Below are 54,303 nucleotides of genomic sequence, written 5' to 3'. Positions count from 1 at the left end.
CGGCGGTGAACAGGCGTTCCTGCTGAATGGTGTTGTCCAGCCGCGAGAACAGCTGATTGAGCGCATTGGTGACCGCCACCATTTCCTGGCTGTCGCTGGTGATCGGCAGCGGCGTCAGGTTATCGGCAGAGCGCTTTTCCAGCCGCTGCTGCAATTGGTTGAGCGGGCGGGTGATCCAGCTGATGGCCCAGAAAGACGCCAGCAGGGTCACGATCATCATGATCAGCGAAGGCGCCAACAGCGAGGCGATGGCTTCGGCGATCTCGGTATCGACGCGCTCGCTGCGCACTTTGGCGGACAGGGTTTCGTCCACCAGGAAGCTGATCTGTTCCTGGCTTTCGTGCCACAGCCAGAAGGCGCTGATGAGCTGCGTGACCAACAGGATCAGCGCCAACATCAGCAGCAGGCGGCGGCGCATGCTGATCATGAGGAAGGTTCCAGGCGGTAGCCGATGCCGCGCACGGTGCGGATGCGATCCTTGCCCAGTTTACGGCGCAGGTTGTGGATGTGCACTTCCAGCGTGTTGGAGCCCAGGTCGTCTTGCCAGGTGTAGAGATCTTGTTGCAGGAGCTCACGGTTGACCGTCTGCCCGGCACGCATGATCAGGCGCGACAGAATGGCGAACTCTTTTGGCGTGACTTCCACCGGCTGTTGCTGCAGGTAGACCTGCTGGCTGGAGAGGTTCAACTGCAGGTCATCCACCTGCATCAGATTGTCGCTGTGGCCCTGGTAGCGCCGCAGGAGGGCGCGCACGCGCGCCTGCAGCTCAACCAGCGCGAAGGGTTTGACCAGGTAGTCGTCGGCGCCGGCGTCCAGCCCGTCGACGCGATCTTCCAGGGCGTCGCGGGCGGTCAGGATCAGCACCGGCAGATCGATCTGCTGGCGGCGCCACTGCCGCAGCAGCGCCGCGCCGTCCATGTCCGGCAGGCCGAGATCCAGGATCACCATGCTGTATTGGCTGGTGATGAGCAGGCTGTTGGCCTCCGCCGCCGTGGCGGCGCAGTCGCAGACGTAACCCTCGCCGGTCAGCGCCAACGCCAGCCCCTGTTGCAGCAGTTCATCATCTTCAACGACCAGCAGCTTCATGATGACCCTCAGTTGTTTTGGTAAATATCCCGATACAGGCGGCTTTCGAAGCGCACCAGCGGCGCGCGGCGCTGTTTCTGATCTTCCGGCGGCACGGCGTAGCCGGAGAGATACTGCACGAAGGCCATGCGCTGGCCGCTGGCGGTCGTGATGAAGCCCGCCAGGTTGTAGACGCCCTGCAGCGCGCCGGTCTTGGCCGACACCTTGCCGTCGACGCCGGCTTCATGCAGGCCGCCGCGGTAGCGCAGGGTGCCGTCATAGCCGGACAGCGGCAGCATCGAGATAAAGTTCAGCTCGTTGTCGTGCTGCGCGATGTACTGCAGCGCCTGCATCATGGTCGCCGGGGCCAGCAGGTTGTGGCGCGACAGGCCGGAACCGTCGGCGATGATGGTATTGCCCAGATCGATGCCGGCCTTTTGGCGCAGCACCTGGCGCACCGCATCGGAGCCCGCTCGCCAGGTGCCCGGCACGCCGAAGCGCTCATGGCCGATGGTGCGGAAGACGGTATCGGCAATCATGTTGTCCGACTTTTTCAGCATGATCTTCAACAGATCGTGCAGCGGTGCCGACTGGGTTTGCGCGATCACCGTGCCGGTAATGCCGGGACGCGTCTGGCGTTTCAAATGCCCGTCGATCTGGATGCCGGCCTGCGTCAGCTCGTCTTTCAAGATGGCGCCCGCATAGCTGGCGCCGTCCTGGATGGCGAAGGCCAGCGGCAACGGCTCGCTGCGCTGCGTCAGGCAGCCGGTCAGGGTAAAGCGGTTCAGCTCGCCCGGCACCACGTCCAGCTCGCAGTACTGCGCGTCTGCCGAGCCGCGCGCCAGGGTGCGTACCTGGCTAAACATATTAACCGGATAATAGGAGGCGACGCGGATAAACGCCATGTCGCCCGGATTCGGCGCGCTGTACAGCGAGACCGAGAAACAGTTGCGATCGACGATGGCGGCGGCCGGCGGCGCGCTGAAGCACTGCGTCAGATCGTTCCACGGCCAACCGGGCGCTTTGTCATGGCTGGCGAAGACCGAGGTATCGACCAGCACATCGCCGCTGATTTGGCGCACGCCTTGCTTTTTCAGGACGGCCACCATATTGCGCAGGCTCTGGCGTTTGAAGGTCGGATCGCCGCTGAAGCGAGCGATCAGGTTGCCGCGTAGCACGCCGTCGCGGATATCGCCCTGGCTCTCCAGCGTGGTGGTGAAACGGTAATCGGGCCCGAGTTGCAGCAATGCCGCCAGCGCCGTCAGCACTTTTTGGGTACTGGCCGGCAGCGCCATTTGCTGAGAGTGGTAATCGATCGTCGGCGAGCCGGCGCCGATCTTCTGAACGACCAGGGCAAGGTTGGCCCCATCAGGCAGATATTGTGTGTACTCTTCAACCGGGGCCGCATTCGCATTCAGAATAAATGCGCAAGCCAATGCACTGACAATTCGTGAAAAACGCATAATCTCGGGATAACAGCTGGATAACGTGCCGTCATACTACGGTGCAATCAGGGAAAAAGTAAACGATGACCCTCAAGGAACTCTAGGCTAAAATGCGTATCAAAATGCAAAACCGATCTTGGCTTGGGCTCCGTTCCGAGTCAGGTTTCTTTTGTTTGTCGCCTGGAGGCGGGGGGCGGTATGCCAACCGTGTTTTCATACGAATACGTCAGGATGACGGTTATTTGAACAGGAAAGATTTAGAGGTATTTATACGATGAACCAAATTCCGATGACCTTGTTTGGCGCTGAAAAACTGCGCGAAGAGCTCGAATATCTGAAAAGCGTGCGCCGCCCGAAAATCATTGCGGATATCGCTGAAGCGCGTGAACACGGCGACCTGAAAGAAAATGCCGAGTACCATGCCGCCCGCGAACAGCAGGGTTTCTGTGAAGGCCGCATTCAGGAAATCGAAGCCAAGCTGTCCAATGCTCAGGTGATCGACATCACCAAGATGCCGAACACCGGTCGGGTGATCTTCGGCGCCACCGTATCGGTGATGAATCTGGACAGCGAAGAAGAAGTGACTTACCGCATCGTTGGCGACGATGAGGCCGATTTCAAGAAAAATCTGATTTCGGTAAACTCGCCGATGGCGCGCGGCCTGATCGGCAAAGAGCAAGACGATGTGGTGGTGATCAAAACCCCAGGCGGCGACGTGGAATACGAGATCCTGAAGGTCGAGTATCTCTGATCGGGACCGTTGGTCATTAATGCGCCAACGTTTTGTAAAGATAGGAAAAAGGCCGCAAGCGGCCTTTTATCTTGGTCAGGCGCATGGCACCTTTTCGTTAACCTGATGGTTATTAACGCGGTAGACTGATCTTGCGCTCTTTCGACGGGCGGTAAAGAATAAGCGTACTGCCGATAACTTGCACATTGCAGGCGCCCGTTTCACGCACGATAGCGTCGGCGATCAGGGTCTTGGTTTCGCGATCTTCAGCGGCGATTTTTACCTTGATCAGCTCATGATGCTCCAGAGCCTGTTCAATTTCAGCCAGCACCCCTTCGGTAAGACCGTTATTGCCCAGCATCACCACCGGTTTTAACGGATGCGCCAGGCCTTTCAGGTGCTGTTTTTGTTTATTATTCAGATTCATTGTCTTTTTTGCTTAAGTTGGGATTGAAAACGGTACATTCTACCGCCATCTCATGTATATCACCAAATCGGTCTTCACCGGTGTGAGTCTACGTGAGCAGCGACCCTGACATAAGACTCTTTTTATGATAGTTGGAAAACGAGATGGCTAATAAAAAGCGTTCGGCTAGCTCCAGTCGCTGGTTACAAGAACACTTTAGCGATAAATATGTACAGCAGGCGCAGAAAAAGGGACTGCGTTCCCGTGCCTGGTTTAAACTTGATGAAATACAGCAGAGCGACAAACTGTTCAAACCGGGCATGACCGTGGTTGATCTGGGCGCCGCACCGGGCGGCTGGTCGCAGTATGTGGTCACCCAAATCGGCGGTACCGGGCGCATCATCGCCTGTGATATTTTGCCAATGGATCCTATCGTTGGCGTCGATTTCCTTCAGGGCGATTTTCGTGATGAACTGGTGCTGAAGGCACTGTTGGAACGAGTAGGCGAGAGTAAGGTTCAGGTGGTCATGTCCGATATGGCCCCGAATATGAGTGGCACCCCGGCGGTCGATATTCCAAGGTCGATGTATCTGGTGGAGTTGGCGCTGGATATGTGTCGTGATGTCCTCGCACCAGGCGGAAGTTTCCTGGTGAAGGTGTTCCAGGGAGATGGCTTTGACGAGTACCTACGGGAAATTCGCTCCCTGTTTACGAAGGTTAAGATTCGTAAGCCAGACGCTTCCCGCGCCCGTTCGCGCGAAGTGTACATTGTAGCGACAGGGCGCAAACTGTAGTACCCTAACGCTGTTTGTTAACACAGTTGTAAGATGAGGTTAATCCCTTGAGTGACATGGCGAAAAACCTAATTCTCTGGTTAGTCATCGCGGTAGTGTTGATGTCTGTATTCCAGAGCTTTGGGCCCAGCGAGTCGAATGGCCGTAGGGTGGATTACTCTACCTTCATGTCCGAACTGACCCAGGACCAGGTTCGCGAAGCGCGAATCAACGGACGTGAAATTAACGTTACCAAGAAAGACAGTAACAAATACACGACCTACATCCCTGTCAACGATCCTAAGTTGCTGGATACGTTGTTAACGAAGAATGTGAAAGTTGTCGGCGAGCCGCCTGAAGAGCCGAGCCTGCTGGCTTCTATCTTTATCTCTTGGTTCCCGATGCTGTTGCTGATCGGGGTCTGGATCTTCTTTATGCGGCAAATGCAGGGCGGCGGCGGCAAGGGCGCGATGTCCTTCGGCAAGAGCAAGGCCCGCATGCTGACGGAAGACCAGATCAAGACCACTTTCGCCGATGTCGCCGGGTGTGACGAAGCGAAAGAAGAGGTGAGCGAACTGGTGGAATACCTGCGCGAACCGAGCCGTTTCCAGAAGCTGGGCGGCAAGATCCCGAAAGGCGTGCTGATGGTTGGCCCGCCGGGGACCGGTAAAACGCTGTTGGCGAAAGCGATCGCCGGCGAAGCGAAGGTACCGTTCTTCACCATTTCCGGTTCCGACTTCGTCGAAATGTTCGTCGGCGTGGGTGCATCCCGCGTGCGCGACATGTTCGAACAAGCGAAGAAAGCCGCGCCGTGCATCATCTTCATCGATGAAATCGACGCCGTCGGTCGCCAGCGTGGCGCCGGCCTGGGTGGCGGTCACGATGAGCGCGAGCAGACCCTGAACCAGATGCTGGTTGAGATGGACGGTTTCGAAGGCAACGAGGGCATCATCGTCATCGCGGCGACCAACCGTCCGGACGTGCTTGATCCCGCGCTGCTGCGCCCGGGCCGTTTCGACCGTCAGGTCGTGGTCGGGCTGCCGGATGTGCGTGGCCGTGAGCAGATCCTGAAGGTGCACATGCGCCGCGTGCCGTTGGCGGCCGACATCGACGCCTCCGTCATTGCGCGCGGCACGCCGGGCTTCTCCGGTGCCGATCTGGCCAACCTGGTCAACGAAGCGGCGCTGTTCGCAGCCCGCGGCAACAAGCGCGTGGTGTCGATGGTGGAGTTCGAGAAAGCCAAAGACAAGATCATGATGGGTGCGGAACGTCGCTCCATGGTGATGACTGAAGCGCAGAAAGAGTCGACCGCGTATCACGAAGCGGGCCACGCCATCATTGGCCGCCTGGTTCCTGAACACGATCCGGTGCACAAGGTCACCATCATTCCTCGTGGTCGGGCGCTCGGCGTGACCTTCTTCCTGCCGGAAGGGGATGCGATCAGCGCCAGCCGTCAGAAGCTGGAGAGCCAAATCTCCACCCTGTACGGCGGTCGTCTGGCGGAAGAGATCATCTACGGGCCGGAAAAAGTCTCTACCGGTGCGTCGAACGACATCAAAGTGGCGACCTCCATCGCCCGCAACATGGTGACCCAATGGGGCTTCTCCGAGAAGCTGGGGCCGCTGCTGTATGCGGAAGAAGAGGGCGAAGTGTTCCTGGGCCGTTCCGTGGCCAAGGCGAAGCACATGTCGGATGAAACCGCGCGTATCATCGACCAGGAAGTGAAGTCGCTGATCGAACGTAACTACACGCGTGCTCGCTCGCTGCTGATGGAAAACATGGACATCCTGCACTCGATGAAGGATGCGTTGATGAAGTATGAAACCATCGATGCGCCGCAGATCGACGATCTGATGAACCGCAAAGACGTGCGTCCGCCGGCGGGCTGGGACGATGCGAACAAAGGCAACAGCTCCGACAACGGTGGCACCCCGAAAGCCCCGACGCCGGTAGATGAGCCGCGCACCCCAACGCCGGGCAACACCATGTCCGAACAGCTCGACAAGTAACAGCGGCTGTGTAATAACATCAAACCCCGGCATGCCGGGGTTTTTTTTGCCCGGCGGGCAGTGAACCAGGCAACAGTAAGGTGGACCAACCATGCAGTTAACCGTGCGCGACATGACGCTCAATCTTTCCCATCCGCAGGTGATGGGCATCCTCAACGTGACGCCGGATTCGTTTTCTGACGGCGGCCGCCACAACACCCTGAACCAGGCGCTGGTACATGCGCATGCGCTGATTTCGGCCGGCGCCACGATGATTGATATCGGCGGCGAATCGACAAGACCGGGGGCGGCGGAAGTGAGCGAAGAGGAGGAGCTTGAGCGGGTCGTGCCGGTGGTGGAAGCGCTGGCGCAGCGTTTTGAAGTCTTTATCTCGGTCGATACCTCGAAAGCGGGTGTGATCCGCGAATCGGCGCACGCCGGCGCACATTTGATCAACGACATCCGTTCGCTGCAGGAGCCGGGCGCCCTGGCGGCGGCGGCGGAAAGCGGTTTGCCGGTCTGCCTGATGCACATGCAGGGGCAGCCGCGCACCATGCAGCAGGCGCCCCACTACGACGATCTGATCGCCGACGTTCAGACGTTTTTCGAGCACCATATCCGGCGCTGTAACGAGGCGGGGATAACAAATCAGAAATTGCTGCTCGACCCAGGCTTCGGTTTCGGTAAAAATTTGGTGCACAACTATCAGCTTCTGGCCCGGTTGTCGGAATTTCATCGTTTCGGTTTGCCGCTGTTGGTCGGCATGTCGCGCAAATCGATGATTGGACAACTGCTGAACGTGCCGCCGGATCAACGGGTTATCGGCAGCGTGGCCTGCGCGGTGATCGCGGCGATGCAGGGGGCGCAGATTGTCAGAGTGCATGACGTTAAAGAAACCGTCGAGGCGATGCGTGTCGTCGAGGCAACACTTTCAGCTAAAGGACAGTAGAGACATGAGCGAGCGCAAATATTTTGGCACCGACGGCATCCGAGGCAAGGTCGGGGACAGCCCCATCACGCCGGACTTCGTGCTGAAGCTGGGCTGGGCGGCCGGTAAAGTGCTGGCGCGTCACGGTTCCCGCAAGATCATTATCGGTAAGGATACGCGCATCTCCGGATATATGCTGGAGTCAGCTCTGGAAGCCGGCCTGGCGGCCGCCGGATTGTCCGCCTCCTTCACCGGGCCGATGCCCACGCCGGCGGTGGCCTACCTGACGCGCACCTTCCGCGCGGAAGCGGGCATTGTCATCTCCGCTTCGCACAACCCGTTCTATGACAACGGCATCAAGTTCTTCTCGATCGACGGCGCCAAATTGCCGGACAACGTCGAAGAGGCGATCGAAGCCGAGATGGAAAAACCGCTGACCTGCGTGGAGTCCGCCGAGCTGGGTAAAGCCAGCCGTATCATCGACGCCGCCGGCCGCTATATCGAATTCTGCAAAGGCACCTTCCCGAGCGAGCTGAGCCTGAAGGGGCTGAAAATCGTGGTTGACTGCGCCAACGGCGCGACTTACCACATCGCGCCGAGCGTGCTGCGCGAGCTGGGCGCCACGGTGATAGCCATCGGCGTTGAGCCGGACGGGATGAACATCAACGAAAAATGCGGCGCTACCGATGTGCGTCAGCTGCAGGAGCGCGTGTTGCAGGAAAAAGCGCACGTCGGCCTGGCGTTCGACGGCGACGGTGACCGCGTGATGATGGTGGATCACCTGGGCAACAAGGTGGACGGCGACCAGATCCTGTACATCATCGCCCGTGAAGGCCTGCGTCAGGGCCAGCTGCGCGGCGGCGCGGTCGGCACCCTGATGAGCAATATGGGGCTGGAGCTGGCGCTGAAACAGCTGGGCATTCCGTTCGCTCGCGCCAAAGTGGGCGACCGCTACGTGCTGGAGAAGCTGCAGGAGTTGGGCTGGCGCATCGGCGCGGAAAACTCCGGCCATGTGATCCTGCTGGACAAAACCACCACCGGCGACGGCATCGTGGCCGGGCTGCAGGTGCTGACCGCCATGGTGCGCAACCACATGAGCCTGCATGACCTGTGCAGCGGCATGAAGCTGCTGCCGCAGATCCTGGTCAACGTGCGCTTCGCCGGCGAGCACAATCCGCTGGAGTCTGATGCAGTGCGCAAAGTCACCGAGCAGGTGGAGGCCGAGCTGGCCGGCCGCGGCCGGGTGCTGCTGCGCAAATCGGGCACCGAGCCGCTGATCCGCGTGATGGTGGAAGGCGAAGACGAGCAGCAGGTGACCGCGCTGGCGCATCGCATCGCCGACGCGGTGAAATCCGCAGGTTAAAACAGACAGTTAGCCGCCGGGCTTGGCATCGCTGAGCCCGAACAGGCGATTGTTGGCGTTTTTTTCCGCAAACGCGCCAGCGGCTGCAAATTGCCCTTGCGCGGGTTGGCGGCTTTGGTTAGTATTCACACCCGCTTCAGTAGGCAGTTTATAAAAAACGCCTGCTTGATGAGTGTGAAGCATTTGGCATGCGGTAAGGCCGCAAGGATACGGGTACTACTATGTACGAAGCTCTTCTGGTAATTTTCCTGCTGATCTCAATCGGGCTGGTTGCTCTGATTATGTTGCAGCAAGGTAAAGGCGCTGATATGGGAGCCTCTTTCGGAGCAGGTGCATCAGGCACATTGTTCGGTTCGAGTGGTTCCGGTAACTTTATGACCCGCATGACTGCTGTGCTGGCGACGCTGTTCTTCGTCATCAGCCTGATTCTGGGCAACCTCAGCAGCAACCAGAGCAAGAAAGGCAGCGAGTGGGAAAACCTGGGTCAGCCAGTGAAAACTGAGCAGACGACCGCGCCGGCGGCACCAGCCAAGCCGAGCAGCGATATCCCGCAGTAAGCCGCAAAAAAGTTTGAAAACGGTGGTTGTGAACTCGAAAGAACAACGGCCGTTAGCAGTAAGAATCAGTACCGAGGTGGTGGAATTGGTAGACACGCTACCTTGAGGTGGTAGTGCCCTAACGGGCTTGTGGGTTCGAGTCCCATCCTCGGTACCAAATCCCAGAGATAACTTGCAATTTTGCGATTATCGGCGTAGTATTTGCCACGTTTTCGGACGCGGGGTGGAGCAGCCTGGTAGCTCGTCGGGCTCATAACCCGAAGGTCGTCGGTTCAAATCCGGCCCCCGCAACCACTTTCCTTTAAGTGTTTATTTTCAAATACACTTTTCGATTGAAACCCGCTTTTCTCGATCAACATTTGAAAATGACACTTGCTCGAAAGTTGTACCGAGGCCGCCTAGCGGCAAACAGGGTCCAGTTGCATAAAGCCCCGATTTTTCGGGGTTTTTTGTTATTTGGCAACAGAATCACTGGGCTATTTAGCCCTTTTTTTATGTCTTGGGGGTGGGCTTGTCCACATTAGAGCAAAAGTTAACAGAGATGCTTTCGGCACCGGTAGAAGCGTTGGGCTTTGAGCTTGTAGGCATCGAATTCATTCGTGCGCGCCAATCGACGCTCCGCATCTATATTGATAGTGATAACGGCATCAATGTTGATGATTGCGCTGATGTCAGCCACCAGGTCAGCGCTGTATTGGACGTCGAAGATCCAATCACGGTCGCTTACAACTTGGAAGTCTCCTCTCCTGGCCTTGATCGCCCGATGTTCACCGCAGAACACTATACGCGTTACCTCGGTGAAGAAGTCAGCCTGGTCCTGCGCATGGCGGTACAGAACCGTCGCAAGTGGCAGGGTATTATCAAGTCTGTCGAAGGCGAGATGATCACGGTTACTGTGGAAGGGAAAGATGAAGTGTTCGCGCTGAGCAACATCCAGAAAGCGAACCTGGTACCCCACTTTTAAAGTTTGGAAGAGGCAACTAGGATGAACAAAGAGATTCTGGCTGTTGTTGAAGCAGTTTCCAATGAAAAATCCCTTCCGCGCGAGAAGATTTTCGAAGCGCTGGAAACTGCATTAGCCACCGCAACCAAGAAAAAATACGAGCAGGAAATCGACGTGCGCGTCAGCATTGACCGCAGAACCGGCGATTTCGATACCTTCCGCCGTTGGGTCGCCGTAGACGAAGTGACTCAGCCGACGCGTGAAATCACGCTGGAAGCCGCTCAGTTTGAAGATCCGAGCATCGAGCTCGGCGGATACGTCGAAGATCAGATCGAATCCGTGACCTTCGACCGCATCACCACCCAAACCGCCAAGCAGGTTATCGTGCAGAAAGTGCGCGAGGCCGAGCGCGCGATGGTGGTCGACGCTTTCCGTGAACACGAAGGTGAGATCGTCACCGGCGTGGTGAAGAAAGTGAACCGTGACAGCATCGCGCTGGATCTGGGCAACAACGCCGAAGCGGTCATTGGCCGTGAAGACATGCTGCCGCGCGAAAACTTCCGTCCGGGCGACCGCATTCGCGGCGTATTGTATGCCGTACGTCCCGAAGCTCGCGGCGCGCAGCTGTTCGTCAGCCGTTCCAGCCCGGAAATGCTGAAAGAGCTGTTCCGCATCGAAGTGCCGGAAATCGGCGAAGAAGTGATCGAGATTAAAGCGGCAGCCCGCGATCCAGGCTCCCGTGCGAAAATTGCAGTGAAAACCAACGACAAGCGCATCGATCCGGTCGGCGCCTGCGTAGGTATGCGCGGTGCGCGCGTTCAGGCCGTGTCGAGCGAGCTCGGCGGCGAACGCATCGATATCATCCTGTGGGATGATAACCCTGCGCAATTCGTCATCAATGCCATGGCGCCGGCCGACGTCGCGTCGATCGTGGTAGACGAAGATAACTGCACCATGGATATCGCCGTTGAAGCCAGCAACCTGGCGCAGGCGATCGGCCGTAACGGCCAAAACGTGCGTTTGGCTTCCCAGCTGCTGAAACAACACCGCGGCGACGATCGTTGGGAACTGAACGTGATGACGGCGGACGACCTGCAGGCCAAGCACCAGGCCGAGGCTCATGCCGCTATTGATACCTTCACCAAGTATCTTGATATCGACGAAGATTTCGCCACCGTACTGGTTGAAGAAGGCTTCTCCACGCTGGAAGAGCTGGCCTACGTGCCGATCAAAGAGCTGTTGGAAATCGACGGTCTGGATGAAGATACGGTTGAAGCATTGCGCGAACGCGCCAAAGCTGCATTGACCACGCTGGCCCTGGCACAAGAAGAAAGCCTGGGCGACAACAAACCGGCCGACGATTTGCTCAACCTGCCGGGTCTTGAGCGCAGCATGGCCTTTAAACTGGCCGCGCGTGGGGTTTGTACGCTGGAAGATCTTGCCGAGCAGGGTGTTGACGATCTGGCTGATATTGAAGGGCTTAGCGATGAGCAAGCCGGCGAGCTGATCATGGCTGCACGCAATATCTGTTGGTTTGGCGACAACGCGTAATAACTGTAGCAGGAAGGAACAGCATGACGACAGATGTAACCGTAAAATCGCTGGCAGCAGAGATTCAGACTCCGGTTGATCGCCTGGTACAGCAGTTTGCTGATGCAGGGATCAACAAGTCCGAGTCGGACTCTGTTACCCAGCAAGAAAAAGAAACATTACTGGCGCACCTGAACCGTGAACACGGCAGCGCGCCGGGTAAACTCACTTTGCAGCGCAAAACGCGCAGCACCTTGAATATCCCGAGCACCGGCGGTAAAAGTAAATCGGTGCAAATTGAGGTCCGCAAGAAACGCACTTATGTAAATCGCGATACGCAGGAAGCCCAGTTGGCTGAAGCGGCAGAGCAGGCACAGCGTGAAGCGGAAGAGCAGGCACGGCGCGAAGCGGAAGAGCTCGCAAAACGCGAAGCGGAAGCGAAGCGCGCAGCCGAAGAGCAAGCCAAACGTGAGGCCGCGGAGATTGCTAAGCGTAATTCAGCGGAAAAAGAAAAAGTGACCAATCAACATACCGACGAAATGACCAAGCCAGCTCAGGCGGAAAAAGCACGCCGTGAAGCCGAAGCCGCTGAACTGAAACGTAAAGCGGAAGAGGAAGTGCGCCGCAAGGTTGAAGAGGAAGCCAAGCGCGTGGCGGAAGAAGCCCGTCGCATGGCCGAAGAGAACGGCGAGAAGTGGGCCCAGGCCGACGCGGCTAGCGCTGCGGTTGAAAGCGCCGACTATCACGTGACCACCTCTCAGCACGCCCGTGCCGCTGAAGATGAAAACGACGCCAAAGTTGAAGGCGATCGTCGCAGCCGCACCCGCGGCGGCAAAGCCACCAAGCAGAAGAAAGGCAACAAGCTGTCCGAATCCAAAGCGGATCGCGAAGAAGCGCGTGCCGTTACCCGTGGCGGCAAAGGCGGCAAACGCAAGCCTAGCGCTCTGCAGCAGGGCTTCAACAAGCCGGCGCAGGTGGTTAACCGTGACGTGGTGATCGGTGAAACCATCACCGTGGCCGAGCTGGCCAACAAGATGGCGGTCAAAGGTTCTCAGGTCATCAAAGTGATGATGAAACTGGGCGCCATGGCCACCATCAACCAGGTTATCGACCAGGAAACCGCACAGCTGGTTGCCGAAGAGATGGGCCACAAAGTTATCCTGCGTCGTGAAAACGAGCTGGAAGAAGCGCTGATGAGCGACCGTGATACGGGCGCTGCGGCCGAGCCGCGCGCGCCGGTCGTGACCATCATGGGCCACGTTGACCACGGTAAAACCTCTCTGCTGGACTACATCCGCTCCACCAAAGTGGCGGCGGGCGAAGCTGGCGGCATTACCCAGCACATCGGTGCCTACCACGTAGAAACCGAGAACGGCATGATCACCTTCCTGGACACCCCGGGCCACGCCGCGTTTACCTCGATGCGTGCTCGCGGTGCTCAGGCGACTGACATCGTGGTTCTGGTGGTGGCGGCCGACGACGGCGTGATGCCACAAACCATCGAAGCTATCCAGCACGCGAAAGCGGCGCAGGTGCCATTGGTGGTTGCGGTGAACAAAATCGACAAACCGGAAGCCGATCCGGATCGCGTTAAGCAGGAACTGTCTCAGTACGGCGTTATGCCGGAAGAGTGGGGCGGCGAAGCGCAGTTCGTTCACGTGTCCGCGAAAGCCGGTACCGGTATCGACGAGCTGCTGCAGGCCATCCTGCTGCAGGCCGAAGTGCTGGAGCTGAAAGCGGTTCGCAGCGGCATGGCGAGCGGCGTAGTGATCGAGTCCTTCCTGGATAAAGGCCGTGGCCCGGTTGCTACCGTGCTGGTTCAGGAAGGTACGCTGAACAAGGGCGACATCGTCCTGTGCGGCTTCGAATACGGCCGCGTGCGTGCGATGCGTGACGAGCTGGGCCGTGAAGTGACCTCCGCCGGTCCGTCTATCCCTGTGGAAATCCTGGGTCTGTCCAGCGTGCCTGCAGCGGGTGACGAAGCGACCGTGGTGCGTGACGAGAAGAAAGCGCGTGAAGTGGCGCTGTACCGTCAGGGCAAGTTCCGCGAAGTCAAACTGGCGCGTCAGCAGAAGTCCAAGCTGGAAAACATGTTCGCCAACATGACCGACGGCGAAGTGTCCGAGCTGAACATCGTGCTGAAATCCGACGTACAGGGTTCTTGCGAAGCGATCAGCGACTCGCTGCTGAAACTCTCCACCGACGAAGTGAAGGTGAAGATTGTCGGCTCCGGCGTAGGTGGGATCACCGAAACCGACGCGACGCTGGCTGCGGCTTCCAACGCCATCATCCTGGGCTTCAACGTGCGTGCCGACGCTTCTGCGCGCCGCGTGATCGAAGCGGAAAGCCTGGATCTGCGTTACTACTCCGTGATCTATAACCTGATCGACGAAGTGAAGCAGGCGATGAGCGGTATGCTGGCGCCGGAATACAAGCAGCAGATCATCGGCCTGGCCGAAGTGCGTGACGTGTTCAAATCACCTAAGTTCGGCGCTATCGCCGGCTGTATGGTTACCGAAGGGACCATCAAGCGTCACAACCCAATCCGCGTACTGCGCGACAACGTGGTTATCTATGAAGGCGAGCTGGAATCCCTGCGTCGCTTCAAAGATGACGTTAACGAAGTCCGTAACGGCATGGAATGTGGTATCGGCGTTAAGAACTATAACGACGTGCGCGTCGGCGACATGATCGAAGTGTTCGAAATCATTGAGATCCAACGCACCATCGCTTAACGATTGCACATCTGCTTATATCTGTTTACGGGGGGCCTTTGTGCCCCCCGATTTGTCTGGAGAATCCAAAATGGCAAAAGAATTCAGCCGCGGTCAACGCGTGGCGCAAGAGATGCAGAAAGAGATTGCGATCATTCTGCAGCGTGAAGTGAAAGATCCGCGCGTCGGCATGGCGACCGTTTCCGGCGTGGAAGTGTCCCGCGACCTGGCGTATGCCAAGGTTTACGTCACCTTCCTGAACGTGCTGACCGAGAACCACGATCCGGATCTGGTCACCAACGGCATCAAAGCGTTGCAGGACGCTTCCGGCTATATCCGCACCCTGCTGGGCAAAGCGATGCGCCTGCGCGTGGTGCCGGAGCTGACCTTCGCTTACGACAACTCCCTGGTGGAAGGCATGCGCATGTCCAACCTGGTGACCAACGTGGTGAAGAACGACGCAGAGCGCCGTTCCGCCTCAGGCGATGACAAGGAGGATTAATGAGTCGCCCTCGTCGCCGCGGCCGTGACATCCACGGCGTTCTGTTGCTGGACAAGCCGCAGGGATTGTCGTCCAACGATGCGCTGCAAAAAGTAAAACGTCTGTACAACGCCAACCGAGCGGGCCATACCGGCGCGCTCGATCCGTTGGCGACCGGCATGTTGCCTATCTGCCTGGGCGAAGCGACCAAGTTTTCGCAATACCTGCTCGATTCCGACAAGCGCTATCGGGTGATCGCCAAGCTGGGGCAGCGTACCGATACCTCCGACGCCGACGGGCAGATCGTGCAGGAACGCCCGGTGAACTTCACCCAGGCGCAGCTCGACGCGGCGCTGGACACCTTCCGCGGCGACATCCAGCAGGTGCCGTCGATGTATTCGGCTCTGAAATACCAGGGCAAGAAACTCTACGAGTATGCGCGCCAGGGCATCGAAGTGCCGCGCGAAGCGCGCAGCATTACGGTGTACGAGCTGCAGTTTATCCGCTGGGAAGGGGATGAACTCGAGCTGGAGATTCACTGCTCGAAAGGCACCTACATCCGCACCATCACTGACGATCTCGGCGAGCTGCTGGGCTGCGGCGCGCACGTGATCTATCTGCGCCGCCTGCAGGTGGCGACTTATCCCATCGCGCGCATGGTGACGCTGGAACAGCTGAACGCCTTGGTGGCGCAGGCGCAGGAACAAGCGATCGCGCCCGGCGAGCTGCTCGATCCGCTGCTGATGCCGATGGACAGCCCGGTTGAGAACTATCCGGAAGTGAATTTGCTGCCGGTGGTGGCGGGTTACGTCAAGCAGGGGCAACCGGTGCAAGTGGCCGGCGCGCCGGCATCCGGCCTGGTGCGCATCACCGAGGGTGAAGAGCGAAAATTCATCGGCGTTGGCGGCATCGCCGAGGATGGTCGCGTGGCGCCGCGCCGCCTGGTGGTCGAGCATTTCGACTGACGGCGGGGCACTGCGTCGCCTTGCGATCGCACTGCGCTAAGAGTAGAATGGCGCAGCTTATGCATTGGGTTGCTGAATTAGAGATCGGCGCCTGTTTTTATTATCTATAATCTGGAGTATTACAATGTCTCTAAGTGTTGAAGCTAAAGCTCAAATCGTAGCTGATTTCGGTCGTGGTACTAACGACAGCGGTTCTACCGAAGTTCAGGTTGCCCTGCTGACTGCGCAGATCAACCATCTGCAAGGCCACTTCTCCGAGCACAAAAAAGATCACCACAGCCGTCGTGGTCTGCTGCGTATGGTTTCTCAGCGTCGTAAGCTGCTGGACTACCTGAAGCGTAAAGATGTAGCACGTTACACCAGCCTGATCGAGCGTCTGGGTCTGCGTCGCTAATCTAGCAAGTTTCAGTGGAAAGGGGCCTATTTTGGCCCCTTTCTTCTAGGAAGCATAAGCAAATCAGGTTAATGTATTACTGATGTTTCCAAACAGGTTCTTCCGTTACAGAGGTTCGCGCGGCTAATGAGAGGCTTTATCTCCCGCCTGAGATAAGGATTGTCATTAGTCGCGAGGATGTAGTGAGAAGGCAAATCGAGTCACAGGCGTGTCGAGTCGTCAATGCGATTGCGCGCCGTTAATCAAGGATATAATTTTGCTGACACCGATCATTCGCAAATTCCAGTATGGCCAGCATACCGTCACCATCGAAACCGGTATGATGGCGCGTCAGGCCACCGCCGCCGTTATGGTGAGCATGGATGACACCGCCGTATTCGTTACCGTCGTTGGCCAGAAAAAAGCCAAGCCGGGCCAGAGCTTCTTCCCGCTGACGGTGAACTACCAAGAGCGTACCTACGCCGCCGGCCGTATCCCGGGCAGCTTCTTCCGCCGCGAAGGCCGTCCGAGCGAAGGCGAGACCCTGACTTCCCGTCTGATCGACCGCCCGATCCGTCCACTGTTCCCGGACAGCTTCCTGAACGAAGTTCAGGTGATCGCGACCGTGGTTTCCGTTAACCCGCAGGTGAACCCGGACATCGTTGCGATGATCGGCGCCTCTGCCGCCCTGAGCCTGTCCGGTATTCCGTTCAACGGCCCAATCGGCGCCGCGCGCGTAGGTTACATCAACGATCAGTACGTACTGAACCCAACGACCGACGAGCTGAAAGAAAGCCGTCTGGATCTGGTGGTTGCCGGTACCGCCGGCGCGGTGCTGATGGTGGAATCCGAAGCTGACGTGCTGAGCGAAGATCAGATGCTGGGCGCCGTGGTGTTCGGCCACGACCAGCAGCAAGTGGTTATCGAAAACATCAACGCGCTGGTTGCCGAAGCCGGCAAGCCGAAGTGGGATTGGCAGGCGCCTGCGGTCAACGAAGCGCTGCACGCGCGCGTGGCTGAACTGGCCGAAGCTCGCCTGGGCGACGCTTACCACATTACCGAAAAACAAGAGCGTTACGCTCAGGTTGACGCGATCAAAGACAGCGTGGTTGAAACCCTGCTGGCGCAGGACGAAACGCTGGACGCCGGCGAAATCCAGGACATCCTGGGCACCGTCGAGAAGAACGTGGTGCGCAGCCGTGTACTGCGTGGCGAGCCGCGTATCGACGGCCGTGAAAAAGACATGATCCGTGGCCTGGATGTGCGCACCGGCGTACTGCCGCGCACCCACGGTTCCGCGCTGTTCACCCGTGGCGAAACTCAGGCGCTGGTTACCGCGACCCTGGGCACCGCGCGCGACGCACAGAACCTGGACGAGCTGATGGGCGAGAAGACCGACAGCTTCCTGTTCCACTACAACTTCCCTCCGTACTCCGTAGGCGAAACCGGCATGGTCGGTTCTCCTAAGCGTCGTGAAATCGGTCACGGTCGCCTGGCGAAACGCGGCGTATTGGCTATGATGCCTAAACCGGAAGATTTCCCGTACACGGTTCGCGTGGTGTCTGAAATCACCGAATCCAACGGTTCTTCTTCCATGGCTTCCGTGTGCGGCGCGTCTCTGGCGCTGATGGACGCCGGCGTGCCAATCAAGGCTGCCGTTGCGGGTATCGCGATGGGCCTGGTGAAAGAAGCCGACAACTATGTGGTTCTGTCCGACATTCTGGGTGACGAAGATCACCTGGGCGACATGGACTTCAAAGTGGCCGGTAGCCGCGACGGTATCACCGCGCTGCAGATGGACATCAAAATCGAAGGCATCACCCGCGAAATCATGCAGGTGGCTCTGAACCAGGCCAAGGGCGCGCGTCTGCACATCCTGGGCGTAATGGAACAGGCTATCAGCACTCCGCGCGGCGATATCTCCGAATTCGCACCGCGTATTCATACTATCCGCATCAACCCGGATAAAATCAAAGACGTGATCGGTAAGGGCGGTTCCGTTATCCGCGCGCTGACCGAAGAGACTGGCACTACCATCGAAATTGAAGATGATGGTACAGTTAAAATCGCTGCGACCGACGGTGAGAAAGCGAAATTCGCTATCCGTCGCATCGAAGAGATCACGGCAGAGATCGAAGTGGGCCGTATCTACCAGGGTAAAGTGACCCGTATCGTTGATTTCGGCGCATTCGTCGCTATCGGCGGTGGTAAAGAAGGCCTGGTGCACATTTCTCAGATCGCCGACAAGCGCGTTGAGAAAGTGACCGACTATCTGCAGATGGGTCAGGAAGTGCCGGTTAAGGTACTGGAAGTTGACCGTCAGGGCCGCGTGCGTCTGAGCATCAAAGAAGCGATGGCGCCGGAAGCAGGTTCACCTGCGCCTGAAGCAGAATAACTGTATAGATAGTTTTACAGCTCCCCGCCACGGGGTTGGGAGCTGTTCGTATCGCGCGGGTAGGATGCCCGCGTTTTAGCAAACGGAGGACAGGACGTTCATCCAATGTTTGTCTTCGGGAGTGGGAAATGAAGCCTTTCTTGCGCTGGTGTTACGTTGCGACAGCACTCATGCTGGCAGGATGCAGCAACCATGATTGGCGTAAAGACGAAGTTTTGGCAATCCCGTTGCAGCCTACGTTGCAGCAGGAAGTGATCCTGGCGCGCATGGAACAAATTCTTGCCAGCCGGGCACTGACGGATGACGAACGCGCACAGCTTTTATATGAGCGCGGTGTGCTGTATGATAGCCTCGGGTTACGTGCATTAGCGCGCAATGATTTCTCGCAGGCGCTGGCGATACGTCCCGACATGCCGGAAGTTTTCAACTACCTGGGCATTTACTTAACGCAGGCAGGCAATTTTGATGCTGCCTATGAAGCGTTTGATTCTGTACTAGAGCTTGATCCAACTTACAATTACGCGCGTTTAAACCGGGGCATCGCACTGTATTATGGCGGCCGCTTCCCGTTGGCGCAGGATGATCTGCAGGCGTTTTATCAAGACGACCCAAACGATCCCTTCCGTTCGTTATGGCTGTATCTGGTGGAGCGAGAAATCGATCCCAAGAAGGCCGAGGTAGCGCTTCAGCAGCGCTATGACAAAGCGGACAGAGGGCAATGGGGATGGAATATTGTCGAATTCTACCTGGGCAAGATCAGCGAAAAAACGCTGATGGAACGCCTCAAGGCAGATGCAACGGATAACACTTCGCTCGCTGAGCATCTCAGTGAAACTGACTTCTATTTGGGTAAACACTACCTGAGTCTGGGGGACAAGGACACCGCTTCGGCGCTGTTCAAACTGACGGTGTCTAACAACGTTCACAACTTCGTTGAGCACCGCTATGCATTGTTGGAATTGGCGCTTTTGGGCCAAGAGCAAGACGACCTATCGGAATCGGACCAGCAATAGCTGACGAACACCTATCAGCCTGATGAACATTGGTTTTTAACCAAAGTTATCGCCTTAACGGGCGAGGGCTTTTTTGTTCGTTTTATAATCTAATTTGAGCCGGTTCACACTTTTCAATGAAAATGACTGAAAATTTTCTCGACGAGTTATGTAGACTGGCTGCCATTATTAATGAGGCACGTGTACATGACGACTGAGTTTGAAACCTCTTTTGCTGATCTGGGGCTGTCTGCTCCAATCATTTCCGCCCTGAACGATCTGGGCTATGAAAAACCATCTCCGATCCAGGCTGAGTGTATTCCTCACCTGTTGAACGGCCGCGACGTGCTGGGCATGGCACAGACCGGTAGTGGTAAAACTGCAGCGTTCTCGCTGCCGCTGCTGCACAACCTGCAGGCAGACCTGAAAGCACCTCAGATCCTGGTGCTGGCACCGACCCGCGAACTGGCGGTTCAGGTTGCTGAAGCGATGACCGATTTCTCCAAACACATGAACGGCGTTAACGTGGTAGCCCTGTACGGCGGCCAGCGTTACGACGTGCAGCTGCGCGCTCTGCGCCAGGGCCCGCAAATCGTTGTGGGTACCCCAGGCCGCCTGCTGGACCACCTGAAGCGCGGCACCCTGAACCTCTCCAACCTGAGCGGTCTGGTGCTGGATGAAGCCGACGAAATGCTGCGCATGGGCTTTATCGAAGACGTAGAAACCATCATGGCTGAGATCCCGGCTGAACATCAGACCGCGCTGTTCTCCGCCACCATGCCGGAAGCGATCCGTCGCATTACCCGCCGCTTCATGAAAGAGCCGCAGGAAGTGCGCATCCAGTCCAGCGTCACCACCCGTCCGGACATCAGCCAGAGCTACTGGTCGGTCTACGGCATGCGTAAAAACGAAGCGCTGGTGCGTTTCCTGGAAGCCGAAGACTTTGACGCGGCGATCATCTTCGTTCGTACCAAGAACGCGACCCTGGAAGTGGCCGAAGCGCTGGAGCGCAGCGGTTACAGCAGCGCCGCGCTGAACGGCGACATGAACCAGGCGCTGCGTGAGCAGACCCTGGAGCGCCTGAAAGACGGTCGTCTGGATATCCTGATCGCCACCGACGTTGCGGCCCGTGGCCTGGACGTTGAGCGCATCAGCCTGGTTGTCAACTATGACATCCCGATGGACTCCGAGTCTTACGTTCACCGTATCGGCCGTACCGGTCGTGCGGGCCGCGCCGGCCGCGCGCTGCTGTTCGTGGAAAACCGCGAACGCCGCCTGCTGCGCAACATCGAACGCACCATGAAGCTGACCATCCCGGAAGTGGAGCTGCCGAACGCAGAACTGCTGGGCGAGCGTCGTCTGGCCAAGTTCGCCGCGAAAGTTCAGCAGCAGCTGGAAAGCAGCGATCTGGATCTGTACCGCGCGCTGCTGACCAAACTGCAGCCGGAAGAAGAGCTGGATATGGAAACCCTGGCCGCAGCGCTGCTGAAAATGGCTCAGGGCGAACGTCCGCTGATCCTGCCACCGGATCCGGTCTTCAAGCCGCGTCAGCGTCGTGAGTTCAACGACCGTGACGATCGCCGCGGCGACCGTCGTGACAGCCGCGACAGCCGTGACGGCGATCGTCCGCGTCGCGAACGTCGTGACGTTGGCGAAATGCAGCTGTACCGCATCGAAGTGGGCCGTGACGATGGCGTAGAAGTCCGTCATATCGTTGGCGCTATCGCTAACGAAGGCGACATCAGCAGCCGTTACATCGGCAACATCAAGCTGTTCGCTTCCCACTCCACCATCGAGCTGCCAAAAGGCATGCCGGGCGAGATCCTGAATCACTTCACTCGCACTCGCATCCTGAACAAGCCGATGAACATGCAGCTGCTGGGCGATGCGCAGCCGTTCGAACGTCGCGAGCGTCGTGACGGCGGCAACGGCGGCGAGCGTCGCGGCAACGGTCGTCCGTTCAACGGCGAACGTCGCGAAGGCGGCCCACGTCGTTCCTTCGGCGAACGTCGTGAAGGCGGTAACGGCGGCGAGCGTCGTGGCGGTAACTACAACCGTGACGGCAAGCCGGCGCCACGCCGTGATGACGGCGCCCCGGCGGCACCACGTCGTCGTTTCGGCGACGCGTAATCGCCGATTCACCGTTCGCGGTGAGCGCTCTGAAAAACCAGCCTGCGGGCTGGTTTTTTTATGCCTGAAAATTGCCGTCAAACGCCCCTGAATGGCGTATCATTCATAAGGTTTTTTCTTACGGATGATATGCACGGGAGATGCCATGAGTTGGCAGCAGTTCAAATCTCAATACCTGGTGCGCTTTTGGGCACCGCTGCCGGCGGTGATCGCCGCCGGGATCCTCTCTACCTACTACTTCGGCATGACCGGCACCTTCTGGGCAGTGACCGGCGAATTCACGCGCTGGGGCGGCCATGTGCTGCAGTGGTTCGGTCTGCACCCTGAGCAGTGGGGCTATTTCAAGGTGATCGGTTTGCAGGGCACGCCGCTGGAGCGCATCGACGGGCGCATGATCATCGGCATGTTCGCCGGCTGCATCGCCGCCGCGTTGTGGGCCAACAACATCAAGCTGCGTCAACCGCAGCATCGCATTCGCATCGTCCAGGCGCTGCTGGGCGGCATCATCGCCGGTTTCGGCGCGCGCCTGGCGATGGGGTGCAACCTGGCGGCCTTCTTCACCGGCATTCCTCAGTTCTCGTTGCACGCCTGGTTTTTCGCGCTGGCGACCGCCGCCGGCTCTTACTTCGGCGCCAAATTCACGCTGCTGCCGATGTTCCGCATCCCGGTCAAATTGCAAAAGGTGAAGGCCGCCGCGCCGCTGACGCAGAAGCCTGAGCAGGCGCGCCGCCGCTTCCGGCTGGGCATGGCCGTCTTCGGCCTGGCGGTGGCCTGGTCGCTGTGGACACTGTTCGATGCGCCGAAGCTCGGCATCGCCATGCTGTTCGGCATCGGCTTTGGCCTGCTGATCGAGCGCGCGCAGATCTGCTTCACTTCGGCGTTCCGCGATCTGTGGATCACCGGCCGCACCCACATGGCGAAAGCCATCATCATCGGCATGGCGGTGAGCGCCATCGGCATCTTCAGCTATGTGCAGCTCGGCGTGGCGCCGAAGATCATGTGGGCCGGCCCGAATGCGGTGCTGGGCGGTTTGCTGTTCGGCTTCGGCATCGTGCTGGCCGGCGGCTGCGAGACCGGTTGGATGTACCGCGCCGTGGAAGGGCAGGTGCACTACTGGTGGGTGGGGCTGGGCAACATCATCGGCGCTACGCTGCTGGCCTATTACTGGGACGACCTGGCGCCGGCGCTGGCGACCGACTACGACAAGATCAACCTGCTCGATACCTTCGGCCCGATCGGCGGCCTGCTGGTGACTTACCTGCTGCTGGCGCTGGCCTTCGCCGCCATGCTGTGGTGGGAGAAACGCTTTTTCCGCGCCCGGCCTGAGGCGCAGGTGGTGAATTTGAGGAGCATGCCATGAAAGCGACAACGATAGTGCCGGACTACCGGCTGGACATGCTGGGCGAGCCTTGCCCATACCCGGCGGTGGCGACGCTGGAGGCGATGCCGCAGCTGAAACCGGGGGAGATCCTGGAGGTGATCAGCGATTGCCCGCAGTCGATCAACAACATCCCGCTCGATGCGCGCAACCACGGCTACAAGGTGCTGGATATCCAGCAGGACGGGCCGACCATTCGCTACCTGATCCAGCGTTAACGCCAAGGCGGTGGGGATCCCACCGCCTCTTCGCTTTTTAGCCCTTCACGATGTCGCCCTTCACGCCAGCGACGATCTCGAACGAACGCAGCCGCGCCTGATGATCGAAAATCTGGCCGTTGACCATGATCTCGTCGGCATCGGTTTCACGCAGCAGCGTTTGCAGCCCGTGGCGCACCGTTTTTTCATCGCCGACGATCGACATCCGCAGCGCCTGCTCGACGCCGTATTGCTCGCCGGCGGTCCACAACGCGTGAATGTTATCCACCGGCGGCGGCAGCGGGCCGGGCGAACCGCGACGCAGATTGATGAACTGCTGCTGCATCGAGCTGAACAGGAAGCGCGCATCGCGGTCGCTGTCGGCGGCGATCACGTTGACGCACACCATGGCGTGTGGCTGCGCCAGCTGTTTGGACGGTTTGAAGTTCTCGCGGTACAGCTGCAGCGCCTGGAACAGCATATCCGGGGCGAAGTGTGAAGCGAAGGCGAACGGCAGGCCAAGCTGCGCCGCCAGCTGTGCGCTGTAGAGGCTGGAACCGAGCAGCCAGAGCGGCACATGCAGCCCCTGGCCCGGCACCGCCTGCACCGGTTGCCCGGGCTGCGCGTCGCAGAAGTAGTTTTGCAGTTCCTGCACGTCGCGCGGGAAAGTATCCACGTCGCTGGACAGGTGGCGGCGCAGCGCCATCATGGTGCGCTGATCGGTGCCGGGCGCGCGGCCCAACCCCAAATCGATGCGCCCCGGGTAGAGCGACTCCAGCGTGCCGAATTGTTCGGCGATCACCAGCGGCGCATGGTTTGGCAGCATCACGCCGCCGGAACCGAGGCGAATGCTCTGGGTGCCGGCGGCCAGATAGCCCAGCAGCACCGAGGTGGCGGCGCTGCCGATGCCGGTCATGTTGTGGTGCTCGGCCAGCCAGTAGCGCTGGTAGCCCCAGCCTTCGGCGTGCTGCGCCAAATCCAGCGAACAGTGGAAAGCGTCGCGCGCCTTGGCCCCTTGCGGGATTGGCGATAAATCCAGTACCGAAAGCGGTACGGCAGTGTGTTCAGTCATGACATCGTCCATCAGAGAGTGGATCGCTTAAAGGGCGATTGCAGGAGTCTGCATACTAAAAGGCCGAAAAAAAGATGCTTTTTAGTGTTAAAAGCATAATCCAATTTATAGTTATAAAAGAGGAGATATGTGCTTGTGATATCCTCATGAGTGCAATGGTGTTTTTTGGAGCAATTTGAGACATGGAAATGATTATCCCCGCCCGCCGCTTACCGTTCCGGGAGCTGACATAATGAAAAAAAAGACGCTGTTTACCCTGTTGCTGATGTTGGCGGCGATCGCATTGGCGATCCTGTTCCGCGCGCACAATCAGGATCTGTTGCTGCAGGGTGAAGTGGATGCCCCCGAAGTGATCGTCGCATCCAAGGCGAAAGGCCGGGTCGTTGAACGCCTGATCGAACGCGGCGACGACGTGAAAAGCGGCCAACTGATCATTCAACTTGATAGCCCCGAACTGATGGCGCAACTGCGTTCCGCACAGGCGACGCGCGACGAGGCCAAGGCACAGCTCGAGCTGTCGCTGCACGGCACCCGTGAAGAGAGCATCCGCAACCTGCGCGCCAACCTGGCGCAGGCCGAGGCGCAGTACCGCAATGCGCAAAACGACTACAACCGGAACCTGAGCGTGGCCGGCAAGGGCTATATCTCGAAGTCCGAGCTGGACGCTTCGCGCCGGTCGCGCGACACCGCCTTCCAACAGGTGCAGGCCGCCAAGGCCAATCTGGATGAAGGCATCAACGGCGACCGCGTTGAGCAGCGGCAGCAATATGCGGCGGCGCTGCGGGCGGCGGAAGAGAACCTGCTGCAGATCCAGGCGCAGAGCGACGATCTGCAGGTGAAAGCGCCGGTAGACGGCGAAGTGGGGCCGATCCCGGCCGAGGTGGGCGAATTGCTGAACGCCGGCAGCCCGCTGGTGACGTTGATCCGGGTGCCGGACGCCTACTTCGTGTTTAACCTGCGTGAAGACATCCTGGCCCACGTGCGCAAAGGCGACAAGGTCAAGCTGCGGGTGCCGGCGCTGAAGGACAAAATGATCGACACCGAGGTGCGCTACATTGCGCCGCTGGGGGATTACGCCACCAAACGCGCCACCCGCGCCACCGGCGACTTCGACCTGAAAACCTTCGAAGTGCGCCTGTATCCGTCACAGCCGGTGGACGGCCTGCGTCCGGGGATGAGCACCTTATGGCAATGGAAAGAGTAAGGGCCGGCTGGCGCTGCTTCAGTCACGCGTTCGACAAAGAGTGTCGCGTCGCCTTTCGCAGCCCGGTGGTGCACTGGCTGAGCTGGATCTTTCCGCTGATCCTGTTTGCGCTGATCAGCAGCAACTTCTCCGAAGGCACGCTGCTCGATCTGCCGGTCTCGGTGGTGGACAGCGATCACAGCCCGCTGTCCAAATCGCTGACGCGGCGGCTGGACGCCGGTTCGCACGCCCACGTCGAGGCTTACGGCGGTGGGTTGCCGGAGTCGCTGAGCCGCCTGCGCAGCGCGCAGGATTACGCGTTGCTGTATATCCCGCCGGACCTTGAGGCCAACGCGCTGTCGGGCAAACAGCCGAGCGTGGTGATGTACTACAATGCGTTGTTCTACGGCGCCGGGCTGTACTCCACCCAGGACTTTGGCGGCCTGATGAACGAAATCAACGCCAGCACCCGCAGCATCATCGCCACCGAGATGGGCAAGACGCTGCCGCCGTTGGCGGACGTGACGCTCTCCTACGGCAGCCTGTTCAACGCCAGCGGCAGCTATATCTATTACCAGCAGTTCGCCGCCACCATCCATCTGCTGCAGCTGTTCGCGGTGACCTGCATGATCTACGTGCTGGCGCGCAGCAAGTCGCTGCTGCAGGCCAAGCCGTTCAGCCTGGCGCTACTCGGCAAGCTGGCGCCGTACACGCTGTGTTTCACCACCCTGCTGATGGTCGAGATCGCGGCGCTGGTGGGCATCTTTGACGCCCGCGTCAGCGGCAACCCGCTGTTTATGCTGATGATTGGCCTGTTCTACGTGATGGCGGCGCAGAGTATCGGCCTGCTGCTGTACACCTTTACCGGCAGCACCATCACCGCCTACAGCCTGATCGGTATTTTGGTCAGTATCGCGATGACCTTCTCCGGCATGGCGGTGCCTGAGCTGTCGATGCCGCTGCCGGCGCGCATCATTTCCAACATCGAACCGCTGACCCACGCGCTGTACGCGATGTTCGACGTGTTCCTGCGGCAGGTGCACGCCAGCGCCATCTTCAGCGTGTGCGCGCTGCTGGCGGTCTATCCGCTGGTGGCCGCGCTGCTGGTGCGCAATCGCCTGCCGGCGCGGTTGGCAAAAGAGGGGAACGCCGGATGAAGCTCTATTGGCAAACCTTCGTTAAGGTGCTGCTCGGCATGCTGGAGCGGCCGGTGTGGCTGATGCTGATCCTGTCGCTGTGCATCATGAGCCTGGTGTACGCCAACCGCACGGTGTGGGATCTGCCGGTGGGGGTGGTCGATCAGGATCACAGCACCGCCAGCCGCCAGCTGATCCGCCAACTGGACGCCACCTCCAAGATCGCGATTGAAACCTACGACAGCCTGGAACAGGCGCAGCGCGATCTCAGCTGGCGCAAGCTGTTTGCGGTGATCATCATGCCGGTGGATCTGGAGAAGAAAATTCTCAGCGGGCAAAACATCGTGGTGCCGGTCTACGGCGACGCCACCAACCGCCTGGCCAACGGCCAGATCCAACAAGACGTGGTGGCGGCCTATCAGCAACTGCTGACGGAGTACAACAACGGGCTGCTGCTGCGCAGCGGCTTCAGCGAACGGCAGGCGCAGATACTGCTGACGCCGATACTGGGACAAACGCTGGACGTGTTCAACCCCGGCATCAGCTTTGCGGCGATCATCTTCCCCGGGCTGTTGGTGATGCTGTTGCAGCACTCGTTGCTGATCGCCTGTATCCGCGTCAATATCGCCATGAAAAGCATGCCCGGCGGCAAAGCGCCGCTGGCGGCGCACCTCGGCGGGCTGACGGCGCTGCTGCCGATCTGGCTGTTCCTGTCGATCGTGCTGTTCGTGCTGTGGCCGTGGGTATTGGGCTATAGGCAGACGGCGAACATCGCCGAACTGCTGCTGCTGACCTTCCCGTTCCTGCTGGCGGTATTGGGGCTGGGCAAGCTGGTGACCGAGTGCCTGCGCAGCGTCGAGATGATCTACCTGACGCTGGCGTTCATCACTACGCCGGTCTTCTACCTGTCCGGCACCATCTGGCCGCTGCAGTCGATGCCGGCCTGGGTGCGCGCCATCTCGTACAGCATTCCCTCCACCTGGGGCACCAAGGCGATCGCCGGCGTCAACCAGATGGGGCTGTCGCTGAATGAAGTGTGGGGCGACGTGGTGATGATGCTGATACTCGGCGTGGTCTACACCCTGCTGGGCTTCGGCGTGGCCTTCTTGCGCAACAGCGTGGCGCTGCGCGGGATGTTCAGGAAGCGGCGGGCGTAAGGGGAGGCATTGATGCCTTTCCCGGTGACGTCAAAAGATAATTAATCCAATGGGTTATTGCGTTATTCCCGCGGCCGGCGGGGATAACGCAAAGCGACCACAACCCGGCAATCGGGTTTCGGCCGCGCATAAACTCTCCTCGCTAACGACACGCAGCAACCCCTTCTTGAAATTCGGTCTGGCCCGCCGACAATCACGCACGCCTTCAATCACGCCTGTTTGTGTTGCAGTGTTATGTTCTCTTTTTGATAAGGCTATTCCTAATTCTTTCAACCTTATCATCCCTAAAAAATAACCCTTCGACTATTTAGCCAAAAGTGATATTTGCCGGGATAGAACATTGCTTATCCAATTTTAATTGTTATATTTCTATTTCGCTCAAAATGATTAGATCTTCTTAATTGTTGGTGTGTGTGATGAACTCCTCGGGATTTACGATCTTAGCGTGCGGAAATCATTAATTGTAGGGTAATTAAATGGATTGCTCGCTCATAGTCATGAGATTGGTCTGTAAACGGGATGTTTCAGATAGGTGCCGTTATGTAATAAATATGAAGGAGCATGATGTATGACGGGTAAGTTAAGCGTTCAAACGGTTCTGTTTGAATATCATGGACAAAAATATAAGGTCTTCCTGGCATGCGATAAACGGCATGTTGGGTGCAACGAATTAAATCCGTTGTATTTTTTAGATGCCAACAGACACTTTGAGACCCTAATTAAGGCGGGTTATCACGGTGATGATGTATCCCCTGTGCTTTATATTGGAATCGGTTATCAGGAGGGGGTCGATATTAAGGCGGCTCGCACATTTGACTATACGGTGAGCGATGGCAGCGAGCGCTTTAAAGACGGGGGCGGAGCGGAGCAATTTTATCGATTTATTCAGGATGTCGTCAAACCGTGGGTCGAATGTCGTTTTAAGGTCAATAAGCAAATGCAAACGCTGGCGGGGCATTCGTTTGGCGGGCATTTCACCTTATACGTGGCGTTTCATCATCAAACGGCTTTTCAGCGCTATGTTGCCGCCAGTCCCGCGCTCTGGTGGGCGAATGGCGCAGTGCTGCCCGAAGGCGACGTTAAGCTTGCCGCAAGCATTGATTGGTTATCGCTGCTCTTAGGCAGCCGCGAGGAGCGGGCGGAGCCGGACAGTACCGATCTTGAGAAAGAGATCTTCCAGCGCATAGGGGATAACCCAAGGTTGAATGTCAGGAATCTGGCGTCGCAGTTAGTGAAAGACGGCGAGCGCTGCAGCTTCGAGTTTCTTCCCGGGCGCAAACATCCGGCGGTGGCAAAAGATTATGCACGCATAGCGAATTTCGTTGCGAGCCAAAAACCACTGCCAACAGGGCTGTGACAGGAGAGGTTAAATGGATTTTAAAGTGACGAGAGGGTTGCTGCTTTTGGCTGGATTATTTTTCTCTATCACGGCGGTGGCAAAGCCTATTCAAACCGACGAGACCGCCTCATTGATTAACCAGCGATTGTCTTACATGAAAGACGTTGCCGGGTATAAGGCAAACAACCATCTGGCCATTGAGGATTTGCCTCAGGAAGCCAACGTATTGGCCAACTCAGTCCGCGAGGCGGAAGCATTGGGATTGGATGGCAAGTCGGTGGCTCCTTTTATACAGGCGCAAATGGATGCGGCCAAAGCGATTCAGTATCGCTACCGGGCAGACTGGCTGTCGGCGCCGGAAAACGGCTGGCAGCCTGAATCGCTGGACAGTGTGAGAGCGAAAATCAGCCGGTTGAATACCCAGATTTTGACCAGCGTCAGCAATAAATTGAAGAAAGGCGAGCGCTTTAATGACAGGTTTGTTTTTATGAAATCCCTGGAACAAACCCACCTGAAAGTTGGCGATAAAGAACGCCTGTGGCAGTCATTAAAGCGAATTGCGTTGAAAAGGTAATCGCCTGCCGTTGTTCTGGCTGAATGCGCCCGATGTGTGGTTTCGGGCGCATTCTCCTCGCGGGCGGCCAGCCGAATAATGGCGTTGAAAGGCCCCTCAGGCGAGGGAAAGCCCGGCGCCGGCCTCAATCACCCCACCAACGCCAACCCGGCCACGCGGCGCCAGTAGCCGTTGCAGTCGGCGTGGTCGGTCAAGGCCAGCGGCTGCTCGCCGCGCTCGTTGGCGCGGAAGGCATCGATCTGCGCCAGCGTCTCGGCGCCCTGCGGCGACAGCCGCACGATGTCCACCAGCCCCTGCATGTTCGGCAGCTCGTTACCGAGGTTATAGCAGTAACCGCTCATCGTCTGGATGCCGTTGAGTACGAACACCTGCTGTTGTTCCTGCGAACGCATCATGCGGCCCTGCGGATACTTGATGCAGCAGGTTTCGCACTCGTCCTTGCCGCGGTTCTCCGAGCGGGCGGTGAAGCAGCGCGCGGAATAGGCCAGCGGCAGATGGCCGTAGCTCAGCACCTCCACCTCGAAGTCGTGGCGGAAGCCCAGCTCGTCGCACTGCGTCAGCAGATTGGCCAGCCAGTCGCGCGACAGCTCGACCGGCATGCACCAGCGGATCATGCCCTGGCGGCGCAGCAGGCGCAGGGTATAGGCGTTGTAACAGTTCAGCGCATGGCCGGCGACGAACGGCAAGCCGCGCTCCGCCGCCATGTTCACCGCGCCCAGATCGTTGGCTTCAAACAGGAACTCGCCGTTTTCCACATAGCGTTTCAGCTCATTCAGTTCGGACGGCGCCTGCAGCAGCGCCAGCGTGGAGATCACCACCTGTTTACCGCTGCGGGCGATTTCGCGCGCCAGCGCCAGCCAGTCGCCGACCTTCATCTCGCGGCGCTTGGCGCAGACGCTCTCGCCGAGATAAATGATGTCGGCGCTGCTGTCCGCCGCCTGTTGATAGAACGTTGCGATGTCGTTTTTCGGCCAGTAGTAGAGTACCGGCCCGAGTGCGTATTTCATGTTTCCTCCGGCTACTGCCATTTGCGGTGATAGGCGCCCAGCGTGGTTTGGGTGCCTTCGGACATCGCGCCCAGCGTCTCCATCCAGGCGGCGTCGGCGCGGTAGGCGGCCGGATCGGCCTGGCAACGGTCGATCGCCTGGCGCCAGACGCGCGCCACCTGGCTGACGTAAGCCGGGCTGCGCTGGCGGCCTTCGATCTTCACCGAAGCGATGTTGGCGGCCAGCAACTCCGGCAGCAGCTCCAGGGTATTGAGGCTGGTAGGCTCTTCCAGCGCGTGGTAGCGCACGTCGTCCACCAGATAGCGGCCCTTGCACAGCGTCGGGTAACCGGCGTTTTCGTGGTCCTGATAGCGGTCGATCAGCACGTCGTTCAGGCGCGACTCCATGCCCTGTGCGGTTTGCTGCCAGCGCACGAAACGCGCCGGCGAACAGGCGCCGACGGTGTTCGGCGACTCGCCGGTCAGGTAGGAGGAGAGGTAGCAGCGCCCCTCGGCCATGATGCACAGGCTGCCGAAGGCGAACACTTCCAGCGGCACCGGGCTGGTGCGCGCCAGCTGTTTCACCTGGTGCATCGACAGCACCCGCGGCAGCACCACCCGGCCGACCTCGAAGTTGCGCTGGTAGAAACGGATCGCCTCCTCATTGGTGGCGGAAGCCTGTACCGAAACGTGGCGCTCCAGCTGCGGGTAGCGTTGGGCGGCGTATTCCAGCATCGCCAGATCCGCCAGAATCAACGCGTCGGCGCCCAGTTGGGCGGCCATATCCACCGCGCGCTGCCAGCGGGCGTAGCCGTCGGGATGGGCGAAGGTGTTGATGGCGATATGCAGTTTGCGGCCGTGGCGATGCACGTAATCGACCGCTTCCTGCAGCTTTTTCTCGGTGAAGTTGAGGCCGGCGAAGTGGCGCGCGTTGGTATCGTCTTTCAGCCCGATGTAAACGGCATCGGCGCCGTTATCCACCGCGGCCTTCAGGGCCGGCAGGTTGCCGGCGGGACAAAGCAGCTCCATAGATTTATCCTGGCTTAGCCGTACGCCCGGCCGGGCGCACGCTGTCTTTAAAGGTTGCCGACGACGGTGTTCCGCCGGCAAACGCGAATCGGGGAGGCCATTTTAGGCAAAGGGGCGCGCACGGGTTTTGATTTGAGGCAGCTTATGGCGTATTGATAAACATGGCGGTGAAATGCACTATTTGTTGATATAGACCGCTGAAGCCGCGCGTCAGTGTGGCAAAATAGCGGTAGTCCGTATTGAAAGGAGTGGATGACCGTGTTGGAACAACTACGAGCACGTCTTGTGCGCCAGGGGCCGTCGCTGCTGCGCATCCCGCTGAAATTCACGCCGTTCGCTCTGCAGCGCCAACTGCTGCAACAGGTGCTGAGCTGGCAGTTCCGCCAGGCGTTGGCGGATGGCGATCTGGAATTTCTCGAATCGCGCTGGTTAAAGATCGAAGTTCGCGATCTGGCGCTACAATGGTTTATGACGGTAGAAAACGACAAACTGGTGGTCAGCCAGCACGCCGAAGCGGACGTCAGCTTCAGCGGCGACGCCAACGATCTGATCCTGATCGCGGCGCGTAAGCAAGATCCGGATACGCTGTTCTTTCAGCGTCGGCTGCAGATTGAAGGGGATACCGAATTGGGCCTGTATGTGAAAAATTTGATGGACGCCATTGAGCTGGAAAGCATGCCTGCGCCGCTGCGCATGGGGCTGTTGCAGTTGGCTGATTTTGTCGAAGCAGGGCTGCAGGAGGGCACGGCGTCGGCTTCCCGTGTGGCGGCATCATGCTGATCCGCGTAGAGATCCCGGTAGACGCGGCGGGCATCGATGCCTTGCTGCGCCGCGCCTTTGGCCGCGACGACGAAGCCGACCTGGTGCAGCAGCTGCGCGAAGACGGCCTGCTGACGCTGGGCGTGGTCGCCACTGACGACGAAGGCGGGGTGGTGGGGTACGCCGCGTTCAGCCCGGTAGACGTGGCCGGCGAAGACCGCCAATGGGTGGCGCTGGCGCCCCTGGCGGTAGACGAAAGCCTTCGCCGCCAGGGGCTGGCTGAAAAGCTGGTGTACGAGGGGTTGGATTCGCTGAACGAATTCAGCTACGCCGCGGTGGTGGTGCTGGGCGATCCGGCCTATTACGGCCGCTTCGGTTTCAAACCGGCCGCCGCCTATGGTCTGAATTGTCGCTGGCCGGACACGGAAAGCGCATTCCAGGTGTATCCGCTGGCGCAAGACGCTCTGAATGGCGTCAGCGGTGAAGTGGCTTTTTCTGCGCCGTTTAATCGCTTTTAACGGCCGGCAATAGATACGCCAACGACAGCGGCGGGTGATTCACCAGCCGCTCTTTTTGTATTTTGCTCAGCTGTTTGACGCGGTATTCCAGCTTCAGCGCCGTTGAGCGATCCCCCACCTGGCAGTGAAACGCCAGCGTCAGCTCCCCTTTACCGCGCAGCGCCTTGGCGCCTTTGCCGGCTTGATGTTGCGCCAGGCGGCGCGCCACGTCGGTGGTGATGCCGGTATACAGCATGCCGCTCGGTAAACGCAGCATGTAGAGGTGCCAGGGAGTGGGGGTAGTGTCGGTCATCGTACGCCGTTTCGGTGGCCAGGGTCGGCGTATGATGGCATGTTCGCCGTCACAATCCCATCCCCGGCCGCCGGAGCCTTACCGCTTTACCCCTTTTTTCCCGCCAGCTCGAAGCGCGGCGAGACAATGCCGTACAGCGTCCAGCCGAGGAAGGTGGCGATGGCGCCCCACATCATCGCTTCCTCACCGGAGCTGTAAAGCGCATAGAAGCTGTACAGCGCGCCGATGCCGGCGATGATATTGGCGATGCGCGCCTTGTTGTCCGGCACCTTCGCCACTTTCTGAATAATGACCAGCGCCGCCATCGACAGGATGTAAGGGATGATGTTGGTCACCACCGCCAGGTTCACCAGCACGTTGAACTGCTTGTTCAGCGACGGGCTGATGGTCATCAGAGACAAACCGCTCTGGATGACGACGATGGTCAGCATGCCTTTGACCGGCGCGTCGGCCTTGCTCAGCTTGGAGAAGATTTTCGGGAAGAAGCCGCTGTCGGCGGAGGATTTGAACACCTGGGCGATGGTGAACTGCCAACCGAGCAGCGAGCCGACGCAGGACATCACCATCAACGCCATGATGATCTTGCCGACCGTCGGATTGAACATGTGGGAGAACGCCAGCCCGAACGGGGCGGTGGAGTTGGCCAGATCCATGTTTGGCACGATGCCGGCGATCACGTTGGTCGAAACGATATAGATCACCGCCGCGCTGAGTGTGCCGCCCAGTACGGCGATCGGCACGTTGCGCTCCGGATTTTCCACCACGTCGGTGTTGGCGCAGGCGGATTCCAGCCCCAGGAACGCCCACAGGGTCATTGAGATCGAGGCGCCAATGGCTTCGAAGGTCGGCACCTGATGCGGGTTCCAGGCGGCGACGTAGGCGCTGCCGCTGAACCAGTACCAGCCGATGACCGAGATGCCCACCACCGGAATGATCACGCCCCAGACGGTGATGCCGCTGATTTTGCCGGTGATGCGCGCGCCGCCGAAGTTGGCGACGGTCGCCAGCCACAGCACGCCGATGGTGGCGATACAGATACCGAGCGGGCTGAGCGTGGTGTCGAACAGCTCGGTGCCGTAGCCGACGGCGGAAATGGCGATGGCGATATTGGCGATCAGCAGCGAAACGCCGTAGGTGTAGTTCGCCATGAAGTTGCCCGACTTACCGAAGGCGTATTCGGCGTAGCCGCCCATGCCGCCGGATTTACGGCTGAACATGCCGCATTTGGCGAACGCGTAGGCCAGCGCCATCGAGCCGACGGCGGTCACCAGCCAGGAAACTATCGAAATCGTGCCCACTTCGGCCAGCTTGGTCGGCAGCATAATTATGCCGGAACCCATCATATTCACGGCGGTCAGGATCGTTAATTGCACGACCCCCATTTTATTGTTGGACTTACTCATGATCATTTTCTCTTTTAGGATGCGATCCGGGCGGCGAGAATAATCGCCGCCCCGTAAGGTGATTAATTTTTCATGACGTAGCCGTAAGCGCGGTTCCAGCCGTCCTCATCCTGTTGGATATAAACGCCCTGCAATTCCGGCGCGAATCCCGGCAATAAGTTGATGCCTTCTTCCAATGCCAGGAAATAACGCTGCGCGGCGCCGCCCCAAATTTCACCGGGCACGACGCACAGCACGCCAGGCGGGTAAGGCAGGGCGCCTTCGGCGGCGATGCGCCCCTCGGCCTTGGCCAGCGAGACCAATTCCACGTTGCCGCGTACAAACTCGGTATTGGCGTCCTGCGGATTCATCACCACGCGCGGGAAATAACTTTTGCGGAACATCTCTTTTTGCAGTTCTTTAACGTCGTAGCTGACGTAAAGGTCGTGCATTTCCTGGCACAGCTGGCGGATGGTGTAGTTTTTGTAGCGCTGCTGGTGGTTTTTATAGACCGCAGGCAGCACCTCGCTGAGCAGGGAGTTTTGCTCGATGTGCTTCTCGAAGCGGGCGATCAGGGCCACCAGGTGTTGCATCTTGGCGATGTCTTCCGCCGGCGTCAGCAGGAACAGGATCGAGTTGAGATCGCATTTTTCCGGCACGATGCCGTTTTCGCGCAGGTAGTTGGCCAGAATGGTCGCTGGGATGCCGAACTCGCTGTAGCTGCCGGTGGCGGTATCGATGCCCGGCGTGGTGAGCAGCAGTTTGCACGGATCGACGAAGTACTGCGATTCGGCATAGCCCTCAAAAGCGTGCCATTTTTCGCCGGGCACGAAGTTGAAGAAGCGCAGATCGTTGGCCATCGCCGCGGTGTCATAGGCTTGCCACGGCTTGCCGTCGATCTGATCCGGCACGAACGGTTTGATCATCGTGCAGGTATCCAGCAGCATTTTGCGCGCTTCGATGCCCACGCGCACACATTCTTGCCACAGGCGCTGGCCGCTCTTGCCCTCGTGCATCTTGGCGTTGACGTCCAGCGCGGCGAACAGCGGATAGAACGGGCTGGTGGAGGCGTGCAGCATAAAGGCGTTGTTGAAGCGCTTGTGGTTGCAGTACCGGCTCTGCCCCTTAATATGCTTGTCTTTTTTGTGGATCTGCGAGGTCTGCGAGAAGCCGGCCTGCTGCTTGTGCACCGACTGGGTGACGATGATGCCGGGATCGTTCTCGTTCAGCTCCAGCAGCAGCGGCGAGCAGTCTTTCATCATCGGAATGAACTGCTCATAGCCCACCCAGGCGGAGTCGAACAGGATGTAATCGCACAGGTGGCCAATCTTGTCGACCACCTGACGGGCGTTGTAGATAGTGCCGTCGTAGGTGCCGAGCTGGATGATCGCGAGGCGGAACGGGCGGGCTTCGTTGGCGCGTTCCGGAGCCACTTCGCGGATCTGTTGGCGCAGGTAGCGCTCGTCGAAGCAGTGCGCGTCGATGCCGCCGATAAAGCCGAACGGGTTGCGCGCGGTTTCCAGATAAACCGGCGTGGCGCCGGCCTGGATCAATGCGCCGTGGTGGTTGGATTTATGGTTGTTGCGGTCAAACAGCACCAGATCGCCGCGCGTCAGCAGAGCGTTGGTCGCCACCTTGTTCGAGGCCGAGGTGCCGTTGAGCACGAAGTAGGTCTTGTCGGCGTTGAACACCTTGGCGGCGTGCTGCTGCGCCGCGCAAGGCGCGCCTTCGTGGATCAACAGATCGCCCAGTTTGACGTCGGCGTTGCACATGTCCGAACGGAAAAGCGTTTCGCCGTAGAAGTCGAAGAACTGGCGGCCCGCCGGATGTTTGCGGAAGAACTCGCCGCCCTGATGGCCGGGGCAGGCGAAAGTGGCGTTGCCCATTTCCACGTACTGCGTCAGCGTGTTGAAGAACGGCGGCAGCAGCTCGCTCTCATATTTTGCGGCGGCGGCCTCCAGCTGTTTACCGTAGAACTGGGTATTCTTGCCGCACAGCTCAAACACGCCGTGCAGCGCCGGCAATACGGCGTTATCCAGCTCTTCTTCGCAGCAGACGGCGACGAACAGCGGAATGTTCAGGCCGTGCTCTTCGATGCGCGCCACCATGCCTTGCGCGACGTCGTCTACCGACAGCACGATGGCGGCGACGTCATTGAAATCGCTGTGATGCACATCGACGATGTCGCGTTCAGTTTCAAAGCAGCCGAGGGTTTGGGTGTTGGCGGCAATTTTTAATTTTTTCATTTTTCTCATTCTTCAGGCAAAGGCGCACCGTCGGCAAATAATTCCATTTGCCGCTAACGCCTTCACGAAAATAAAGGTGTACGAGAACCCAGCGATGCCCTAAGGCATTAACTGTGTTCTTTGTTTTATTTTTCTTGGAGGCTCTTTGACGGTATTAAAAATGTATTGCGCGCCCTTCCCGGTTTGCGGGGGAAAGACATTATCACCGGAGTGCGGAGAATAAAGTGAAACGCAAAGACACTCTTAACAACGGCGTAAGAGCGAGGGGGTGAGGGTTATCTGTAGTTGAAGAATGCGAAACTAAAGCAGCTGCGATGAGCCATCATCATAATATGGGTTGTGCGCCTGATATGCGCCATTTTTCGGTTATTGTTTTCCATTTTCTAATCCACCTTGCTGAGTGAAAAGATGGCGCTATTTTAACGCAAGATGGGCAGGAAATCGTGATTTTCATCACATAAATGCCGGTGTTTATAAATAACTATTCATTGATTATGCAGTGAGTTGCATAAACTGCGGCCAGGCAGACAAATGAGCATGTAAATAAATTGCTAATCGGCGCCGGGCAGACGCGCTAAATTTGCGTGCCGTCAGGATGGGAATAAAAGAATGGCGCAATTAATCGGTTGCCTAACGATCAAATAAATCCGGTTTGTTTTTTTTATGTTATAAACCCGTCTGACGCTGAAATGAGTAAAAATACAGATATTGTGATTTTATATTCGCATGGGATTTTTGGTGATTATCGTTATTTGTGACTCGCTTCAACAACGCAGGGTAAGATGAAGTGAGTGAACCGGGAGGCGAGTAACCTTGAATACCCCAGAACAACGGCAACAGATTGCGGATTTCATCGGCAAGCAACATGTCTTAACGCTGTGCGCCGGCGACGGCCTCGACATGTGGTGCGCCAACTGTTTTTACGTGTTCGACGCCGCGACGATGGCGCTGTGGCTGATGACCGAACCGCACACCCGCCACGGTGGGCTGATGCTGAACAACGGCCGGGTGGTCGGCACCATCGCGCCGAAACCGAAAAGCATCGCGCTGATCCGCGGCGTGCAGTACCGCGCCGAGGCGGTGCTGCTGAGCGGCGAAGAGGCCGAGGCGGCGCGCGCGCGTTACTGCAAGCGCTTCCCGATCGCCAGGGCGATGAAGGCCTCGGTATGGCGGCTGGATCTGCACGAGGTGAAGATGACCGACAACACCCTCGGCTTCGGCAAGAAGCTGCATTGGGCGCGGTCTATACTTTAAGTCGACGTATTGATTACAACGGGAGATTGCATGGCGCGAGCACTGTTAGTCGGCGCAACCGGGCTGGTGGGGCGCGAGTTGCTGCAGCTGTTGCAAAGCGATCCGCAGGTAACGGCCATCGTGGCGCCGACGCGCACGCCGCTGCCGCCGCACGGCAAGCTGACCAACCCGGTCGGCGATGCGCTGTTCGAACTGCTGAGCGGCCTGCAGCAGCCGGTCGATCTGGTGTTCTGCTGCCTGGGCACCACCCGCCAGGCGGCGGGCAGCGCCGATGCCTTCCGCTACGTCGATTACCAACTGGTGGTGGAGAGCGCGCTGACCGGCCGCCGGTTGGGGGCGCAGCACTGTCTGGTGGTGAGTGCGTTGGGCGCCAACGCGCATTCCACCTTCCTGTATAACCGCACCAAAGGCGAGATGGAGCAGGCGCTGCGCGAACAGCGCTGGCCGCGCCTGACGCTGGTGCGGCCTTCCATGCTGGTGGGGGATCGCCCTGCGCCGCGCCTGATGGAGCGCCTCTCGCTGCCGTTGTTCAGGCTGCTGCCCGGTAAATGGCGCGCCGTCTCCGCCAAAGACGTGGCGCAAACGCTGCTGCAGCAGGCGTTCACGCCGGGCGAAGGGGTCAGGGTGCTGGAGTCGGATCGGCTGCACTGCTACCGAGGCTGACGCTGAGGTGGTCGAACGCCAGCTCCAGCCCGGCGGGCAGTTCATTGTCCAGCAGCCACAGATCGAGATGATGGCTGATGTGCGTCAGCAGCGTGCGTTTGGGCTGCAGCAACCGCTGCGTCTCCTGCGCGCGGGTCAGATCGTTGTGGTTGCGCGGCGCCTGCGGCTGAGGCGGCAGGCTGCAATCGAGCACCAGCAGATCCAGCGCCACGTTCTGCAAATAGTCGGCGGTGGCCGGCGGCAGGCCGACGGTGTCGGTCAGGTAGGCCAGCGCAGCGCCCGCCGCCTGGATCAGGTAGCCGTGGGTCAGTTTGGAGTGTTGCAGCGGCAGCGGGGTGATGCGCATGCCGCCCAGTTCGACGGTGGCGAAGGGCGCCAGCGGCGGCTGAAACGCCAGAATGCCCGGGTGTTTGAACAGGTCGTCGCAGCCCTGTTCATCCGGTGGGCCATACACCGGAATGGAATTTCCGCACCCCCAACGCAAAGGAAATAACCCCTGAACGTGATCCATGTGGTAATGTGTCAGTAAAAAACGTTGAATTTGCCCCGCCGAAAATCGCCGCTCCAAAGCCGGCAATCCCGCATCCAATAAGGTCGTTTCCCCCTGATAGTTAAGCATGGCGCTGCACGCGCGCCGCCGAAATGCCGGCTCGCGCCGCGCCCGTTGGCAGATAGGGCAGTCGCAGCCGAACACCGGCACCTGCTGCGCGCCGCCGGTGCCGAGAAAGGTCAGTTGCATCGCTCCCCCTCCGTTAAAGGTACTTCTGCGCAAAGCGGTTGATGTCGCGAAAATCCGCCAGCCGCGCCTGCAGCGTGGCGTGATCCCAGTGCCACCACTGGCTGCGTTCGATACGCTCTATCAGCGCATCGTCGAAGCGCATGCCGATCTTCTTGGCCGCCACGCCGGCGACGATGCTGTAAGGCTCCACGTCCTTGGTGACCACCGCTGCGCTGCCGATCACCGCGCCGTTGCCGACGCTGACGCCCGGCATCAGGATGGCGTTATGGCCGATCCACACGTCGTGGCCGACGGTGACGTGGTGCTCGCGCCGCCAGTCGAAGAACGCCGCGTCGTCTTCCCCCAGCCCGTATTCGGAAGCGCGATAGGTGAAGTGGTGCTGCGCGATGCGCTGGTAGGTCGGGTGGTTGCCGGGATTGATGCGCGCATAGGAGGCGATGGAAACGAACTTGCCGATAGTGGCGTAAAAGATCTGGTTGTGCCCGGCGGTGTAGGAGTAGTCCCCCATCTCCACCTCTTCCAGGATCGCATCGTCGGCCAGATGCACATACTGGCCGAGCCGGGTGCGGTTAAGGGTCACGTTGTCGCCGATTTTCGGCTGGGCAAAGTCGTTCATGGCATCGCATCCTGAGCTTGTCGGGTGGCGGTAGGCAGCAGCGCCAGCAGCGCCGCCAGGGTATCGTCGAGTGGGCCGTCGTTGTGCAGCACCCGGCAGCCGGCGGGCAGACTCTGCTGATATTCCGCCGCCCGCGCCAGCCGCTGCTCGATCTGTTCAGCGCTTTCCCGTCCGCGATCCTGCAGGCGCCGGCGCAGGATCGCGGCGTTGACCTGCAGGCATACCGGCAGCAGCTGCGCACCGTAGCGCTGCTGCGCCTGCGGCAGGTGGGCGCGTGAACCGTTGACCGCCACGTCGATCCCCTGCAGCAGCCAAAGATCCACTTCGATCCCGAACGCGTAGCGCTGCTGATGGGCCTGCCAGTCGAGCGCGAACAGCCCCTTGGCGCGGCGGCGCAGAAATTCGGGTTCGCTCAGCGCGATGTGATTCTCGCAGCCGGCGTCTGCCGGCCGGGTGATGTAACGGTGCGCCACCAGCGGCGCGCGGTCGGCGTCGGCCCGCAGCGCGGCCAGCAGGCTGTCCTTGCCTGCGCCGGAAGGCCCCATCAGATAGATGAGCCGCGCCATCAGAACACCTGCCTGCCCTGGCGCCACACGTTCTGCACGTAAACGTGCTCGCCGTGCGGCCGTGCCAGCACCAGATCCGCCCGCAATCCTTCGGCGATGGCGCCGCGATCCTGCAGATCCAGCGCCCGCGCCGGGTTGCGGGTGATCATGCGCACCGCCTGGGGCAGATCGTAGGCGTTGCGCTCGTCCGCCGCGAGGCGAAACGCCGCGTCCAGCAGGCTGGCCGGGTAATAATCGGAAGAGAGGATATCCAGCACCCCCAGCGCCGCCAGGTGGTGCGCCGCCACGTTGCCGGAGTGGGAGCCGCCACGCACGATGTTCGGTGCGCCCATCAGCACCTGCAGGCCCTGCTGGTGCGAAGCGCGGGCGGCCGCCTCGGTGGTGGGGAACTCGGCGATGGCGCTGCCCAGCGCGCAGGATTCGGCCACGTGCGCGGCGGTGGCGTCGTCATGGCTGGCCAGCGAGATGCGGCGCGCGCGGCAGTGGGCGGCGATCGCCTCGCGGTTCGGCGCGGCCCAGCGGGCGGACAGGGCGACCTGCTGCGCCTCGTACTCGCTCATCTGCTGATCGTTGAGGTGGTATTTGCCCTGATAATATTCGCGGTACTTTTCGCGCGAGGCGAACTGGCGCTGGCCCGGCGAATGGTCCATCAGCGACACCAGCGACACGCCCGGCTTGTCCATCAGCTGTTCGAACAGCGGCAGCGTGCTCTCGTGCGGCAGCTCGCAGCGCAGGTGCAGCCGGTGCTCGGCGCGGTTCACCCCGGCGCGCTGGCTGTGGATCACCGCATCGATCATCTTCTGCAGGTTTTCCAGCCGGTGGCCGCCGTCGCGCACGTCGCCTATCGCCACCGCGTCCAGCACCGTGGTGATGCCGTTGGCCACCATCAGCGCATCGTGGCTGCTCATCGCCGAATGGGCCGGCCAGTCGACGTTCGGGCGCGGGGTGAAAAACTTGTCCAGGTTGTCGGTGTGCAGCTCGATCAGCCCCGGCAGCAGCCAGCCGCCGTCGCCGTCCAGCGCCTGCGGCAGCCGGCTCGGGCCGTCGGCGAAGCTGCGGATCACGCCGTCCTGCATCTCCAGCGAGCCTTGCACCACCTGGTCATCCAGCACCAGCTTAACGTTATTGACGATCATCAGAGGGCCTCCAGCGCCTGTGGCGCCTGCATGTCATAAAGCCGGTCGGCGACCTGTCGGCGGACGCCTTCATCATGGAAAATGCCGACGATCGCCGCGCCGCGCGCCTTGGCGCGTTCGATAAGCTGTACCACCGCCGCGCTGTTGCGGCTGTCGAGCGAGGCGGTCGGTTCGTCCAGCAACAGAATGGGGTAATCGACGATAAAGCCGCGCGCGATGTTCACCCGTTGCTGTTCGCCGCCGGAGAAGGTGGACGGCGCCAGCGGCCACAGGCGATGCGGCACGTTGAGCGCGGCGAGCAGCGCTTCGGCGCGGTCGCGGCATTCGGCGCGCTCGACGCCCTGTTCCAGCAGCGGCTGCATCACCACCTCCAGCGCGCTGATGCGCGGGATCACCCGCAGGAATTGGCTGACCCAGCCCAGCGTATGGCGGCGCACCGCCAGAATCTGGCGCGCGTCGGCGCTGACCATGTCCAGCCAGTCGCCCTGGTGGTTGATCCAGATATGGCCGCTGTCCGGCAGGTAGTTGGCGTACAGCGAGCGCAGCAGGGTGGACTTGCCGCTGCCGGAGTGGCCGTGCAGCACCACGCATTCGCCGCCGTGGACCGTCAGGTTGGCGTCGTGCAGCACCGGCAGGCGGGTGCCGTACTGCTGATGCAGCACAAAGGTTTTACTGAGATGTTCAACTCGGATTTGCATAGTCATCTGTTATCGCCTTGGGTTACGACAGCACCGAAGAAACCAGCAGCTGGGTGTAAGGATGGTGCGGATCGTCGAGCACCCGATCGGTCAGGCCGCTCTCCACCACTTCGCCCTGTTTCATCACCAGCAGGCGGTGGGCCAGCAGCCGCGCCACGCCGAGATCGTGGGTGACGATCACCGCCGCCAGCTGCATTTCCACCACCAGGTTGCGCAGCAGATCGAGCAGGCGCGCCTGCACCGACACGTCCAGCCCGCCGGTCGGCTCATCCATAAACACCAGCTTGGGGTGGGTGACCAGGTTGCGGGCGATCTGCAGCCGCTGCTGCATGCCGCCGGAGAAGGTGGTCGGCAGATCGTCGAGGCGCGACAGCGGGATTTCGACGTCTTCCAGCCACTGGCCGGCCTGGCGGCGAATGTCGCCATAGTGGCGCTGGCCGATGGCCATCAGCCGCTCGCCGATGTTGCCGCCGGCGGAGACCTGCGGCCGCAGCCCGTCGAGCGGGTGCTGGTGCACCACGCCCCAGTCGGTGCGCAGCAGGCGGCGGCGATCGCTCTCCGCCATGGCGTACAGGTCGTGTTCCCGGTCCGCCTGCGGGCGGTAAAGGATCTGCCCGCGCTGCGGCGCCAGCCGCGCCGAGATCGACTTCAGCAGCGTGGTTTTGCCGGAGCCGGATTCGCCGACGATGCCCAGCACTTCACCGGGGTAGATATCGAACGACACGTCGCTGAAGCCCTTGCCGGGGGCGTACAGGTGGGTGAGCCGGTTCACCGACAGCAGCGGGGTGGTGCTCAAAGGGGTGGAAGTCATCAGTGCTGCGCCTCTTGCGAAGATTGCGCCAGCTGCTGCCGGCAGTAGTCGGTGTCCGAACAGACGAACATGCGGTTGCCCCGATCGTCGAGCACCACCTCGTCCAGATAGCTGTGGCGCGAGCCGCACAGCGCGCAGGGTTCGTCCCACTGCTGCACGCTGAACGGATGGTCGTCGAAGTCCAGGCTCTCCACCTTGGTGAACGGCGGCAGGGCGTAGATGCGTTTCTCGCGCCCGGCGCCGAACAGCTGCAGCGCCGGCATCATGTGCATTTTCGGGTTGTCGAATTTTGGGATCGGCGACGGATCCATCACGTAGCGATCGTTGACCTTCACCGGGTAGGCGTAGGTGGTGGCGATATGGCCGTAGCGCGCGATGTCTTCATACAGCTTCACCTGCATCACGCCGTACTCCTCCAGCGCGTGCATCTTGCGGGTCTCGGTTTCGCGCGGTTCGATAAAGCGCAGCGGCTCCGGGATCGGCACCTGATAGATCAGGATCTGGTCTTCGCGCAGCGCGGTTTCCGGAATGCGGTGACGGGTCTGGATCAGCGTGGCCTCCGGCGTGCGTTCGGTGGTTTCCACCCCGGCGACGCGCTGGAAGAAGCGGCGGATCGACACCGCGTTGGTGGTGTCGTCGGCGCCCTGGTCGATCACCTTCAACACGTCGGCGCGGCCGATGACGCTGGCGGTGAGCTGAATGCCGCCGGTGCCCCAGCCGTAGGGCATCGGCATCTCGCGGCCGCCGAACGGCACCTGATAGCCGGGGATCGCCACCGCCTTCAGGATGGCGCGGCGGATCATGCGCTTGGTCTGCTCGTCCAGATAACCGAGGTTATAGCCGGTCAATACTTCACTCATCGCGGGCCTCCTGACGCTCGCTGTATTCCTGCCGCAGCCGCTTGAGCAGTTCCAGTTCAGCCTGGAAGTCGACGTAGTGCGGCAGCTTGAGATGGGAGACGAAGCCGGCGGCCTCGACGTTGTCGGCGTGGGCCAGCACGAACTCTTCGTCCTGCGCCGGGCCGGCGACGCCTTCGCCGTAGTCGGGGCTCTGCAATGCGCGATCCACCAACGCCATCGCCATCGCCTTGCGTTCGGCGCGGCCGAACACCAGCCCGTAACCGCGGGTGAAGTGCGGCGGATGGTCCTTGGGATCGACGAAGCCGTTGACCATTTCGCACTCGGTCAGCAGGATTTCGCCGATATCGATGGCGAAACCGAGCTCTTCAGGCACGATCTCCACCGAAACGTGGCCGGTGCGGATCTCGCCGGCGAACGGGTGGTTGCGGCCGTAGCCGCGCTGGGTGGCGTAGCCGAGCGCCAGCAGAAAACCTTCGTCGCCGCGCACCAGCTGCTGCAGGCGCGCCGAGCGCGAGCAGGGGTAAACCGGCGGATTGCGGGTGATGTCGTCCGGCGCGCTGCCGTCGTCCTGTTCCTCCCGCGCCAGCTGCTGGCGGCACAACAGATCGAACACGTGGCTGCAGTTGTCCGGCAGCGGTTCGTCGGCCTGCGGCGCACGTGGCGCTTCGCCCTCCGCCAGCAGCGCGAAGTCCAGCAGCCGGTGGGTGTAGTCGTAGGTTGGCCCCAGCACCTGCCCGCCGGGCAAGTCCTTGTAAACCGCCGAGATGCGCCGCTCCAGCCGCATGTTTTCGCTGGCCAGCGGCTCGCTGACCGCTAGGCGCGGCAGGGTGGTGCGGTAGGCGCGCAGCAGGAAGATCGCCTCCACCAAATCGCCGCTGGCCTGTTTGATGGCCAGCGCCGCCAGCTCGCGATCGTAGATGCCGCCTTCGGTCATCACCCGATCCACCGCCAGCCCCAGCTGCTGTTCGATGTGTTCCGCGCCGATCGCCGGCAGCGCCTCGTCGCCGCGCCGCAGCTGTTCCTGCAGCTGATGGGCGGCCTCAATGGCTTTTTCGCCCCCTTTTACCGCTACGTACATCAGCACACCTCCACGCGGGTGGTCCGCGGGATCGCCAGCAGGCGATCGCCGCAGGTCAGCAAAATATCCAGCCCCAGCGGGAAGCGCTGCGGACGGTTGACCAAGTAATCGAGCAGCGCCGGCGGCAGGCGCGGCGCAATCAGGCGTTGGCTCTCGATGCCGGGGCCGGTCAGGCGCAGCGCGGCGCCGTTCTCCAGCTCAGCAAGCTGCACCACCACCGTGGCGCCGCATTCCGGCGAGATTTCCGTGCCGTGCGGTAAGGCCTGCAGATCGGCGGCCTGCAGTTGTTCATCGAACAGGGCAAAACAGACCTCCTGCGCCGTGGTGGCCAGCGGCGCGCCACTGTGAAAACGAATGTTTGTTAGCACTTGCTCACTTTTAAGCACCGCACACAGCTGCAGCGGCGTTTCCTGATCGGCCAGCGTCAGCAGCGCGGCGGTGCTGGCGGCGTTCAGCGGCGCCCAGGCCGGGCCGGCCGGCAGCGTCACCCGGTGGCCCGGTTCGCTCAAGGCTTTAAGAATCAAACGAAAAGCGTGCTGCGATTGGTCTATCGGTTGTTCAAAACCGGTCAATAAACTCATGGCTTAATCCCCTCGCACCAGCGTAAAGAAGTCCACCCGGCTGGCGGCGATCGCCCGGGCGCGCAGCTGGCGCTGTTCGTGCTGCAGCGCGGCCAGCGGCGCGATCAGCTGTTGTTGCAGGCGTTCGCCGTGTTCCGGCTGTTGCAGCAGCGCATCGGCCAGCGCGCACAGCTCGGCGTGCGCCTTGTCGCGCCCGGCGATATAGCTGTAGCCGTAGCCGCCGTTGTCCAGCTGCACCACCGCGCGGGTGACCGTCATGTCCCCCAATACGAAGCGGCGGCCGGTGGCGCCCATGCGCCCCTGCAGCTGGGCCAGACCGATCTCCGGCGCGCGGATGCTGCGGTAACCCGGGCTGAGGTTCAGCGCCTGCCAGTGGCTGCGCAGCTGCTCGGGCCGGCTGTGCGCCAGCACCGACATCCAGCGTTGTCTCGACTCTAAGGCTTGCATTCAGTGCTCCATCGTCAGTTCAATCATGTCGGCGCGGGCCAGGCTGACGGAGTATTCCGCCACGTCTTCGCCGCCGCTGCGGACGTTAAGGGTGCGCACGCACAGCAGCGGCGCGTGGGTGGCGATCTCCAGCAGCCGGCTCTCTTTAGCCTGCGCACGGCGCGCGCTGATGCGCGTCTGGCGGCGGGTCAGCGGCTGCTGCAGGTGCTGTTCGATAAACTGGTGCAGCGAACCGCTGTGGAACTGCTGCAGCGCCGGCCACCAGTCCAGATCGGGCAGATAGTGGTCGATGACGCTCATCGGCACGCCGTTGACCCGGCGCAGAGTGCGCAGGTGGATTACCATTTCGCCTTCTTCACGCGAGAGTGCGCTGGCGACATGCCCATTGCACGGGCGCAAGACAGCGAGTAAGCGCTCACTGGTGGGATGGCTACCCTGCTCGAACAGGTTCTGGCTGAAGCGGGTATTGGCGTGCAGCGGGTAGTCGTAAGGCCGCATCAGCACCAGAATGCCGACGCCGTGGCGGCGCTGCAGCCAGCCGCGCTCCACCAGCTGATCCACCGCGCGGCGCAGGGTGTGGCGATTGACCTGATAACGCTCGGCCAGCTGCTGTTCCGAAGGCAGGTAGTCGCCGCAGCGGTATTGCGTGCGCAGCTCCTGTTCCAGCTGCGCGGCGATCTGCTGATAGCGCGTGGGGTAAGTGGTCGGATGTCTAGATAACTCCATCATAATAAAAACCTCGTCATACCGATGGCTGTGCGATGAAGGCGAAAGCGGTGCGTTTCATCGGGCGTCTACCCTGTGGTTTTCAAGTTGGCATCATGGTGCCGGGCGCAGATGACAATCGCGTTACGCGTCGGTGGCGAACAGATGAACTATTTAGGACAGCCCGGGCGTGCACGGGCGGCGACGGCGCGCTATGCTGGCGCCTCTGTTGACTGACTCTGGCCGCGACCATGCCGCAACCTCTAAACGCCCCTGAACACGCCCCACGCGCCTGGCCGCTGTGGAAACCGATCCTGTTTCTGCTGGTGGTGGCCGTTGGCCTCTACTATGTCAAATGGCAGCCTTACTACGGCAAGGCGTTCGTGGCGGCGGACAGCCACTCGATCGGCAAATCGATCCTGGCCGACGGCGCCGCGAGCCCCTGGCTGGCGGCCTGGCAGTACGCGCTGGTCTACTTCACCGCGGTATGGAAGGCGGCGCTGCTCGGGGTGCTGTTAGGTTCGCTGGTGCAGGTGCTGATCCCGCGCGACTGGCTGGCGCGCACGCTCGGCCACCGGCGTTTTTCCGGCACCGTGCTGGGGGCGCTGATCGCGCTGCCGGGCATGATGTGTACCTGCTGCGCCGCGCCGGTTGCCGCCGGCATGCGCCGCCAGTCGGTGTCCAGCGGTGCCGCGCTGGCCTTTTGGCTCGCCAACCCGGTATTGAACCCGGCGACGCTGGTGTTCATGGGGTTTGTGCTCGGTTGGCCGTTCGCCGCCATCCGCCTGGTGGCGGGCGTGGTGATGGTGCTGGGCATCGCCTGGCTGGTGCAGCGCGTGACCGCCAACGATCCGCAACCCGCCGCGCCGCAGCCTTTGGTGCTGACGGCGCAGAGCGATGAGCGGCCGTTCCTCGCCCGCTGGGGCAAAGCGCTGTGGGCGCTGTTTTGGTCGACCATCCCGATCTACGTGTTGGCGGTGCTGGCGCTGGGGGCGGCGCGGGTCTGGCTGTTCCCGCATGCCGACGGCGCCGTCGACAATAGCCTGCTGTGGATCGTTGCTCTGGCGATCGTCGGCTGCCTGTTTGTTATCCCCACCGCGGCGGAAATTCCGATCGTACAGACCATGATGCTGGCGGGCATGGGCGCCGGCCCGGCGCTGGCGCTGCTGATGACCTTGCCGGCGGTCAGCCTGCCTTCGCTGCTGATGCTCAACAAGGCCTTCTCCGCCCGCGCGCTGTGCCTGACGGCGGCGCTGGTGGCGCTGTGCGGCATGCTGACCGGCGTGGTGGGGATGGGGTTGGTGTAATTTACCGTTGCTGTCTCAAGAAGGAGACGGCAATGGCCACGTTTAACAACCGGTAAAGCGGACCAATGGCGTCAGTGAGTTAACGCTTCTCCTGTCGGATATCATGACATCACATTGAATGCACTATTGTGAATTTAAATTCACTATAGTAAATTTGCGTGGACTAATTTTGTATGTAAATACACCCAGTAATGACCACGGTAAGGTAGAAGAATGTTAAAAATCAGAATGTCACGTCCATCTGAAGCGCCAGAAATTATACGAATCTGGAAAAATTCTGTAGATGCTACGCACGACTTTCTCACTGCGCACGATCGACAAGAGATCGAAAAAGAGGTTGTCGGTTTTTTTTCTGAAACCCCCGTGTGGGTTGCCGCCGATCGGGAAGACCATCCGCTGGGATTTATGTTTTTACATGATGGTCATCTGGAGGCGCTTTTTGTCGATGCTGCAGCTCGCGGACATGGCGTCGGCAAGCAGTTGATATCACATGCACTGGCGCTTCATCCTGATTTAAGCGTCGATGTGAATGAACAAAACCAACAGGCCGTCGGGTTTTATCAACATATGGGCTTTGAAGTTTCAGGGCGTTCCGAGTTGGATAATCAAGGCAGGGCCTATCCCCTATTGCACCTAAGCCGCTCGGCGGGAATGTAGCCGTCGTGGCAGTGGCGCATTATTGATTTTTTTGGCTAAAAGCAACGACATATGCACAACCCTGCTCACTGTCGGGATTGCTCATTTGGTACTCGCTGGCAAAGGTCAGGGCAAAGCAGTCACCGGCGCGTAAATGATGGGTTTGATTATTGACCCGAAAATCAAGGCTGCCACTCAACACCCACAGCGTTTGGCCGGAAAGATGCTCACTGGCGGAAGCGGGTATCGTAAGTTGACCCAGAGCAGGAATTTCAACTTTGATAAGTTCGGGGCATGCGCCCGCTGGGGACAGAGACCAGCGGGTAATGCCCGACTTTTCATCTGTCCAATGCTGCTGCTGATGAGCAAAGAGCACCAGTGAGTTCTGGTGTTGCTCAAGTTCTGCGAAAAGTTTTGATAGCGTAATATTCATGGCATTGGCTAAACGGCCGAGGATCGTGGCGCTGGGACTGGAAGCCCCCCGTTCAACCTTGCTGATCATGGCCTGACTGACGCCCGACCGTTGGGCAAGCTCTGCTACCGTCCAGTTGCGTGCCTTTCTATGTTTAAGCAATAAACGCGCAATATCGCTGTCTACTATCTGATTTTTAGATGTTTTATCCATTCTCACCCTCACTTTCGCCAGCCTGATTATGCCATTACCGCAATGAGGCTGAAATCACTGATTTTACAAGTTTAAAAAATCAGTCGCCCTCTCAGTCAATCATAACCTCTGTAGAACCTACGGCATCATTAGAGCAAGGTTTGCAACCCTAACATCCGCTCTTGGCACAGAGCCACCTGTCAGATGACTCTATGCTGCCGATGCGTCAGGTCGAGTTTGGATGAATACCCATTGATATGTGTGTTGCTGGCTCAGCGCAACCTATGCACCACCTGGTTGCTGCTGCCGCGCCAGATCAGTGCCGGGTCTTTCAAATCCTGCACGAACTTGCCGTCGATCAGCACGTTGATTCTGTCCACTATCTGCATTTGCTGTGCGTCCAGCTCCGCCAGCCGGTAGCCGGTCCACAGCCAGATATCCTTGCCGGGGCATTCGGCGCACATCCGTTTCACCAACTGCAATATGCTCGGCACGTTGGCCGGGTGCAGCGGATCGCCGCCGGAGAGCGACAGCCCCTGGCGCGGCACGCGCGTATCGTTCAGATCGGCGATGATGCGGTCTTCCAACGCCGGGGTAAATGGCTGGCCGGAGTTGAGCCGCCAGGTGCTTTTGTTGTAGCAACCGGGGCACTGGTGCACGCAGCCGGCGACAAACAGCGTGCAGCGGGTGCCGGGGCCGTTGACGACGTCGATCGGGTAGTACTGGTGATAATTCATGTGAGGCCTGCCCATCAGGCTATTTTACTGGCCATTTTGCCTCCGGCAGGGCTCCCAATCCTCACGTACTGCGTGTACGCTGCGGTTGGTGCGCGCTGGCCGAAGGCAAACCGGCTGCGACAATCACGCCTGATGAACAGGCTTTTGCCTAGGTTGCACGGCGTTTCTCAGCCGAGCTGCCCGTTGCCGAGGTGTTTCACCCGGCGTTTCACCTCTTCCTGCTTGCCGGCGTTGAACGGCCGGGCATCGGGGCTGCCGAGATAGCCGCACACCCGGCGGGTGACCGAGACCTTGGCCGAGTCGTGGTTGCCGCATTTCGGGCAGGTGAAGCCTTTGCTGGTGCAGGAGAATTCACCGGTAAAGCCGCATTCGTAGCACTCGTCGATCGGCGTGTTGGTGCCGTAGTAAGGCACCCGGGTGTAGCTGTAGTCCCACACGTCTTCCAGCGCCTTCAGGTTGTGCTGCAGGTTCGGGTATTCGCCGTAGCAGATGAAGCCGCCGCTGGCCAACGGCGGGTAGGGCGCTTCGAAGTCCAGCTTGTCGTACGGATTGACCTTCTTCTCCACGTCGAGGTGGAAGCTGTTGGTGTAATAGCCCTTGTCGGTGACGCCCGGCACCACGCCGAAATCGGCGGTGTCCAGCCGGCAGAAGCGATCGCACAGGTTTTCGCTCGGCGTGCTGTAGAGGCTGAAGCCGTAGCCGGTCTCGTCTTTCCAGGCGTCGACGGCGGCGCGCAGCCGCGCGACGATCGCCACTGCTTTGGCGCGTAGCGCTTCGTCGTCATACACGTGGTTTTTGCCGCCGAACAGCGCGTTGATGGTCTCGTGCAGGCCGATGTAGCCCAGCGAAATCGAGGCGCGGCCATTCTTGAAGATATCCGCGATGTTGTCGTCGGCCTTGAGCCGTACGCCGCAGGCGCCTTCCATGTACAAGATTGGCGCCACCCGCGCCTTGATGCCTTCCAGCCGGGCGATGCGCGTCATCAGGGCCTTTTTCGCCAGCTGCAGGCGCTGATCCAGCAGCGCCCAGAAGCGCGACTCATCGCCCATCGCCTCCAGCGCGATGCGCGGCAGGTTGAGGCTGATGACGCCGATGTTGTTGCGGCCGTCGTGCACCAGCTCGCCGTCCTGCTCGTAGGTGCCGAGGAAGCTGCGGCAGCCCATCGGCGTTTTGAACGAGCCGGTGACCTTCACCACCTGATCGTAGTTGAGAATGTCCGGGTACATGCGCTTGCTGGCGCACTCCAGCGCCAGCTGCTTGATGTCGTAGTTCGGATCGCCGTACTGGTGGTTGAGGCCGTCGCGGATGGCGAACACCAGCTTGGGGAATACGGCGGTCTTGCGGTTTTTGCCCAGCCCGGCGATGCGGTTTTTCAGGATCGAGCGCTGGATCAGGCGCGATTCCCAGCTGGTGCCGAGGCCGAAGCCGAAGGTGACGAACGGCGTCTGGCCGTTAGCGGTGTGCAGGGTGTTGACCTCGTACTCCAGCGACTGGAAGGCGTCGTAACACTCTTTCTCGGTGCGCGCCATGGCATAGCCTTTGGCGTCCGGGATCTGCCACTCTTCCGCCACCTGCAGGTGTTTGCGGAAGCTCTCGTCGACGAACGGCGCCAGAATTTCATCGATGCGGTTGATGGTGGTGCCGCCATAAATATGGCTGGCAACTTGGGCGATGATCTGTGCGGTCACGGCGGTGGCGGTGGAGATCGATTTCGGCGGCTCAATCTCGGCGTTGCCCATCTTGAAGCCGTTGGTCAGCATGCCTTTCAGATCGATCAGCATGCAGTTGAACATCGGGAAGAACGGCGAGTAGTCGAGATCGTGGTAGTGAATTTCGCCGCGTTCATGGGCCAGCACCACGTCGCGCGGCAGGATGTGCTGCTTGGCGTAGTGTTTGGCGACGATGCCCGCCAGCAGGTCGCGCTGGGTGGGGATCACCTTGCTGTCCTTGTTGGCGTTTTCGTTCAGCAGCGCGCGGTTGCTTTGCTCGACCAGGCCGCGAATCTCCTGATTCAGGCGGCCGCGCAGCTCGCGCGCCACGTCGCGATCGTGGCGGTATTCGATATAGGCGCGCGCCAGCTGTTTGTATTCGCCGGCCATCAGGTGGTTTTCCACCGCCTGCTGGATCTCGTGGATATCGACGCGCGGCTGCTGCTCCATGCGCTGAGCGACCACGCGGGCGACGGTGGCGCAGTAGTCGGCATCGACCACGCCCACCGCCAGCGCGGCGCGCTCGATGGCCTGCGCAATGCGCGCTTCGTCAAAAGGTACCTGGCAACCGTCCCGCTTAATCACTACTGGTTTCACATTGTACTCCTTGTTCCCCGAGGGAGCGTTCATACCCGCCTGGCGTGGCGAGCAACCGTCAAATTTCGCTTATCCACAGGGCAAAGCCGCAGCGCGCAAGGGCTGTGGCGGCGTGTGGATGATTTTGTGGATAACTACTATATATAGGTGTTCGCAATTCTTAATGCACTATATATAGATATCGGCGCGATTCTTTTGATGTAGAACAAGGAAAACGAAAGAGCGTGCGCAAGCTGAACAGTCGTCAATCGCCCGCCGGCCGATCGCGAAAATGTTCCAGCAGAAAATCCACCCAGACGCGCACCCGCGGCGGCAGATCCGCCGAAGCGTAATAGAGCCACAGCTGCACCGGGCGCGGCCAGCATTCCGCCAGCACCGGCCGCAGCGTGCCCTGCTCGAAGTGTTTCTCGACGTACCAGCGCGCCAGGTTGACGATGCCCAGCCCGGCCAGCGCCGCATCCAGCAGCATTTCCGGGCGGCTGGCTACCAGCCGGCCGTTCAGATCCAGCGCCAGCGTTTCGCCCTGATGGCGCAGCTGCCATTTGACGTGGCGGCCGTTGGCCGGGTTGCGGTGCAGCAGGCAGTCGTGCCGCAGCAGATCGTGCGGCGTTTGCGGTTCACCGCGCCGCGCCAGATAGTCGGGCGACGCCGCCAGCACCATGTGCATCGGGTAGAGCGGGCGGGCCACCAGCCGGCTGTCGGGATCGACCCGGCTGCCGATGCCGACGTCGAAACCTTCGCCCACCAGATTCACCACCCGGGCGTCCAGCGACAGATCGAGATCGATCTGCGGATAGCGCGCCAAAAATTGCGGGATCAACGGCATCAGCATCTGGCGGCCGAAGCCGGGGATCATCGTGACGCGCACCACCCCGGCAGGCGCCTGCCGTTCGCCGCCGGCGCTTTCCAGCGTCGCCGCCAATGCCTGCCACAGCGGCGCTACCTGCGCCAGCAGCGCTTTGCCCTCGTCGGTCAGCAGCACGTTGTGGGTGTTGCGCTGAAACAGCCGCAGCGCCAGCTTCTCTTCCAGCGCGCGGATGTTTTTGCTGACCGCCGCCGGCGTCACGCCCAGCTGGCGAGCGGCGGCGGAGAAATTTTGCGCCTGCGCGGCGGCGAGGAAGGCCGGCAACAGGCGGTGTACGTCAAAGGGCAGCGACATAGTGGTTGATACTTTCAGTTGAAATTGAAATGACCTCTAACAGCCTACACCCGCAGCGGCGGAAATGGAAAAATGCCCACATCTTCTTATGACCGAGGAATCATGTATGTCGCGCATTTTAGTGTTAACCGCCCACCGCACCCCCGACGAGTCGCGCATTAATAAGGCGCTGATCGAGGCCGTACGCCCGCTGCCCAACGTGACCGTTCACGAACTGATCCGCGCGTATCCGGATTACCGCATCGACGTGGCGCGCGAACAGGCGCTGCTGCAGAGCCATGATGCGGTAGTGATGCTGTTCCCGTTTTACTGGTACAGCTCGCCGGCGATCCTCAGCGAATGGCAGGATGCGGTATTAACCTACGGTTTTGCCTA

57 protein-coding genes and 2 tRNA genes (2 of these 59 cut by a window edge) are annotated in these 54,303 nt (G+C 60.1%); 32 read left to right on the top strand and 27 right to left on the bottom strand.

Features of this window, described 5'->3' with window-relative positions; translation table 11 throughout:
* The 3 genes in view from pmrB to dacB are tightly spaced (at most 8 nt apart) and all read right to left on the bottom strand, a layout consistent with a single transcriptional unit that may run on beyond the window.
* Positions 1–427, bottom strand: partial view of a two-component system sensor histidine kinase PmrB gene (pmrB, locus tag ACJ8M3_RS15945; RefSeq protein ID WP_122016935.1) — the 5' end (the start) only. 635 nt of this gene lie to the left of the window's left edge; 427 of the gene's 1,062 nt are visible here — the first part of the coding sequence; it begins with the start codon at positions 425–427; the stop codon falls past the left edge of the window.
* Positions 424–1,086: a two-component system response regulator PmrA gene (gene pmrA, locus ACJ8M3_RS15940; protein ID WP_033641655.1), complete on the bottom strand. Its 663-nt coding sequence runs from the start codon at positions 1,084–1,086 to the stop codon at positions 424–426. Before pmrA ends, pmrB begins: the two co-directional genes overlap by 4 nt.
* Before the next feature lie 8 nt (positions 1,087–1,094).
* A complete protein-coding gene (gene dacB, locus ACJ8M3_RS15935; RefSeq protein ID WP_089195391.1) occupies positions 1,095–2,528 on the bottom strand; it encodes a serine-type D-Ala-D-Ala carboxypeptidase in 1,434 nt (477 codons plus the stop codon).
* Between the two features lie 256 nt (positions 2,529–2,784).
* Between dacB and greA the strand changes: the two genes are divergently transcribed.
* The gene (gene greA, locus ACJ8M3_RS15930; protein WP_004933539.1) at positions 2,785–3,261 is read left to right on the top strand and encodes a transcription elongation factor GreA; all 477 of its coding nucleotides are present in this window, start codon (positions 2,785–2,787) and stop codon (positions 3,259–3,261) included.
* Positions 3,262–3,373: 112 nt separating this feature from the next.
* Here greA and yhbY read toward each other — a convergent pair whose 3' ends face one another.
* Positions 3,374–3,667, bottom strand: a complete 294-nt coding sequence (yhbY, locus tag ACJ8M3_RS15925; protein WP_004933536.1) for a ribosome assembly RNA-binding protein YhbY — start codon at positions 3,665–3,667, stop codon at positions 3,374–3,376.
* A 143-nt stretch (positions 3,668–3,810) separates the two neighbouring features.
* Between yhbY and rlmE the strand changes: the two genes are divergently transcribed.
* From rlmE to glmM, 4 genes are all read left to right on the top strand, one after another.
* Positions 3,811–4,440 carry a 23S rRNA (uridine(2552)-2'-O)-methyltransferase RlmE gene (gene rlmE / locus ACJ8M3_RS15920; protein ID WP_004933533.1) on the top strand — a complete coding sequence of 210 codons (630 nt, stop codon included), beginning with the start codon at positions 3,811–3,813 and terminating at the stop codon, positions 4,438–4,440.
* A 56-nt stretch (positions 4,441–4,496) separates the two neighbouring features.
* Complete coding sequence (ftsH, locus tag ACJ8M3_RS15915) at positions 4,497–6,428, top strand: ATP-dependent zinc metalloprotease FtsH (RefSeq protein ID WP_004933529.1); 1,932 nt, start codon at positions 4,497–4,499, stop codon at positions 6,426–6,428.
* Positions 6,429–6,519: 91 nt separating this feature from the next.
* A complete protein-coding gene (gene folP / locus ACJ8M3_RS15910) occupies positions 6,520–7,356 on the top strand; it encodes a dihydropteroate synthase (protein ID WP_089197613.1) in 837 nt (278 codons plus the stop codon).
* A 4-nt stretch (positions 7,357–7,360) separates the two neighbouring features.
* On the top strand, positions 7,361–8,698 hold the full coding sequence (gene glmM / locus ACJ8M3_RS15905) for a phosphoglucosamine mutase (RefSeq protein ID WP_033648671.1): 1,338 nt from the start codon (positions 7,361–7,363) through the stop codon (positions 8,696–8,698).
* A 9-nt stretch (positions 8,699–8,707) separates the two neighbouring features.
* On the opposite strand, the gene ACJ8M3_RS15900 is transcribed toward glmM, so the two are convergent.
* Complete coding sequence (locus ACJ8M3_RS15900; RefSeq protein WP_158524122.1) at positions 8,708–8,881, bottom strand: hypothetical protein; 174 nt, start codon at positions 8,879–8,881, stop codon at positions 8,708–8,710.
* A 38-nt stretch (positions 8,882–8,919) separates the two neighbouring features.
* On the opposite strand from ACJ8M3_RS15900, the gene secG reads away from it, so the two are divergent.
* The 15 genes from secG (at position 8,920) to yedF (ending at position 23,374) form a co-directional block, all read left to right on the top strand.
* Positions 8,920–9,255 (top strand): preprotein translocase subunit SecG, encoded by a 336-nt coding sequence (secG, locus tag ACJ8M3_RS15895; RefSeq protein WP_004933519.1) that lies wholly within the window; start codon positions 8,920–8,922, stop codon positions 9,253–9,255.
* A 70-nt stretch (positions 9,256–9,325) separates the two neighbouring features.
* A tRNA-Leu gene (locus ACJ8M3_RS15890) sits at positions 9,326–9,412 on the top strand.
* A gap of 60 nt (positions 9,413–9,472) precedes the next feature.
* Positions 9,473–9,549, top strand: a tRNA-Met gene (locus ACJ8M3_RS15885).
* Positions 9,550–9,766: 217 nt separating this feature from the next.
* On the top strand, positions 9,767–10,219 hold the full coding sequence (rimP, locus tag ACJ8M3_RS15880; RefSeq protein ID WP_033644179.1) for a ribosome maturation factor RimP: 453 nt from the start codon (positions 9,767–9,769) through the stop codon (positions 10,217–10,219).
* A 21-nt stretch (positions 10,220–10,240) separates the two neighbouring features.
* Positions 10,241–11,749: a transcription termination factor NusA gene (gene nusA / locus ACJ8M3_RS15875; protein ID WP_004933514.1), complete on the top strand. Its 1,509-nt coding sequence runs from the start codon at positions 10,241–10,243 to the stop codon at positions 11,747–11,749.
* 23 nt (positions 11,750–11,772) lie between these two features.
* A complete protein-coding gene (infB, locus tag ACJ8M3_RS15870; protein ID WP_019453339.1) occupies positions 11,773–14,463 on the top strand; it encodes a translation initiation factor IF-2 in 2,691 nt (896 codons plus the stop codon).
* Positions 14,464–14,533: 70 nt separating this feature from the next.
* Positions 14,534–14,944 (top strand): 30S ribosome-binding factor RbfA, encoded by a 411-nt coding sequence (rbfA, locus tag ACJ8M3_RS15865; RefSeq protein ID WP_004933508.1) that lies wholly within the window; start codon positions 14,534–14,536, stop codon positions 14,942–14,944.
* The gene (gene truB / locus ACJ8M3_RS15860) at positions 14,944–15,888 is read left to right on the top strand and encodes a tRNA pseudouridine(55) synthase TruB (protein WP_089197614.1); all 945 of its coding nucleotides are present in this window, start codon (positions 14,944–14,946) and stop codon (positions 15,886–15,888) included. Before rbfA ends, truB begins: the two co-directional genes overlap by 1 nt.
* Positions 15,889–16,012: 124 nt before the next feature.
* Positions 16,013–16,282: a 30S ribosomal protein S15 gene (rpsO, locus tag ACJ8M3_RS15855; protein ID WP_004933502.1), complete on the top strand. Its 270-nt coding sequence runs from the start codon at positions 16,013–16,015 to the stop codon at positions 16,280–16,282.
* 256 nt (positions 16,283–16,538) lie between these two features.
* Positions 16,539–18,656, top strand: a complete 2,118-nt coding sequence (pnp, locus tag ACJ8M3_RS15850) for a polyribonucleotide nucleotidyltransferase (RefSeq protein ID WP_016929321.1) — start codon at positions 16,539–16,541, stop codon at positions 18,654–18,656.
* 128 nt (positions 18,657–18,784) lie between these two features.
* Complete coding sequence (nlpI, locus tag ACJ8M3_RS15845; RefSeq protein ID WP_004933495.1) at positions 18,785–19,669, top strand: lipoprotein NlpI; 885 nt, start codon at positions 18,785–18,787, stop codon at positions 19,667–19,669.
* A gap of 116 nt (positions 19,670–19,785) precedes the next feature.
* Positions 19,786–19,866: a protein YrbN gene (gene yrbN, locus ACJ8M3_RS15840; RefSeq protein WP_099032700.1), complete on the top strand. Its 81-nt coding sequence runs from the start codon at positions 19,786–19,788 to the stop codon at positions 19,864–19,866.
* Positions 19,856–21,778: a DEAD/DEAH family ATP-dependent RNA helicase gene (locus ACJ8M3_RS15835; protein ID WP_033641661.1), complete on the top strand. Its 1,923-nt coding sequence runs from the start codon at positions 19,856–19,858 to the stop codon at positions 21,776–21,778. Before yrbN ends, ACJ8M3_RS15835 begins: the two co-directional genes overlap by 11 nt.
* Before the next feature lie 145 nt (positions 21,779–21,923).
* Positions 21,924–23,138, top strand: a complete 1,215-nt coding sequence (gene yedE / locus ACJ8M3_RS15830; RefSeq protein ID WP_016929320.1) for a selenium metabolism membrane protein YedE/FdhT — start codon at positions 21,924–21,926, stop codon at positions 23,136–23,138.
* A complete protein-coding gene (gene yedF, locus ACJ8M3_RS15825; RefSeq protein ID WP_033641662.1) occupies positions 23,135–23,374 on the top strand; it encodes a sulfurtransferase-like selenium metabolism protein YedF in 240 nt (79 codons plus the stop codon). Before yedE ends, yedF begins: the two co-directional genes overlap by 4 nt.
* Before the next feature lie 37 nt (positions 23,375–23,411).
* Here yedF and ACJ8M3_RS15820 read toward each other — a convergent pair whose 3' ends face one another.
* Entirely contained in the window at positions 23,412–24,425 is a 1,014-nt protein-coding gene (locus ACJ8M3_RS15820; protein ID WP_033644180.1) for a luciferase-like monooxygenase, read from the bottom strand.
* A gap of 232 nt (positions 24,426–24,657) precedes the next feature.
* Between ACJ8M3_RS15820 and ACJ8M3_RS15815 the strand changes: the two genes are divergently transcribed.
* The 5 genes from ACJ8M3_RS15815 (at position 24,658) to ACJ8M3_RS15795 (ending at position 29,814) form a co-directional block, all read left to right on the top strand.
* Entirely contained in the window at positions 24,658–25,629 is a 972-nt protein-coding gene (locus ACJ8M3_RS15815) for an HlyD family secretion protein (RefSeq protein WP_033638900.1), read from the top strand.
* Entirely contained in the window at positions 25,611–26,765 is a 1,155-nt protein-coding gene (locus ACJ8M3_RS15810) for an ABC transporter permease (RefSeq protein ID WP_028127576.1), read from the top strand. Before ACJ8M3_RS15815 ends, ACJ8M3_RS15810 begins: the two co-directional genes overlap by 19 nt.
* Positions 26,762–27,901 carry an ABC transporter permease gene (locus ACJ8M3_RS15805; RefSeq protein ID WP_016929316.1) on the top strand — a complete coding sequence of 380 codons (1,140 nt, stop codon included), beginning with the start codon at positions 26,762–26,764 and terminating at the stop codon, positions 27,899–27,901. The genes ACJ8M3_RS15810 and ACJ8M3_RS15805 overlap by 4 nt, the downstream gene beginning before the upstream one ends.
* Positions 27,902–28,469: 568 nt before the next feature.
* Positions 28,470–29,258, top strand: a complete 789-nt coding sequence (locus ACJ8M3_RS15800; RefSeq protein ID WP_033641663.1) for an alpha/beta hydrolase — start codon at positions 28,470–28,472, stop codon at positions 29,256–29,258.
* A 13-nt stretch (positions 29,259–29,271) separates the two neighbouring features.
* Positions 29,272–29,814, top strand: a complete 543-nt coding sequence (locus ACJ8M3_RS15795; protein ID WP_060660029.1) for a chorismate mutase — start codon at positions 29,272–29,274, stop codon at positions 29,812–29,814.
* A gap of 128 nt (positions 29,815–29,942) precedes the next feature.
* On the opposite strand, the gene ACJ8M3_RS15790 is transcribed toward ACJ8M3_RS15795, so the two are convergent.
* Both ACJ8M3_RS15790 and ubiU read right to left on the bottom strand, forming a co-directional pair.
* Complete coding sequence (locus ACJ8M3_RS15790; RefSeq protein WP_033641665.1) at positions 29,943–30,821, bottom strand: U32 family peptidase; 879 nt, start codon at positions 30,819–30,821, stop codon at positions 29,943–29,945.
* Positions 30,822–30,832: 11 nt separating this feature from the next.
* The gene (gene ubiU, locus ACJ8M3_RS15785) at positions 30,833–31,828 is read right to left on the bottom strand and encodes a ubiquinone anaerobic biosynthesis protein UbiU (RefSeq protein WP_033641666.1); all 996 of its coding nucleotides are present in this window, start codon (positions 31,826–31,828) and stop codon (positions 30,833–30,835) included.
* A gap of 258 nt (positions 31,829–32,086) precedes the next feature.
* Between ubiU and ubiT the strand changes: the two genes are divergently transcribed.
* Together ubiT and ACJ8M3_RS15775 are read left to right on the top strand one after the other, a co-directional pair.
* The gene (gene ubiT / locus ACJ8M3_RS15780) at positions 32,087–32,608 is read left to right on the top strand and encodes a ubiquinone anaerobic biosynthesis accessory factor UbiT (protein ID WP_033644181.1); all 522 of its coding nucleotides are present in this window, start codon (positions 32,087–32,089) and stop codon (positions 32,606–32,608) included.
* Complete coding sequence (locus tag ACJ8M3_RS15775; RefSeq protein WP_021504238.1) at positions 32,602–33,105, top strand: GNAT family N-acetyltransferase; 504 nt, start codon at positions 32,602–32,604, stop codon at positions 33,103–33,105. Before ubiT ends, ACJ8M3_RS15775 begins: the two co-directional genes overlap by 7 nt.
* Here ACJ8M3_RS15775 and ACJ8M3_RS15770 read toward each other — a convergent pair.
* From ACJ8M3_RS15770 to speFL, 4 genes are all read right to left on the bottom strand, one after another.
* Positions 33,092–33,397 carry a GIY-YIG nuclease family protein gene (locus ACJ8M3_RS15770; protein ID WP_142074920.1) on the bottom strand — a complete coding sequence of 102 codons (306 nt, stop codon included), beginning with the start codon at positions 33,395–33,397 and terminating at the stop codon, positions 33,092–33,094. The genes ACJ8M3_RS15775 and ACJ8M3_RS15770 overlap by 14 nt on opposite strands.
* Positions 33,398–33,483: 86 nt before the next feature.
* The gene (potE, locus tag ACJ8M3_RS15765; protein ID WP_033648789.1) at positions 33,484–34,800 is read right to left on the bottom strand and encodes a putrescine-ornithine antiporter; all 1,317 of its coding nucleotides are present in this window, start codon (positions 34,798–34,800) and stop codon (positions 33,484–33,486) included.
* 62 nt (positions 34,801–34,862) lie between these two features.
* The gene (speF, locus tag ACJ8M3_RS15760) at positions 34,863–37,025 is read right to left on the bottom strand and encodes an ornithine decarboxylase SpeF (RefSeq protein ID WP_015376427.1); all 2,163 of its coding nucleotides are present in this window, start codon (positions 37,023–37,025) and stop codon (positions 34,863–34,865) included.
* A 275-nt stretch (positions 37,026–37,300) separates the two neighbouring features.
* Positions 37,301–37,405 (bottom strand): leader peptide SpeFL, encoded by a 105-nt coding sequence (gene speFL / locus ACJ8M3_RS15755; RefSeq protein ID WP_004933443.1) that lies wholly within the window; start codon positions 37,403–37,405, stop codon positions 37,301–37,303.
* 433 nt (positions 37,406–37,838) lie between these two features.
* Here speFL and ACJ8M3_RS15750 point away from each other — a divergent pair, with 433 nt between their 5' ends.
* Together ACJ8M3_RS15750 and ACJ8M3_RS15745 are read left to right on the top strand one after the other, a co-directional pair.
* On the top strand, positions 37,839–38,279 hold the full coding sequence (locus tag ACJ8M3_RS15750) for a YhbP family protein (RefSeq protein ID WP_015376428.1): 441 nt from the start codon (positions 37,839–37,841) through the stop codon (positions 38,277–38,279).
* A gap of 30 nt (positions 38,280–38,309) precedes the next feature.
* Positions 38,310–38,942: an NAD(P)H-binding protein gene (locus tag ACJ8M3_RS15745; RefSeq protein WP_033641670.1), complete on the top strand. Its 633-nt coding sequence runs from the start codon at positions 38,310–38,312 to the stop codon at positions 38,940–38,942.
* Here ACJ8M3_RS15745 and phnP read toward each other — a convergent pair.
* From phnP to phnF, 11 genes are read right to left on the bottom strand one after another with little or no spacing between them, the layout of a single operon-like run.
* Positions 38,899–39,681, bottom strand: coding sequence for a phosphonate metabolism protein PhnP (phnP, locus tag ACJ8M3_RS15740; RefSeq protein WP_039567766.1), 783 nt, complete (start codon positions 39,679–39,681; stop codon positions 38,899–38,901). The genes ACJ8M3_RS15745 and phnP overlap by 44 nt on opposite strands.
* 13 nt (positions 39,682–39,694) lie before the next feature.
* Positions 39,695–40,297, bottom strand: coding sequence for a DapH/DapD/GlmU-related protein (locus ACJ8M3_RS15735; RefSeq protein WP_015376431.1), 603 nt, complete (start codon positions 40,295–40,297; stop codon positions 39,695–39,697).
* Entirely contained in the window at positions 40,294–40,863 is a 570-nt protein-coding gene (phnN, locus tag ACJ8M3_RS15730) for a ribose 1,5-bisphosphokinase (RefSeq protein ID WP_033641672.1), read from the bottom strand. The genes ACJ8M3_RS15735 and phnN overlap by 4 nt, the downstream gene beginning before the upstream one ends.
* On the bottom strand, positions 40,863–41,999 hold the full coding sequence (gene phnM / locus ACJ8M3_RS15725; RefSeq protein ID WP_033638888.1) for an alpha-D-ribose 1-methylphosphonate 5-triphosphate diphosphatase: 1,137 nt from the start codon (positions 41,997–41,999) through the stop codon (positions 40,863–40,865). Before phnM ends, phnN begins: the two co-directional genes overlap by 1 nt.
* Positions 41,999–42,703, bottom strand: a complete 705-nt coding sequence (phnL, locus tag ACJ8M3_RS15720; RefSeq protein WP_033641673.1) for a phosphonate C-P lyase system protein PhnL — start codon at positions 42,701–42,703, stop codon at positions 41,999–42,001. Before phnL ends, phnM begins: the two co-directional genes overlap by 1 nt.
* A 16-nt stretch (positions 42,704–42,719) precedes the next feature.
* Positions 42,720–43,508 carry a phosphonate C-P lyase system protein PhnK gene (phnK, locus tag ACJ8M3_RS15715; RefSeq protein ID WP_033651464.1) on the bottom strand — a complete coding sequence of 263 codons (789 nt, stop codon included), beginning with the start codon at positions 43,506–43,508 and terminating at the stop codon, positions 42,720–42,722.
* Positions 43,508–44,368 (bottom strand): alpha-D-ribose 1-methylphosphonate 5-phosphate C-P-lyase PhnJ, encoded by an 861-nt coding sequence (locus tag ACJ8M3_RS15710; protein ID WP_004933420.1) that lies wholly within the window; start codon positions 44,366–44,368, stop codon positions 43,508–43,510. The genes phnK and ACJ8M3_RS15710 overlap by 1 nt, the downstream gene beginning before the upstream one ends.
* Complete coding sequence (locus ACJ8M3_RS15705; RefSeq protein ID WP_033641675.1) at positions 44,361–45,446, bottom strand: carbon-phosphorus lyase complex subunit PhnI; 1,086 nt, start codon at positions 45,444–45,446, stop codon at positions 44,361–44,363. Before ACJ8M3_RS15705 ends, ACJ8M3_RS15710 begins: the two co-directional genes overlap by 8 nt.
* Positions 45,446–46,027, bottom strand: a complete 582-nt coding sequence (phnH, locus tag ACJ8M3_RS15700) for a phosphonate C-P lyase system protein PhnH (protein ID WP_033641676.1) — start codon at positions 46,025–46,027, stop codon at positions 45,446–45,448. Before phnH ends, ACJ8M3_RS15705 begins: the two co-directional genes overlap by 1 nt.
* Before the next feature lie 3 nt (positions 46,028–46,030).
* Positions 46,031–46,474 (bottom strand): phosphonate C-P lyase system protein PhnG, encoded by a 444-nt coding sequence (gene phnG, locus ACJ8M3_RS15695; protein WP_019453314.1) that lies wholly within the window; start codon positions 46,472–46,474, stop codon positions 46,031–46,033.
* Positions 46,475–47,203, bottom strand: a complete 729-nt coding sequence (gene phnF / locus ACJ8M3_RS15690) for a phosphonate metabolism transcriptional regulator PhnF (protein ID WP_015376439.1) — start codon at positions 47,201–47,203, stop codon at positions 46,475–46,477. It abuts the gene before it with no gap.
* A 227-nt stretch (positions 47,204–47,430) separates the two neighbouring features.
* Between phnF and ACJ8M3_RS15685 the strand changes: the two genes are divergently transcribed.
* Together ACJ8M3_RS15685 and ACJ8M3_RS15680 are read left to right on the top strand one after the other, a co-directional pair.
* Positions 47,431–48,486 carry a permease gene (locus ACJ8M3_RS15685; RefSeq protein WP_089197616.1) on the top strand — a complete coding sequence of 352 codons (1,056 nt, stop codon included), beginning with the start codon at positions 47,431–47,433 and terminating at the stop codon, positions 48,484–48,486.
* A 213-nt stretch (positions 48,487–48,699) separates the two neighbouring features.
* Positions 48,700–49,143, top strand: a complete 444-nt coding sequence (locus tag ACJ8M3_RS15680; RefSeq protein WP_074446861.1) for an acetyltransferase — start codon at positions 48,700–48,702, stop codon at positions 49,141–49,143.
* A 19-nt stretch (positions 49,144–49,162) separates the two neighbouring features.
* Here the strand turns inward: ACJ8M3_RS15680 and ACJ8M3_RS15675 are convergent, their stop codons facing one another.
* The 4 genes from ACJ8M3_RS15675 to ACJ8M3_RS15660 all read right to left on the bottom strand — a co-directional run bounded on the left by ACJ8M3_RS15675 (position 49,163) and on the right by ACJ8M3_RS15660 (position 53,928).
* Positions 49,163–49,747, bottom strand: coding sequence for a helix-turn-helix domain-containing protein (locus ACJ8M3_RS15675; RefSeq protein WP_025305101.1), 585 nt, complete (start codon positions 49,745–49,747; stop codon positions 49,163–49,165).
* Positions 49,748–49,998: 251 nt separating this feature from the next.
* Positions 49,999–50,463 (bottom strand): anaerobic ribonucleoside-triphosphate reductase-activating protein, encoded by a 465-nt coding sequence (gene nrdG / locus ACJ8M3_RS15670; RefSeq protein ID WP_089197617.1) that lies wholly within the window; start codon positions 50,461–50,463, stop codon positions 49,999–50,001.
* Positions 50,464–50,630: 167 nt separating this feature from the next.
* Positions 50,631–52,769 carry an anaerobic ribonucleoside-triphosphate reductase gene (gene nrdD / locus ACJ8M3_RS15665; RefSeq protein ID WP_089197618.1) on the bottom strand — a complete coding sequence of 713 codons (2,139 nt, stop codon included), beginning with the start codon at positions 52,767–52,769 and terminating at the stop codon, positions 50,631–50,633.
* Positions 52,770–53,013: 244 nt separating this feature from the next.
* Positions 53,014–53,928, bottom strand: a complete 915-nt coding sequence (locus tag ACJ8M3_RS15660) for a LysR family transcriptional regulator (RefSeq protein WP_046688121.1) — start codon at positions 53,926–53,928, stop codon at positions 53,014–53,016.
* A gap of 106 nt (positions 53,929–54,034) precedes the next feature.
* On the opposite strand from ACJ8M3_RS15660, the gene ACJ8M3_RS15655 reads away from it, so the two are divergent.
* Positions 54,035–54,303, top strand: the 5' portion of a protein-coding gene (locus ACJ8M3_RS15655) for an NAD(P)H-dependent oxidoreductase (protein WP_033641685.1). 256 nt of this gene lie beyond the right edge of the window; 269 of the gene's 525 nt are visible here — the first part of the coding sequence; its start codon is at positions 54,035–54,037; its stop codon lies beyond the right edge, outside the window.

The organism is Serratia sp. CY55921, assembly GCF_052167655.1.
GTDB lineage: Bacteria > Pseudomonadota > Gammaproteobacteria > Enterobacterales > Enterobacteriaceae > Serratia > Serratia ureilytica.
Note: the sequence above shows the minus strand (reverse complement) of the source record. Positions and strands in the feature narration are given on the sequence as shown.

What these genes read in the sequence shown, in the direction of transcription:
- ACJ8M3_RS15790 (WP_033641665.1), bottom strand. Translation starts at nt 30,821, where the DNA reads ATGAAATACGCACTCGGGCCGGTACTCTACTACTGGCCGAAAAACGAC.
- yhbY (WP_004933536.1), bottom strand. Translation starts at nt 3,667, where the DNA reads ATGAATCTGAATAATAAACAAAAACAGCACCTGAAAGGCCTGGCGCAT.
- ACJ8M3_RS15815 (WP_033638900.1), top strand. Translation starts at nt 24,658, where the DNA reads ATGAAAAAAAAGACGCTGTTTACCCTGTTGCTGATGTTGGCGGCGATC.
- phnG (WP_019453314.1), bottom strand. Translation starts at nt 46,474, where the DNA reads ATGCAAGCCTTAGAGTCGAGACAACGCTGGATGTCGGTGCTGGCGCAC.
- nrdG (WP_089197617.1), bottom strand. Translation starts at nt 50,463, where the DNA reads ATGAATTATCACCAGTACTACCCGATCGACGTCGTCAACGGCCCCGGC.
- phnP (WP_039567766.1), bottom strand. Translation starts at nt 39,681, where the DNA reads ATGCAACTGACCTTTCTCGGCACCGGCGGCGCGCAGCAGGTGCCGGTG.
- ACJ8M3_RS15900 (WP_158524122.1), bottom strand. Translation starts at nt 8,881, where the DNA reads ATGCTTCACACTCATCAAGCAGGCGTTTTTTATAAACTGCCTACTGAA.
- pmrA (WP_033641655.1), bottom strand. Translation starts at nt 1,086, where the DNA reads ATGAAGCTGCTGGTCGTTGAAGATGATGAACTGCTGCAACAGGGGCTG.
- rbfA (WP_004933508.1), top strand. Translation starts at nt 14,534, where the DNA reads ATGGCAAAAGAATTCAGCCGCGGTCAACGCGTGGCGCAAGAGATGCAG.
- infB (WP_019453339.1), top strand. Translation starts at nt 11,773, where the DNA reads ATGACGACAGATGTAACCGTAAAATCGCTGGCAGCAGAGATTCAGACT.
- nlpI (WP_004933495.1), top strand. Translation starts at nt 18,785, where the DNA reads ATGAAGCCTTTCTTGCGCTGGTGTTACGTTGCGACAGCACTCATGCTG.
- greA (WP_004933539.1), top strand. Translation starts at nt 2,785, where the DNA reads ATGAACCAAATTCCGATGACCTTGTTTGGCGCTGAAAAACTGCGCGAA.
- ACJ8M3_RS15745 (WP_033641670.1), top strand. Translation starts at nt 38,310, where the DNA reads ATGGCGCGAGCACTGTTAGTCGGCGCAACCGGGCTGGTGGGGCGCGAG.
- phnM (WP_033638888.1), bottom strand. Translation starts at nt 41,999, where the DNA reads ATGATCGTCAATAACGTTAAGCTGGTGCTGGATGACCAGGTGGTGCAA.
- phnL (WP_033641673.1), bottom strand. Translation starts at nt 42,703, where the DNA reads ATGACTATGCAAATCCGAGTTGAACATCTCAGTAAAACCTTTGTGCTG.
- ACJ8M3_RS15705 (WP_033641675.1), bottom strand. Translation starts at nt 45,446, where the DNA reads ATGTACGTAGCGGTAAAAGGGGGCGAAAAAGCCATTGAGGCCGCCCAT.
- secG (WP_004933519.1), top strand. Translation starts at nt 8,920, where the DNA reads ATGTACGAAGCTCTTCTGGTAATTTTCCTGCTGATCTCAATCGGGCTG.
- potE (WP_033648789.1), bottom strand. Translation starts at nt 34,800, where the DNA reads ATGAGTAAGTCCAACAATAAAATGGGGGTCGTGCAATTAACGATCCTG.
- ACJ8M3_RS15770 (WP_142074920.1), bottom strand. Translation starts at nt 33,397, where the DNA reads ATGACCGACACTACCCCCACTCCCTGGCACCTCTACATGCTGCGTTTA.
- phnH (WP_033641676.1), bottom strand. Translation starts at nt 46,027, where the DNA reads ATGAGTTTATTGACCGGTTTTGAACAACCGATAGACCAATCGCAGCAC.
- speF (WP_015376427.1), bottom strand. Translation starts at nt 37,025, where the DNA reads ATGAAAAAATTAAAAATTGCCGCCAACACCCAAACCCTCGGCTGCTTT.
- phnF (WP_015376439.1), bottom strand. Translation starts at nt 47,203, where the DNA reads ATGATGGAGTTATCTAGACATCCGACCACTTACCCCACGCGCTATCAG.
- ACJ8M3_RS15685 (WP_089197616.1), top strand. Translation starts at nt 47,431, where the DNA reads ATGCCGCAACCTCTAAACGCCCCTGAACACGCCCCACGCGCCTGGCCG.
- ACJ8M3_RS15820 (WP_033644180.1), bottom strand. Translation starts at nt 24,425, where the DNA reads ATGACTGAACACACTGCCGTACCGCTTTCGGTACTGGATTTATCGCCA.
- ACJ8M3_RS15735 (WP_015376431.1), bottom strand. Translation starts at nt 40,297, where the DNA reads ATGAACGACTTTGCCCAGCCGAAAATCGGCGACAACGTGACCCTTAAC.
- ACJ8M3_RS15675 (WP_025305101.1), bottom strand. Translation starts at nt 49,747, where the DNA reads ATGGATAAAACATCTAAAAATCAGATAGTAGACAGCGATATTGCGCGT.
- phnK (WP_033651464.1), bottom strand. Translation starts at nt 43,508, where the DNA reads ATGACTTCCACCCCTTTGAGCACCACCCCGCTGCTGTCGGTGAACCGG.
- yedF (WP_033641662.1), top strand. Translation starts at nt 23,135, where the DNA reads ATGAAAGCGACAACGATAGTGCCGGACTACCGGCTGGACATGCTGGGC.
- truB (WP_089197614.1), top strand. Translation starts at nt 14,944, where the DNA reads ATGAGTCGCCCTCGTCGCCGCGGCCGTGACATCCACGGCGTTCTGTTG.
- rpsO (WP_004933502.1), top strand. Translation starts at nt 16,013, where the DNA reads ATGTCTCTAAGTGTTGAAGCTAAAGCTCAAATCGTAGCTGATTTCGGT.
- yedE (WP_016929320.1), top strand. Translation starts at nt 21,924, where the DNA reads ATGAGTTGGCAGCAGTTCAAATCTCAATACCTGGTGCGCTTTTGGGCA.
- ubiU (WP_033641666.1), bottom strand. Translation starts at nt 31,828, where the DNA reads ATGGAGCTGCTTTGTCCCGCCGGCAACCTGCCGGCCCTGAAGGCCGCG.
- rlmE (WP_004933533.1), top strand. Translation starts at nt 3,811, where the DNA reads ATGGCTAATAAAAAGCGTTCGGCTAGCTCCAGTCGCTGGTTACAAGAA.
- ACJ8M3_RS15795 (WP_060660029.1), top strand. Translation starts at nt 29,272, where the DNA reads ATGGATTTTAAAGTGACGAGAGGGTTGCTGCTTTTGGCTGGATTATTT.
- dacB (WP_089195391.1), bottom strand. Translation starts at nt 2,528, where the DNA reads ATGCGTTTTTCACGAATTGTCAGTGCATTGGCTTGCGCATTTATTCTG.
- nusA (WP_004933514.1), top strand. Translation starts at nt 10,241, where the DNA reads ATGAACAAAGAGATTCTGGCTGTTGTTGAAGCAGTTTCCAATGAAAAA.
- ftsH (WP_004933529.1), top strand. Translation starts at nt 4,497, where the DNA reads ATGGCGAAAAACCTAATTCTCTGGTTAGTCATCGCGGTAGTGTTGATG.
- ACJ8M3_RS15810 (WP_028127576.1), top strand. Translation starts at nt 25,611, where the DNA reads ATGGCAATGGAAAGAGTAAGGGCCGGCTGGCGCTGCTTCAGTCACGCG.
- yrbN (WP_099032700.1), top strand. Translation starts at nt 19,786, where the DNA reads ATGAAAATGACTGAAAATTTTCTCGACGAGTTATGTAGACTGGCTGCC.
- ACJ8M3_RS15660 (WP_046688121.1), bottom strand. Translation starts at nt 53,928, where the DNA reads ATGTCGCTGCCCTTTGACGTACACCGCCTGTTGCCGGCCTTCCTCGCC.
- ACJ8M3_RS15805 (WP_016929316.1), top strand. Translation starts at nt 26,762, where the DNA reads ATGAAGCTCTATTGGCAAACCTTCGTTAAGGTGCTGCTCGGCATGCTG.
- phnN (WP_033641672.1), bottom strand. Translation starts at nt 40,863, where the DNA reads ATGGCGCGGCTCATCTATCTGATGGGGCCTTCCGGCGCAGGCAAGGAC.
- ACJ8M3_RS15775 (WP_021504238.1), top strand. Translation starts at nt 32,602, where the DNA reads ATGCTGATCCGCGTAGAGATCCCGGTAGACGCGGCGGGCATCGATGCC.
- speFL (WP_004933443.1), bottom strand. Translation starts at nt 37,405, where the DNA reads ATGGAAAACAATAACCGAAAAATGGCGCATATCAGGCGCACAACCCAT.
- folP (WP_089197613.1), top strand. Translation starts at nt 6,520, where the DNA reads ATGCAGTTAACCGTGCGCGACATGACGCTCAATCTTTCCCATCCGCAG.
- ACJ8M3_RS15800 (WP_033641663.1), top strand. Translation starts at nt 28,470, where the DNA reads ATGACGGGTAAGTTAAGCGTTCAAACGGTTCTGTTTGAATATCATGGA.
- ACJ8M3_RS15835 (WP_033641661.1), top strand. Translation starts at nt 19,856, where the DNA reads ATGACGACTGAGTTTGAAACCTCTTTTGCTGATCTGGGGCTGTCTGCT.
- ACJ8M3_RS15710 (WP_004933420.1), bottom strand. Translation starts at nt 44,368, where the DNA reads ATGAGTGAAGTATTGACCGGCTATAACCTCGGTTATCTGGACGAGCAG.
- ACJ8M3_RS15680 (WP_074446861.1), top strand. Translation starts at nt 48,700, where the DNA reads ATGTTAAAAATCAGAATGTCACGTCCATCTGAAGCGCCAGAAATTATA.
- glmM (WP_033648671.1), top strand. Translation starts at nt 7,361, where the DNA reads ATGAGCGAGCGCAAATATTTTGGCACCGACGGCATCCGAGGCAAGGTC.